General features: G+C 36.4%; 54 protein-coding genes, 1 pseudogene and 2 riboswitches (1 of these 57 running past the window's edge). Of the genes and pseudogenes, 46 read left to right on the top strand and 9 right to left on the bottom strand.

The genetic code is table 11. The features are described 5' to 3' along the window. The 18 genes from ppdK to P9E47_RS09950 form a co-directional block, all read left to right on the top strand. Positions 1 to 1,503, top strand: partial view of a pyruvate, phosphate dikinase gene (ppdK, locus tag P9E47_RS10035; RefSeq protein ID WP_326163333.1) — the 3' portion only. It extends 1,161 nt beyond the left edge of the window; 1,503 of the gene's 2,664 nt are visible here — the last part of the coding sequence; the start codon falls outside the window, past its left edge; it ends in the stop codon at positions 1,501 to 1,503. Positions 1,504 to 1,805: 302 nt separating this feature from the next. Continuing rightward, a complete protein-coding gene (locus tag P9E47_RS10030; RefSeq protein WP_003332873.1) occupies positions 1,806 to 2,816 on the top strand; it encodes a LacI family DNA-binding transcriptional regulator in 1,011 nt (336 codons plus the stop codon). A 331-nt stretch (positions 2,817 to 3,147) separates the two neighbouring features. After that, on the top strand, positions 3,148 to 4,182 hold the full coding sequence (locus tag P9E47_RS10025; protein WP_003332874.1) for a zinc-dependent alcohol dehydrogenase: 1,035 nt from the start codon (positions 3,148 to 3,150) through the stop codon (positions 4,180 to 4,182). Between the two features lie 43 nt (positions 4,183 to 4,225). Continuing rightward, on the top strand, positions 4,226 to 5,317 hold the full coding sequence (locus P9E47_RS10020; protein WP_003332876.1) for an NAD(P)-dependent alcohol dehydrogenase: 1,092 nt from the start codon (positions 4,226 to 4,228) through the stop codon (positions 5,315 to 5,317). A 92-nt stretch (positions 5,318 to 5,409) separates the two neighbouring features. Continuing rightward, the gene (locus tag P9E47_RS10015; RefSeq protein ID WP_003332877.1) at positions 5,410 to 6,435 is read left to right on the top strand and encodes a TRAP transporter substrate-binding protein; all 1,026 of its coding nucleotides are present in this window, start codon (positions 5,410 to 5,412) and stop codon (positions 6,433 to 6,435) included. A gap of 108 nt (positions 6,436 to 6,543) precedes the next feature. Then, positions 6,544 to 7,035, top strand: coding sequence for a TRAP transporter small permease (locus tag P9E47_RS10010; protein ID WP_003332878.1), 492 nt, complete (start codon positions 6,544 to 6,546; stop codon positions 7,033 to 7,035). 4 nt (positions 7,036 to 7,039) lie between these two features. Continuing rightward, on the top strand, positions 7,040 to 8,314 hold the full coding sequence (locus P9E47_RS10005) for a TRAP transporter large permease (protein ID WP_003332879.1): 1,275 nt from the start codon (positions 7,040 to 7,042) through the stop codon (positions 8,312 to 8,314). A 90-nt stretch (positions 8,315 to 8,404) separates the two neighbouring features. Beyond that, positions 8,405 to 9,262 carry a transketolase gene (locus P9E47_RS10000; protein ID WP_003332880.1) on the top strand — a complete coding sequence of 286 codons (858 nt, stop codon included), beginning with the start codon at positions 8,405 to 8,407 and terminating at the stop codon, positions 9,260 to 9,262. A gap of 1 nt (position 9,263) precedes the next feature. Next, positions 9,264 to 10,223 carry a transketolase family protein gene (locus tag P9E47_RS09995; protein ID WP_003332881.1) on the top strand — a complete coding sequence of 320 codons (960 nt, stop codon included), beginning with the start codon at positions 9,264 to 9,266 and terminating at the stop codon, positions 10,221 to 10,223. A 38-nt stretch (positions 10,224 to 10,261) separates the two neighbouring features. Then, positions 10,262 to 11,689, top strand: coding sequence for an aldehyde dehydrogenase family protein (locus tag P9E47_RS09990; RefSeq protein ID WP_003332882.1), 1,428 nt, complete (start codon positions 10,262 to 10,264; stop codon positions 11,687 to 11,689). Between the two features lie 47 nt (positions 11,690 to 11,736). Then, positions 11,737 to 12,819, top strand: coding sequence for a tartrate dehydrogenase (locus tag P9E47_RS09985; protein ID WP_003332883.1), 1,083 nt, complete (start codon positions 11,737 to 11,739; stop codon positions 12,817 to 12,819). Between the two features lie 57 nt (positions 12,820 to 12,876). Then, the gene (locus P9E47_RS09980; protein ID WP_003332884.1) at positions 12,877 to 13,839 is read left to right on the top strand and encodes a DMT family transporter; all 963 of its coding nucleotides are present in this window, start codon (positions 12,877 to 12,879) and stop codon (positions 13,837 to 13,839) included. 42 nt (positions 13,840 to 13,881) lie between these two features. Continuing rightward, positions 13,882 to 14,841 carry a 6-phosphofructokinase gene (pfkA, locus tag P9E47_RS09975; protein ID WP_326163332.1) on the top strand — a complete coding sequence of 320 codons (960 nt, stop codon included), beginning with the start codon at positions 13,882 to 13,884 and terminating at the stop codon, positions 14,839 to 14,841. 23 nt (positions 14,842 to 14,864) lie between these two features. Beyond that, positions 14,865 to 15,725 (top strand): class II fructose-bisphosphate aldolase, encoded by an 861-nt coding sequence (locus tag P9E47_RS09970; protein ID WP_003332887.1) that lies wholly within the window; start codon positions 14,865 to 14,867, stop codon positions 15,723 to 15,725. A gap of 223 nt (positions 15,726 to 15,948) precedes the next feature. Next, on the top strand, positions 15,949 to 16,626 hold the full coding sequence (locus P9E47_RS09965; protein WP_003332888.1) for a TorD/DmsD family molecular chaperone: 678 nt from the start codon (positions 15,949 to 15,951) through the stop codon (positions 16,624 to 16,626). Between the two features lie 30 nt (positions 16,627 to 16,656). Further along, the gene (locus tag P9E47_RS09960) at positions 16,657 to 19,056 is read left to right on the top strand and encodes a DMSO/selenate family reductase complex A subunit (RefSeq protein WP_003332889.1); all 2,400 of its coding nucleotides are present in this window, start codon (positions 16,657 to 16,659) and stop codon (positions 19,054 to 19,056) included. 23 nt (positions 19,057 to 19,079) lie between these two features. Next, positions 19,080 to 19,652, top strand: coding sequence for a DMSO/selenate family reductase complex B subunit (locus P9E47_RS09955; protein ID WP_003332890.1), 573 nt, complete (start codon positions 19,080 to 19,082; stop codon positions 19,650 to 19,652). Positions 19,653 to 19,666: 14 nt separating this feature from the next. After that, entirely contained in the window at positions 19,667 to 20,500 is an 834-nt protein-coding gene (locus P9E47_RS09950) for a dimethyl sulfoxide reductase anchor subunit family protein (RefSeq protein WP_003332891.1), read from the top strand. Between the two features lie 65 nt (positions 20,501 to 20,565). On the opposite strand, the gene P9E47_RS09945 is transcribed toward P9E47_RS09950, so the two are convergent. Genes P9E47_RS09945 through P9E47_RS09935 form a run of 3 tightly spaced genes read right to left on the bottom strand, consistent with a single transcriptional unit; the run spans position 20,566 to position 24,366 of the window. Beyond that, entirely contained in the window at positions 20,566 to 21,114 is a 549-nt protein-coding gene (locus P9E47_RS09945) for a 4Fe-4S dicluster domain-containing protein (RefSeq protein ID WP_003332892.1), read from the bottom strand. Next, a complete protein-coding gene (locus P9E47_RS09940) occupies positions 21,107 to 23,128 on the bottom strand; it encodes a molybdopterin-dependent oxidoreductase (protein WP_003332893.1) in 2,022 nt (673 codons plus the stop codon). Before P9E47_RS09940 ends, P9E47_RS09945 begins: the two co-directional genes overlap by 8 nt. Positions 23,129 to 23,145: 17 nt before the next feature. After that, a complete protein-coding gene (locus P9E47_RS09935) occupies positions 23,146 to 24,366 on the bottom strand; it encodes a PucR family transcriptional regulator (protein WP_326163330.1) in 1,221 nt (406 codons plus the stop codon). Positions 24,367 to 24,609: 243 nt separating this feature from the next. Between P9E47_RS09935 and P9E47_RS09930 the strand changes: the two genes are divergently transcribed. Next, on the top strand, positions 24,610 to 25,515 hold the full coding sequence (locus tag P9E47_RS09930) for a 4Fe-4S dicluster domain-containing protein (RefSeq protein ID WP_326163329.1): 906 nt from the start codon (positions 24,610 to 24,612) through the stop codon (positions 25,513 to 25,515). A gap of 21 nt (positions 25,516 to 25,536) precedes the next feature. Here the strand turns inward: P9E47_RS09930 and P9E47_RS09925 are convergent, their stop codons facing one another. Together P9E47_RS09925 and P9E47_RS09920 are read right to left on the bottom strand one after the other, a co-directional pair. Beyond that, on the bottom strand, positions 25,537 to 26,448 hold the full coding sequence (locus tag P9E47_RS09925) for a response regulator (protein WP_326163328.1): 912 nt from the start codon (positions 26,446 to 26,448) through the stop codon (positions 25,537 to 25,539). Between the two features lies 1 nt (position 26,449). Further along, positions 26,450 to 27,739, bottom strand: a complete 1,290-nt coding sequence (locus tag P9E47_RS09920; protein ID WP_003332898.1) for a sensor histidine kinase — start codon at positions 27,737 to 27,739, stop codon at positions 26,450 to 26,452. 204 nt (positions 27,740 to 27,943) lie between these two features. Here P9E47_RS09920 and P9E47_RS09915 point away from each other — a divergent pair, with 204 nt between their 5' ends. Then, the gene (locus tag P9E47_RS09915; protein WP_003332899.1) at positions 27,944 to 29,257 is read left to right on the top strand and encodes an anaerobic C4-dicarboxylate transporter family protein; all 1,314 of its coding nucleotides are present in this window, start codon (positions 27,944 to 27,946) and stop codon (positions 29,255 to 29,257) included. A 160-nt stretch (positions 29,258 to 29,417) separates the two neighbouring features. Beyond that, positions 29,418 to 30,884 (top strand): aspartate ammonia-lyase, encoded by a 1,467-nt coding sequence (gene aspA / locus P9E47_RS09910; RefSeq protein WP_003332900.1) that lies wholly within the window; start codon positions 29,418 to 29,420, stop codon positions 30,882 to 30,884. Between the two features lie 35 nt (positions 30,885 to 30,919). Here aspA and P9E47_RS09905 read toward each other — a convergent pair whose 3' ends face one another. Further along, positions 30,920 to 32,212, bottom strand: coding sequence for a YjiH family protein (locus P9E47_RS09905; protein WP_326163406.1), 1,293 nt, complete (start codon positions 32,210 to 32,212; stop codon positions 30,920 to 30,922). Positions 32,213 to 32,469: 257 nt separating this feature from the next. Between P9E47_RS09905 and P9E47_RS09900 the strand changes: the two genes are divergently transcribed. Continuing rightward, on the top strand, positions 32,470 to 32,790 hold the full coding sequence (locus P9E47_RS09900) for a hypothetical protein (protein WP_035198448.1): 321 nt from the start codon (positions 32,470 to 32,472) through the stop codon (positions 32,788 to 32,790). 38 nt (positions 32,791 to 32,828) lie between these two features. On the opposite strand, the gene metC is transcribed toward P9E47_RS09900, so the two are convergent. Further along, positions 32,829 to 34,016, bottom strand: a complete 1,188-nt coding sequence (gene metC, locus P9E47_RS09895) for a cystathionine beta-lyase (RefSeq protein ID WP_003332903.1) — start codon at positions 34,014 to 34,016, stop codon at positions 32,829 to 32,831. Next, complete coding sequence (locus P9E47_RS09890) at positions 34,013 to 35,134, bottom strand: methionine biosynthesis PLP-dependent protein (protein ID WP_326163326.1); 1,122 nt, start codon at positions 35,132 to 35,134, stop codon at positions 34,013 to 34,015. The genes metC and P9E47_RS09890 overlap by 4 nt, the downstream gene beginning before the upstream one ends. Before the next feature lie 96 nt (positions 35,135 to 35,230). After that, a riboswitch (SAM riboswitch) is annotated at positions 35,231 to 35,337 on the bottom strand. A gap of 456 nt (positions 35,338 to 35,793) precedes the next feature. Here P9E47_RS09890 and tnpB point away from each other — a divergent pair. Then, positions 35,794 to 36,954 carry an IS200/IS605 family element RNA-guided endonuclease TnpB gene (gene tnpB, locus P9E47_RS09885; RefSeq protein WP_326163324.1) on the top strand — a complete coding sequence of 387 codons (1,161 nt, stop codon included), beginning with the start codon at positions 35,794 to 35,796 and terminating at the stop codon, positions 36,952 to 36,954. 140 nt (positions 36,955 to 37,094) lie between these two features. After that, positions 37,095 to 37,220 (top strand): annotated as a pseudogene (locus tag P9E47_RS09880) (amino acid ABC transporter ATP-binding protein); the annotation flags it as partial. 74 nt (positions 37,221 to 37,294) lie between these two features. On the opposite strand, the gene P9E47_RS09875 reads toward P9E47_RS09880, so the two are convergent. Beyond that, positions 37,295 to 38,449 carry an acyl-CoA dehydrogenase family protein gene (locus P9E47_RS09875; protein WP_326163322.1) on the bottom strand — a complete coding sequence of 385 codons (1,155 nt, stop codon included), beginning with the start codon at positions 38,447 to 38,449 and terminating at the stop codon, positions 37,295 to 37,297. A 217-nt stretch (positions 38,450 to 38,666) separates the two neighbouring features. Between P9E47_RS09875 and P9E47_RS09870 the strand changes: the two genes are divergently transcribed. The 22 genes from P9E47_RS09870 (at position 38,667) to P9E47_RS09765 (ending at position 57,606) form a co-directional block, all read left to right on the top strand. Next, the gene (locus P9E47_RS09870; protein ID WP_326163320.1) at positions 38,667 to 39,194 is read left to right on the top strand and encodes a YceI family protein; all 528 of its coding nucleotides are present in this window, start codon (positions 38,667 to 38,669) and stop codon (positions 39,192 to 39,194) included. A 133-nt stretch (positions 39,195 to 39,327) separates the two neighbouring features. Continuing rightward, a riboswitch (SAM riboswitch) is annotated at positions 39,328 to 39,432 on the top strand. Positions 39,433 to 39,518: 86 nt separating this feature from the next. After that, on the top strand, positions 39,519 to 39,707 hold the full coding sequence (locus P9E47_RS09865; protein WP_035198481.1) for a YezD family protein: 189 nt from the start codon (positions 39,519 to 39,521) through the stop codon (positions 39,705 to 39,707). 144 nt (positions 39,708 to 39,851) lie between these two features. Beyond that, entirely contained in the window at positions 39,852 to 40,865 is a 1,014-nt protein-coding gene (locus P9E47_RS09860) for a methionine ABC transporter ATP-binding protein (protein WP_326163319.1), read from the top strand. Next, positions 40,855 to 41,520 carry a methionine ABC transporter permease gene (locus P9E47_RS09855; protein WP_039957731.1) on the top strand — a complete coding sequence of 222 codons (666 nt, stop codon included), beginning with the start codon at positions 40,855 to 40,857 and terminating at the stop codon, positions 41,518 to 41,520. Before P9E47_RS09860 ends, P9E47_RS09855 begins: the two co-directional genes overlap by 11 nt. A gap of 57 nt (positions 41,521 to 41,577) precedes the next feature. Next, entirely contained in the window at positions 41,578 to 42,435 is an 858-nt protein-coding gene (locus tag P9E47_RS09850; protein WP_003332913.1) for a MetQ/NlpA family ABC transporter substrate-binding protein, read from the top strand. A 19-nt stretch (positions 42,436 to 42,454) separates the two neighbouring features. Next, entirely contained in the window at positions 42,455 to 43,222 is a 768-nt protein-coding gene (locus P9E47_RS09845; protein ID WP_326163318.1) for an enoyl-CoA hydratase/isomerase family protein, read from the top strand. Positions 43,223 to 43,233: 11 nt separating this feature from the next. Then, a complete protein-coding gene (locus P9E47_RS09840; protein WP_003332916.1) occupies positions 43,234 to 44,082 on the top strand; it encodes a 3-hydroxyacyl-CoA dehydrogenase NAD-binding domain-containing protein in 849 nt (282 codons plus the stop codon). Between the two features lie 17 nt (positions 44,083 to 44,099). Further along, complete coding sequence (locus tag P9E47_RS09835) at positions 44,100 to 45,659, top strand: long-chain-fatty-acid--CoA ligase (RefSeq protein WP_003332917.1); 1,560 nt, start codon at positions 44,100 to 44,102, stop codon at positions 45,657 to 45,659. 13 nt (positions 45,660 to 45,672) lie between these two features. Continuing rightward, positions 45,673 to 46,821 (top strand): acyl-CoA dehydrogenase family protein, encoded by a 1,149-nt coding sequence (locus P9E47_RS09830; RefSeq protein WP_326163317.1) that lies wholly within the window; start codon positions 45,673 to 45,675, stop codon positions 46,819 to 46,821. Beyond that, positions 46,818 to 47,516: an alpha/beta fold hydrolase gene (locus P9E47_RS09825; RefSeq protein WP_326163316.1), complete on the top strand. Its 699-nt coding sequence runs from the start codon at positions 46,818 to 46,820 to the stop codon at positions 47,514 to 47,516. Before P9E47_RS09830 ends, P9E47_RS09825 begins: the two co-directional genes overlap by 4 nt. Before the next feature lie 150 nt (positions 47,517 to 47,666). Further along, on the top strand, positions 47,667 to 48,389 hold the full coding sequence (locus tag P9E47_RS09820) for an EAL domain-containing protein (protein WP_003332920.1): 723 nt from the start codon (positions 47,667 to 47,669) through the stop codon (positions 48,387 to 48,389). A gap of 2,547 nt (positions 48,390 to 50,936) precedes the next feature. Continuing rightward, a complete protein-coding gene (locus P9E47_RS09815; RefSeq protein WP_326163315.1) occupies positions 50,937 to 51,152 on the top strand; it encodes a BhlA/UviB family holin-like peptide in 216 nt (71 codons plus the stop codon). Positions 51,153 to 51,155: 3 nt separating this feature from the next. Further along, entirely contained in the window at positions 51,156 to 51,509 is a 354-nt protein-coding gene (locus tag P9E47_RS09810) for a hypothetical protein (RefSeq protein WP_326163314.1), read from the top strand. Positions 51,510 to 51,524: 15 nt separating this feature from the next. Continuing rightward, positions 51,525 to 52,760 (top strand): M26 family metallopeptidase, encoded by a 1,236-nt coding sequence (locus tag P9E47_RS09805; protein ID WP_326163313.1) that lies wholly within the window; start codon positions 51,525 to 51,527, stop codon positions 52,758 to 52,760. After that, positions 52,760 to 53,035 (top strand): hypothetical protein, encoded by a 276-nt coding sequence (locus P9E47_RS09800; RefSeq protein ID WP_326163312.1) that lies wholly within the window; start codon positions 52,760 to 52,762, stop codon positions 53,033 to 53,035. Before P9E47_RS09805 ends, P9E47_RS09800 begins: the two co-directional genes overlap by 1 nt. A 17-nt stretch (positions 53,036 to 53,052) precedes the next feature. Continuing rightward, positions 53,053 to 53,478: a hypothetical protein gene (locus P9E47_RS09795; protein WP_326163311.1), complete on the top strand. Its 426-nt coding sequence runs from the start codon at positions 53,053 to 53,055 to the stop codon at positions 53,476 to 53,478. Positions 53,479 to 53,509: 31 nt separating this feature from the next. Beyond that, a complete protein-coding gene (locus P9E47_RS09790; protein WP_326163309.1) occupies positions 53,510 to 54,385 on the top strand; it encodes an SU10 major capsid protein in 876 nt (291 codons plus the stop codon). Between the two features lie 70 nt (positions 54,386 to 54,455). Next, positions 54,456 to 54,632 carry a helix-turn-helix domain-containing protein gene (locus tag P9E47_RS09785; RefSeq protein ID WP_326163308.1) on the top strand — a complete coding sequence of 59 codons (177 nt, stop codon included), beginning with the start codon at positions 54,456 to 54,458 and terminating at the stop codon, positions 54,630 to 54,632. A 236-nt stretch (positions 54,633 to 54,868) separates the two neighbouring features. Then, the gene (locus P9E47_RS09780; protein ID WP_326163307.1) at positions 54,869 to 55,714 is read left to right on the top strand and encodes a hypothetical protein; all 846 of its coding nucleotides are present in this window, start codon (positions 54,869 to 54,871) and stop codon (positions 55,712 to 55,714) included. 46 nt (positions 55,715 to 55,760) lie between these two features. After that, positions 55,761 to 55,931: a hypothetical protein gene (locus P9E47_RS09775; RefSeq protein ID WP_326163305.1), complete on the top strand. Its 171-nt coding sequence runs from the start codon at positions 55,761 to 55,763 to the stop codon at positions 55,929 to 55,931. Between the two features lie 45 nt (positions 55,932 to 55,976). Further along, positions 55,977 to 57,011, top strand: a complete 1,035-nt coding sequence (locus P9E47_RS09770) for a hypothetical protein (protein WP_326163303.1) — start codon at positions 55,977 to 55,979, stop codon at positions 57,009 to 57,011. Positions 57,012 to 57,309: 298 nt separating this feature from the next. Then, positions 57,310 to 57,606, top strand: coding sequence for a hypothetical protein (locus P9E47_RS09765; protein ID WP_326163301.1), 297 nt, complete (start codon positions 57,310 to 57,312; stop codon positions 57,604 to 57,606). The last annotated feature ends 65 nt before the right edge of the window (positions 57,607 to 57,671 follow it).

Here is a 57,671-nt window from a genome sequence, read left to right as displayed (position 1 = left end):
CTGTTAGCTAAAGGCTTGCCTGCTTCACCAGGTGCTGCAACCGGTGGCGTTGTTTTTGATGCTGATGAAGCTGAAACCTTAGGTAATGAAGGGAAGAAAGTCATTCTTGTCCGTCCTGAAACAACTCCAGATGATATTCATGGTATTGTCGCTGCCCAAGCGGTTGTAACAAGCCGTGGTGGGATGACAAGCCATGCGGCCGTTGTTGCAAGGGGGATGGGAAAAGCCTGTATTTGTGGATGCGAGGACTTGAAAATAGATTTGAGCAAAAAGCAGTTTATTGTTGGTGATACGGTTGTGAATCATGGTGATGTGATCACAATTGATGGTGGTACTGGGGAAATTATGCTCGGTGAAATTCCGATGATTGAACCAGAGCTGTCAGATGAATTCAAGCTACTATTAGAATGGGCAGATGAAACAAGAAAATTAGGAGTTCGGGCCAATGCCGATAATCCTGTAGATGCCTTGAGGGCATTTGAATTTGGTGCCGGAGGAATCGGGCTATGCCGGACAGAGCATATGTTTATGGATCCAAAACGAATCCCGATTGTTCAAAAAATGATCCTTGCAGAAACATACGAAGAGCGTAAGGAAGCACTTGACCTGTTATTGCCGATGCAGCAAGGAGATTTTGAAGGCATTTTTGAAGCGATGCAAGGCTTACCTGTTACAATCCGCTTACTAGATCCGCCACTTCATGAATTCTTACCTGACAAAGAAGAGCTTCTAGTCGAAGTGACGAAATTACAAATTACGGACCCAGATAATGAAGAACTCCAATACAAAGAAAAGTTATTGAAAAAGGTAAATCAGTTGGCTGAATTCAATCCAATGCTAGGTCTCCGCGGCTGCCGTCTTGGTTTGATGCATCCGGAAATTTACGAAATGCAGGCAAAAGCAATTTTCTACGCAATTGCTACACTAAATGACAAAGGCTTACCAGTCAAGCCGGAAATTATGATTCCGCTTGTAGGGCATGTAAATGAATTAAAGGAAATGCGCGAGCTCGTCATCAATGCGGCAAATGAAGTGCAACAGGAAACGGGCAAGGAATTTAATTACCTTATTGGCACAATGATTGAAATCCCTCGGGCTGCCTTAACAGCAGATCAAATTGCGGAAGAAGCGGATTTCTTCTCATTCGGTACAAACGATTTAACCCAAACAACATTCGGTTTCAGCCGCGATGATGCAGAAGGGAAATTTTTACAAGCCTATATTAACCATAAAGTTCTGCCTGAAAATCCATTTGTCGTTCTTGACCAAGAAGGAGTCGGAAAGCTGGTGGAAACAGGAGTCAAATTAGGACGTCAAACCAATCCAACCTTAAAAACAGGTATTTGTGGTGAACATGGTGGCGAAAAACATTCCATTGAATTCTGTTACAATACCGGTTTGGACTATGTCAGTTGTTCACCATACCGTGTACCACTTGCACGACTTGCAGCGGCGCAGGCGACGATTAGAAATGATAAGATAATAGGAGAAGAAAAGATATAGGTTCAGAAATAAATAAAAAAAGAAGCTGGCTTCTAACTTGGGGGGCAGCTTCTTTTCTGGTTATATTTATATTTTTTGAGAATATAGTAATTGATTCTATTGTAGATTTTGGTATAATAAAAACATCGACAAGGAAAGCGCTTAACTTTTGTGTTTCCTTTTGATCTAATAATGTAAGTATATAATTATAAAATTAATCGTTTAAGGAATAAATTAAGGTATACATTATAAGGACAGCTAATCCAATAAGGTCCAAGTTTGTCACTGGTATAAAAATATCAGTTAAACAAGGAGAGAAAAAAATGAAGGTTACAATTTATGATGTTGCAAAAGAAGCTAATGTTTCAATAGCAACTGTTTCAAAAGTTATTAACAATACTGGACGTATAAGTGAAAAAACAAAAAAAAAGGTCCTAAATGTTATGAAAAAGTTAGACTACCAACCTAATATTATGGCATCTGCATTAATGGGAAAACAAACAAAAACAATTGGTCTACTTATACCGGATTTGGCTAACCCTTTTTTTGCAGAGTTGGCAAGGAGTATAGAAGATCGCGGACATGAGTTTGGATATAATCTTGTCATTTGTAGTACTGATTATAAGGAAGAAAAGGAAAATAAATATATTTCTTTATTAAAAAGAAAGAGTGTGGATGGCTTTATTTTAGCCTCTGGATTTGAAAATCTAGGTAAAGTCGAACAATTGGTAAAAGAGGATTTTCCAGTAGCAATCGTCGCACGTGATTTTCCAATGTTTCCAGTAAACACTGTGGCACTTGATGATTTTATGGGAGGCTATTTGGCGGCATCATATCTCATTGATCTAGGCCATGAAAATATTGGCATCATCGCTCGTGATGTCTGGAGTAATAGGGAGAGGATACGTGGTTTCAAGCAAGCCTTAGATGAAAATCAACTTACCTTTCCAACAGACTTTGAATATATTGAAAAAATGAGTCATATCATACAAGGAAAAAATATGACCATTAAATACCTAAAAAGCCTAAATCCTCCTACGGCAATATTTGCATGCAATGATTTGCTTGCCATAGGTGCTATCCAGGCAATAAAGGAAATGGGAATGAATGTGCCAGAACATGTATCAGTTATTGGCTTTGATAATACTATAATTGCAACTATTGTGGAACCACCATTAACAACAATTGCACAACCAATCCAAAACATGGGTAAAGAAGTAATGGACTTGATGATTTCTCAAATAAATGGGGAAAAAAAAGAAAAAATACGAGTAACACTTCACCCTTCGCTAATTGTCAGAGAATCAACGGGAAAATTTAATATTGTGAATTAATCAAATTTTCCCTGAATTTCTCTTTGAAATGTATTGACTTGTGCATAATATTTGAATAAAATTAAATAAAAGTAAGCGCTTAACACTTTTGTGAAGGGTTCAATATTGGATGTCTAGGAGAAAAATAGATTAAAACTTTTTTGTAGAAAGATGTATGAACTTCAATAAACTATGAGAATACCAAAAAATCTCTCGTGTTTTATTTTTTTAATTAAAAGGTAAGCGCTTTAGCACCGACCGAGGTATTCTCAGATGCAATAAGGATAGGAAGATTAATATTTTTTATTCTTTTGGGTAAGCGCTTAACAATACGTTTTAAGGAGTGTGGAAAATGAAAGCGTTGTTAAAAACGGAGAAAGGTGTAGGGAACGTTAATTTACTCGAAGTTCCTGAACCTGATTGTTCAAAAGACAAAGTAAAGGTGAATGTAGCCTTCACTGGAATCTGCGGAACTGATTTACATATTTTTCATGACACATTCAAAAGTTATCCTCCAGTTATCATGGGCCACGAATTTTCTGGAGTTGTAACTGATGTTGGAGAAGAAGTGGAAAACGTAAAGGTTGGGGATAGAGTTGCTATTCTTGGATCACATGCGGTCACTTGCAAAACATGCTATTACTGTAAAACTGGTTACTACATGTTCTGTGAATCCCGCCGTGGAATGGGTCATGGAGTTGACGGAAGTTTTACAAAACAAGTAATTGTTCGAGAGGATATGATTTATAAAGTACCAGAAAGTGTAAGTCTTGAAGAGGCTGCGTTATCAGAACCGCTTGCATGTGCTGTTCAAGCAATAGAAGAATTAACAGATATTAAGTTAGGGGATACAGTTCTTCTCTCTGGTCCTGGACCTATAGGATTATTATGTTTATCTCTTTTAACTCTAAAAGGTTGCAAAATTATCGTTGCTGGAACATCCCAAGATTTAACAAGATTAGAAATAGCCAAACAGCTTGGGGCAGATATTATTGTCAATATTAATGAAGTGAAATTGCAAGATGTTGTTATGAAAGAAACGAAAGGCAGAGGTGTTGATGTAACAATTGAATGTGCGGGAGTAGCAGCATCTATCAATAGTTGTCTTAATGCTCTAAAAAAACTTGGAAGGCATATCCAAGTAGGGATTGCGGGTAAAGAGGTTACGTTGGATTATGATACTATTTTATATAAACAAATTCAATTATTTGGCTCCCTTGCCCATTCGATGAAAACCTGGGACAGGGTTATGCAAATATTAGAACAGAAGAAAATCAATCTTGAACCAATTATTACACATAAGTTGCCACTATCACAATGGAAGGAAGCCTTTAATATGTGTGAAGAAAAGTCTTGTGGAAAGATATTGTTAACCTATGACAATTAATCATTGGCCTCCCTATTACAAACGCCATCGAAAGGAGAATTGTATGATAAATCTAAGATTTAGAGCTAATGAACAAAATGAAATTATAATCCCTAAAACGATGAAAGCAGCATATTTGCAAAAGCCTTTGGAAGTTAGTGTAGAAAACATTGAAGTACCAAGTGTAAAAGGGAAAGAAGTCCTAGTTAAGATGATGGCCATAGGAATTTGTGGATCAGATGTTCATTATTATGCTCACGGCCGCATCGGTAATAGACTTGTTCAATACCCTCATATTCAAGGTCATGAATGTGCTGGTATAGTTGTCGCTGCTGGGGACGAGGTTACTCGTTTTAAAATCGGAGACAGGGTGGCTATAGAGCCTGGTGTTGCTTGCCTGTCTTGCGATTATTGCAAAGAAGGGAGATACAATCTTTGCCCAGATGTACAATTTTTATCAACACCACCTGTAAAAGGTGCCTTTGTACAATATTTAAAACATCATGAGAACTTTCTTTTTGAAATACCTGATAGCCTGTCCTATGAAATTGCAACACTAGCAGAACCTTTATCAGTCGGTATTCATGCGGTGAGACGTGGCAATCTAAAACCTGGAGCTACTGTTTTAATTACCGGAATGGGTCCGGTTGGTTTAATGACGGTTATCGCTGCAAAGGCATTTGGGGCTACAGAAATTATTGTCAGTGATATGGAGCCATTAAGACTTGTAGCTGCGAAACGATTAGGTGCAACTAGAGCCATTAATTTCACAGAGGTAGATACAAATGATGTAGTTAATAATGTAACCTCAGGTCAAGGAGTCGACATGATAATCGAGACTTCAGGCAATGCAAAAGCACTGCAATCCGCTATTAATATGGTACGGAGAGGAGGAACGATCGTTGCAATCGGATTTCCAGCAATGGAGGAAGTACCTCTTAATGTAACAAAGATGCTACAAAATGAAATTGATTTATTTACAGTATACCGCTATACCAATACGTACCCATTGGCTATTAAGATACTAGAATCGATGGGCAATGAGATAGGGCATGTTATTACTGATCGATATTCATTAGAAGATATCAATGAAGCTATGAAACAAGCTCATACAAACAGAAGTGGGAGTTTAAAGGTGATGGTTTATCCGAACTAACTTTCATTTTTGGGAATTAGGGTTTTTGGGAAAACAAGATTAGATTTCTATTAAAAAGCTCTTCCAATATAAAAATTCAAGGGGGATATTAAATGAAGAAATTTCTTAAGATGACTACATTAGCAACAGCTTTATCACTGGCTTTAGTAGGATGTGGAAGTGAAGAAAAAACCGAGCAAGTGTCAGCAACACCTAAAACTGAAGATGCGAAACAAATCGTACTTGATTTAAGTATTCCGGAACCGGAGGGTGCCAAATTTGATATTGCAGCCCAAGCCTTCAGGGAAGAATTAGAAAAGTTAACTGATCACCAAATGACAGTTAAAGTTCATTACAATAATTCTCTTGGTGGGGAAAGAGAAGTATTTGAATTAATGGGAATGGGATCTTTAGATATGGCAATACAATCTGCAGGACCAATGGGAAACTGGGTTAAAGAGTTTAACATGTTTGACCTACCATTCTTGTTTGATAATAAGGATCACGCTCATGCTGTACTAGATGGTGAAATTGGCAACGAACTAGCCCAAAAATTTGAGCAAGCAGCAAATGTAAAGATTCTTGGCTGGGTTGAAAATGGATTTGTTGCAACTTCTTCAAATGGAGCTATAAACAGTGTTGAAGACGTTAAAGGAATGAAAATCCGTGTTCAGGAAAATGAACTGCAAATTGATGCATGGAAATCATATGGTGCGGATGCAACACCTATGGCTTGGACAGAAGTATTTACAGGATTACAGCAAGGTGTTATTGACGGTCACTCGAACTCATTAGCAACAATTCAATCATCTAAGATTTATGAAGTACAAAGCCACGTAGCACTGCTTGAAGACAGATTTTCACCAGGACCAATTTCTATTAGTAAGTCTGTATTTGATGGCTTAACGCCTGAACAGCAGGAAGCTGTCGTTAAAGCTGCTGAATATGCAGAGCCTATCGGTAGACAGGCAAATGATGATAAAATTGCTGAAGCTGCTAAGTTCATTACAGAGAATGGTGTTGAAATAACTGAACCAGATAAAGAGTCATTCAAAGCTAAAACAGCGGCAGTATATGAAAAATGGGCTCCAATAATCGGAGAGGAAATTATTGAAAAAGTAAAAAATACAAAGTACTAGAAATTCCAAGGAGAAGTTGCTCTGATAAAACACCATAACCCTCCAGTTGAACATATCTGGAGGGTTGGTACCAATCAGATAATTTCTTCAAATTAAGGAGTTTAATCTATGAAAAACATAACCTTGAAATATATCAAACTTGTCGATTTCCTAAATAAGATTTTTGGATATGCTTTAGCCTTTTCCATGGCTTTTATGTCAGTCATTATTTTTTGGCAGGTTTTTTCTCGCTATGTAGTAGGTTCATCCTTGGCATGGTCAGAAGAATTGTCACGATTCCTGATGATTTATATGGTTGCAATCGGATCTGCGCTTGCGCTTAGGGATGGAAAATTAATAGCGGTAGAAATAATTCCAGAAATATTAAAAGGCAAAGTGAAAAGAATTTTAATTATCCTTGTGCATTTGATTTCTATTGTATTCTATATTATTTTAATGATTTACGGTTTAAAGGTTGCTGAAAGTTTTGGTAATCAAATAGCACCAGGCACACATATTTCGATGTATTTTATTTATCTCTCGTTGCCAATTGGAGGATTATTACTTCTTCTAAATTCCGTTACTTGTATTTTGGAACAATTTATAGAAGGGAAGGAGTGAAAGAATGTTACCAGTATTTTTTATCTCTCTGATGATTTTTATTTTTTTGAGTGTACCAATTGCTTTCTCTCTAGGATTGTCCACAGTTTTAGGGGTTTGGATGCACGAGACTATGCCTATGGAAATTATTCCCCAAAGGATTTTTGTTTCCCTTAACTCATTTCCCTTGATGGCTATTCCATTCTTCATCCTTGCAGGTAACTTGATGGGGGTTGGAGGGATATCAAGGCGATTGGTGAATTTTGCTAGTTCACTTGTTGGTCATTTCACAGGAGGGCTTGCGATGGTTGCCATTGTTACCTCGATGTTTTTTGCGGCTATATCAGGATCTGGAGCAGCGACAACGGCTGCCATCGGTTCGATTCTAATTCCTGCCATGGTTGCAAGAGGATATCATATTGAGTATGCAGCTGCTAACCAGGCTGTTTCTGGTGCATTAGGAATTATTATACCACCGAGTATTGCTATGATTTTATATGGTGTTGCTGCTGAAGTCTCAATTGGCGATCTCTTTGTAGCAGGTATTATTCCAGGTCTATTAATTACTTTCTCTCTATTAGTTAGTGCCCTTATTATTGCAAAACGCCGTGGCTATAAGGGTGAGGAAAAGAAAGACTTTCCAACAATTATGAAGGCGTTTAAAGAAGCAATTTTAGCAATTTTAATGCCATTAATCGTTTTAGGAGGAATCTATTCAGGGGTCTTTACTCCAACTGAAGCAGCGGTTGTTGCTGTTGTTTATTCCTTTATTGTTGGGTTTGTTATTTATCGTGAAATTAGTTTTCAACAATTAGTTGAAACACTTAAGGATTCAGCAGTGAGCAGTGCGATAATCATGATTGTTATTGGAACTGCTGGGTTATTCGGTTTCTTTATTGGTATTAATAGCGTACCAGATCTTATTTACAGCACCATTTCTGAGTTTGTTACAGATAAATATACATTCTTAATTATCGTAAATATTATTCTTTTCATTGCAGGGATGTTCTTGGATGGGGGAGCAGCAATTTTAATCTTTGTTCCACTATTAATGGGGACTGCGTTGAATTTAGGAATTGATCCTGTTCATTTTGGAGTAATTATGGTTTGTAACTTAGCGATTGGCTTAGTTACCCCTCCCGTTGGGATTGATTTGTTTGTCGTTTCACAACTAACTAAGCTTTCTATTGTAAAAATAGCTCGAGCGGTCATCCCGTTGATATTAGTATTTATTCTTGATGTATTGATTATTACCTATGTCCCTGTACTTTCCACATGGTTACCATCTATTATGAAATAAGCAAATAACAAGATAAGATGATAAATATCTTATCTTAATTATTGTATCATTTTGGTAAAGCGCTTAACTAAAATCTAGGAGGAATTAAAAGTGAGCCAAATTCTTAATGATGAAAAATTATTTTTATTAAAGCAAAAGTCTTCTGAGGCTAGACGTCTAATTATTGAAACCGTATATCTCGCTAATGCAGGGCACATTGGTGGGCCGATGTCTGCTACCGATCTACTAGTTAGTTTGTATTTTAATGAAATGAATATCTCACCAGAGAATCCAGAGGGCGAAAACCGTGATCGCTTTGTTTTATCAAAAGGGCATTCTGCTATTGCACTCTATTCTGTGCTGGCGTTAAAAGGCTATTTCCCAGTTGAGGAATTAAAAACATTTGATTCTATTAATTCAAGACTTCAGGCCCACCCAGATATGAAAGCACTCCCGGGGCTTGATATGTCTACTGGCTCCTTAGGGCAAGGGATTTCAGCTGCGGTTGGAATGGCATTAGGTGCAAGGCTTCAAAATAAGGATTTTCGAACGTATTGCATCTTAGGTGATGGAGAATCACAAGAAGGGCAAGTATGGGAGGCGGCAGATATGGCTGTTAAATACAGTCTAGATAATCTTGTTGTTATCCTTGACTATAACAAACTTCAACAATTTGGCTGGGCTGGGGAAAATGGAAAAAGGCAAACTCCAATAGTTGAGCCAGAAAAACGTTGGGAAGCATTCGGATGGCATGTTATTAGCATAGATGGTCATAACTACCAAGAAATAAGCGAAGCATTCGCTAAAGCTCGTTCTACAACTGGAAAGCCAACCGTTATCATTGCAAATACTGTAAAAGGAAAAGGCGTTAGTTTTATGGAGAATGAATATTCATGGCATTCACGTGTTCCGACAGATGAAGAATTTAATAGTGCGATTCAAGAACTTAAAGAGGAGGCGGGGGTTTAAAATGAAAACTACACTATCCAAAGAAAAGGTTTCTATGAGAGATGGGTTTGCAAAGAAATTACTGCAATTGTCAATAGATGACAAAAAAGTATATGCACTTGATGGTGATTTAGCTACCTCTACGAAGACAGATATAGTAGCGATAAATAATCCAGAAAAGTTTTTACAGACTGGTATAGCGGAACAAAATATGATGAGTGTTGCTGCGGGTCTTGCTACAACCGGTTTACAGCCTTGGGCTACCACATTCGCCGCATTTCTTTCGAAGCGTGCAATCGATCAAATTCAGGTACAAGTTGCACAACCTAAATTAGATGTAAAAATGATTGGCGCATACAGTGGCTTACTAACTGGCTTGACAGGAAAAACTCATCAAGCCCTAGAGGATATTGCAATTTTCCGTTCGTTGGCAAATATGGTTGTGCTTGCACCAGCAGATAGTATTGAGGTGGAGAAGGCGATGGAAGCTGCTCATCAATATAACGGTCCAGTATACATTCGTTTGGCTCGTGATAATTATCCAATTATTTTTTCAGAGGATTATGAATTTCAAATTGGGAAAGCTATTACCTTAAAAGAAGGTAATGATATTACAATCATTTCAACTGGAACAGAAACAAGCCGTTCCATAGAAGCAGCTGAATTACTTGAAGTAGAAGGAATATCTGCTGCAGTAATCCACATGCCATCAATAAAACCAATTGATAAAGAGGCAATCGTTAAAGCGGCTGAAGAAACAGGTGTGATCGTTACAGCTGAAGAACACAGCATTTATGGTGGACTAGGTAGTGCAGTTGCTGAAGTTCTTGTTGAAGAGAGGCCTGTACCTATGCTTCGTGTAGGTGTAAAGGATCGAAATTCTGAGTCAGGTCCAAATGAAGAGATGCTAGAAAAATATGAAATCTCAACTAATCATATTATCAATGTCGTTAAAAAAGCATTGAAGAAGAAAAAATATTAGTAGAAAGAATAAGAAAAAAAGAATAGGAGAAAAGACATATGAATAGCAGTGTCGTAAAAGAAAAACTTTTTATAAATGGCCAATGGGTTGAAACAAAAAATACACAAAAAATCTATAATAAATATACTGGCGAACTTTTTGCAGAAGTGTGTGTTGCAGATGAGAGTTTAGTAGATCAAGCGATTGGGGCAGCAGTACATGCATATAAGCAAACTGTTTTTGCACCTGATTACCGCTATACAGTTTTAATGCGAACAGCGGAACTATTAAAAGAAAATATTGAGGAATTTGCAAGAATAATTGCTCAAGAAGGCGGGAAACCAATTACTGATGCTAAAGCTGAAGTAAATCGATCAGTTTCTACTATTCAAATGGCTGCAGACGAAACGAAAAAACTCGTGGGTGAAATTATTCCAAATTATAACCACCAAGGTCGGTTCCTTTACACAGTTAAGAAACCAATTGGTGTAATTGCTGCCATAACACCTTTTAACTTTCCATTAAACCTTGTAGTGCATAAAGTTGCACCTGCCTTAGCAGCTGGAAATCCAGTTATATTAAAGCCCGCTTCTACAACGGCAACGATTGCTGTTAAGTTATGTGAATTGTTAGAGAAGGCTGGGGTACCAAAAGGCTACGTGCAATGTGTAGTTGGTAGTGGCAGTACAGTGGGTGAGCAGTTACTTAAAGATGAACGAATTGCCCACTATACTTTCACAGGGTCACCTGAAGTAGGGAAACATATTAACCGAACAATTGGACTAAGAAAGGCGACATTAGAGCTTGGTTCAAACTCAGCTACGATTGTTCATAGTGATGCAGATGTTGAAAAGGCTGCTTCAAAACTTGCAAAAATGGCGTTTGCTCATGCGGGTCAAATATGTATTTCTGTCCAACGAATTTTTGTTCAAGAGTCTGTTAAAGAGAAATTTATGGAGAAATTTTTACATGAAGTTTCTTTATTAAAAGTAGGAGATCCATTAAATCCTGAAACTAATGTAGGTCCGATGATTAGTGAAAAAGAAGCGGAACGTATTGAACTATGGGTGAAGGAGGCATTAGATGGCGGTGCCGAAATATTATCAGGTGGTAAACGCGAGAAGAACGTTTACTATCCTACTGTAATTACAAATGCCAGAAAAGGAATGAAGGTTGTTGACGAGGAAGCATTTGCTCCTATTGTTGTTGTCTCAACCTATGAAACTATTAATGAGGCAATAGAGCTTGTTAATGATTCTAAATATGGACTTCAGGCAGGTATTTATACCTCTGATTTAAATTTATCCTACAAAATTCCTTATCTGCTTGAGGTTGGAGGTATCATTGTGAATGATACCTGCTGCTTTCGTACAGACCAAATGCCTTATGGCGGTGTAAAAGAAAGCGGAAATGGTAAAGAGGGTCCATCCTACGCGATTCAAGAACTAGTTGAAACTGTTACAGTAGTAGTGAATTTGGAAGGGTAAAATTCCTTTTTAACAACATACAATTATTAAAAGAGAGAGATGGTTAGATGAAGATATATAAAATTGCCGTCATTGCAGGAGATGGAATTGGCCCAGAAGTGGTTGACGAAGGAATAAAAGTAATGAAAAAGGTCGCAGAATTAGATGACAGGTTTCAGTTCGAATTTACGTACTTTCCATGGGGCTGTGAATATTATTCAAAATATAACAAAATGATGGATGAGGACGGTCTTGAGAAACTAAAGAATTTTGATGCTATTTATTTAGGGGCTGTGGGCTTCCCAGGAGTGCCGGATCATATTTCTCTTTGGGACCTGCTGCTGCGAATTCGCAAAGAATTTGATCAATATGTTAATATTCGTCCAATTAAATTATTAAACGGTGCTCCATGTCCTTTAGTTGATGGCAGTAGGGATACAATTGATATGTTGTTTATTCGTGAAAATAGTGAAGGCGAGTATGCTGGTGCGGGCGACTGGCTATTCAAGGGGAAACCGGAAGAGGTAGTGTTACAAACTGGTGTGTTTTCACGTAAAGGGACAGAACGAATTATTCGTTATGCCTTTGAAATTGCTTCGAAAGAAGAAAAAACTTTAACAAGCATTAGTAAAGGAAATGCTCTGAATTATTCAATGGTATTTTGGGATGAAGTGTTTAACGAGGTAAAAGAGGAATATCCAGATGTGAAGACGTACTCTTATTTAGTAGATGCAGCAGCAATGCTCATGGTAAAAGATCCTGGCCGCTTTGAAGTTGTTGTAACTTCTAATTTATTTGGAGATATCTTAACGGATCTTGGTGCAGCCCTTGCAGGTGGAATGGGATTGGCCGCTGGTGCAAATATCAATCCGGAAAGATCATATCCATCGATGTTTGAACCAATCCATGGATCAGCCCCTGATATTGCAGGCAAAGGGATTGCCAATCCACTTGCTGCGATTTGGTCCGTCAGCCAAATATTTGACTTTTTAGGTTACGAAGAAATCGGAGAAAGAATTCTAAAAGCTATTGAATTTCTAGTGGAAGAGAGTGCGGTACTTACTCCGGACCTAGGTGGTATCGCATCGACAGCAGAAGTAGGAGACCGTGTTGTTGAGATATTAAATCAAAATGTACAGCAAGTGATTTAATTAGTAGGGAGATTTAATCTCCCTATATAGTTTTATCTATAATTAGCAGGATTAATGATGGAAGATATTGAGGTACCAAAGCATGAAAGCTGGGAGTATATGAGAAAGCAACTGCTATATGTACAATTGTTATTTGTGATGATGGTATGGGGATTTAATGTTATTGCTATTAAAATTATTGTAGAGCAATTTTTTGCAGTTACGATTACTTCTCTACGAATCTTCTTAGCTGCTATTGTTGTATGGCTATTGTTACGGATACAAAAGAAAATTCGATTGCCGCAAAAAAGAGAGATCTTATTTATTTTAGTGGCAATGTTCGTAGGAATTGTGGGCCACCACTACTTTTTGTCCGTTGGATTAACAGGAACTACTGCAGCAAATGCAGGGTTAATTTTTGGAATTGTCCCCTTATTAACATCAATACTTGCAGCATTGATGTTGAAGGAACGACTAACATTTATAAGAATAATAGGAATTATTATTGGGATAATAGGTGTTTCTATCATTGTTTTAGCAGGAAATCAAGGAATTCATTTAAGTTACGGTGATATATACATCTTCATTGCCGTTATTTTTCAAGCGATAAGTTTCATTTATATTAAAAAAGCAACAGAAACAATGGATGCGGTTTTAACAACAGCCTACATGCTTATTATGGGATCGTTTTTCCTGTTTGTGATCAGTTTTATAATAGAACCAGAGGGATTAAGTAGTTTGAAAAATGGAACAGTTTTAGGATGGAGTGTTTTTCTGGGTTCTGCAATTATTGCCACTGCTCTCGGACAAATACTTTATAACCACGCAATTCAATATATTGGGGCAGGTAAAACAGCCGTTTTTCTAAATATACCACCTTTCTTTTCATTAGTAGGATCGTACCTATTTTTGGGAGAACTTATCAGTTTATCACATATTTTTGGATTTATTTTGATCGTTGGTAGTGTTATTTTAGGCTCTGGTTTAGCAGACTATTATATTTACAAGCGGACACATCCAATGATCACAGGAAAAGGCTGATTTTTTTGTTGCATAGTAACATAAGAAAGATTGGTGGTAATCATGGAGAAGATTGCGGTCTTAACGAGTGGCGGCGATGCACCCGGTATGAATGCTGCCATTCGTGCAGTTGTAAGACGCGGAATTTATTGTGGACTTGAGGTTTATGGTGTAAGACATGGATATGAGGGTTTAATAAATGGAGACTTTCAAAAGATGGACCTTGGAAGTGTTGGTGATATTATACACCGTGGTGGCACTATATTAAGAAGTGCTCGAAGTGAATTATTCAAAACAGTCGAAGGACAACATCTTGCTTTAAAGTCGTTAAATAAAGTGGATATTGAAGGTTTAATTGTAATTGGGGGAGATGGATCGTTTAAAGGTGCAGGGAAATTAGTAGAACAGGGTTTTCCTACAATCGGTATCCCCGGAACAATTGATAATGATATTGCGGGAACCGAGTATTCGATTGGATTTGACACAGCTGTTAATACCGTTATGGAGGCAATTGATAAAATAAGAGACACTGCTTATTCACATGAACGTATTTGCATTATTGAAGTGATGGGACGAGAGGCAGGAGATATTGCTTTGTGGTCGGGTTTATGTTCTGGTGCTGAATCAATAATAATTCCGGAAGCCCCTCAAAATGTTGAGGATATTATTATTCGTATTCAACAAGGTCAAAAACGAGGAAAAATGCATAGCATTATTGTTGTTGCTGAAGGTGTATGCAGTGGTGAAGATCTTAAAACAATCATAAAGGAAAAGTTTAATCTTGAAACAAGGGTTATTGTCCTTGGGCATCTTCAACGCGGAGGGTCACCAACTGCTTATGACAGAATGATGGCCAGTCGAATGGGAGCCAAAGCAGTTGACATGTTAGTTGATGGTGAAAAAGGGGTAATGGTTGGGTGGAGAAAATGCCAATTAGTCCATGTCCCTTTTGATAAAGCATATGAAGATAAGCATAAAGTAAATATGGCTGACTTTTATTTAGCACGAAGTTTATCTATATAAGGTATTTCTAGGAGGAATTCATTATGGCACTAGTTTCAATGAAAGAAATGTTAGATAAAGCATTAAAAGAAAAATATGCTGTTGGTCAGTTTAATATAAATAATTTGGAATGGACGCAAGCAATTTTAGGCGCGGCTGAGGAAGAGAAATCACCAGTGATTTTAGGGGTTTCGGAAGGGGCCGCTCGTTATATGGGTGGCTTCAGCGTTGTAACCGCAATGGTTAAAGCTCTTATTGAAGAAATGGAAATTTCGGTACCAGTTGCAATTCATTTGGATCACGGATCAAGCTTTGAAAAATGCAAGGCCGCCATAGATGCGGGATTTACATCTGTTATGATCGATGCATCCCATCATTCTTTTGAAGAAAACGTAAAAATAACAAAGCAAGTTGTAGAGTATGCCCATGAAAGAGGGGTTTCAGTAGAAGCGGAATTAGGAACTGTAGGTGGCCAAGAGGACGATGTAGTCGCCGATGGTGTAATTTACGCGGATCCGAAGGAATGTGAGGAATTAGTAAGACTAACAGGAATTGACTGTTTAGCACCAGCTTTAGGCTCTGTTCATGGACCTTATAAAGGTGAGCCCAAATTAGGCTTTGAAGAAATGGAAGAGATATGTACAATGATTGGATTGCCATTAGTATTACATGGTGGAACGGGGATTCCAACTGAACAAATTAAGAAATCAATATCATTAGGGACGTCAAAAATTAATGTGAATACAGAAAATCAAATTGAATTCACAAAAGTTGTTCGTGAAATACTAAATACTGATTCAAAAGTGTATGATCCTCGAAAGTTTATTGGACCAGGACGGGAAGCGATAAAAGAAACGGTAATCGTTAAAATACGTGAATTTGGTTCTTCAGGAAAGGCTCTATAGGTATTCAAAATCAATCTTTTTATTATCTACAATTTCACAAAATCGTAATATCCTAACCCAAAATTGTCAATCGGTACAAAAATCGATTGGCTTTTTTGTTTTTTATGACCGTATGAAACAAAAAACAATGAATCTATAATGAAACTATAAATCAAATGTGAATCTATTCACAATTAAACAAACCAAGATTTCGAACGAAAGCTGAAAATTGGAGGTGTAAGAAATGCAGATGATAGATCAAAAAGTTGATACTCAGCTTGATACCGAACAAATTGAAATACACATGGCAAGAAAAAGTTTTTATCAACTATTTCATTTATTACTGTCAAAACCATTCACGCTTGAAACGTATAAAGAAATTCAGGAGGGAGGTAACATTGAGGGTTTACTAGATTTGGATCAAGGTGGAAAGCTGCTATATGACTTCTTCAAATCTGAACATATAGAGGAATCATTACAATTGGCAAGAGACGACTATTTCCGGTTATTTATCGGACCGTATTCATTGCCTGCCCCACCTTGGGAATCTGTTTATAGAGGGAAGGAACACGCTTTATTCGATTTTCCGACCTTTGAAGTAAGACAGCTATTTCAGCAATTTGGTCTTGAAATTGAAAAAAAACCAAACCAACATGTCGAGGCGGAAGACCATATCGCGTTTGAACTAGAATTTATGATTCTTTTAATAGAAAAAACACTTCAAGAGAAAAACGAAAAAACAAGAAGAACTCTATTAATGGGGCAAAAAGATATGGTTGATAAACATCTGGCATTATGGATGCCGCAATTTACAGGGGATATAAAAAATAATGCAAGCTCAACTTTATTTTTAGGAATTGCAGATTTGTTGGATGGCTTTATTAAGTTTGATTCACAGGTTCTAAATGAGTTACTTTCATAAATTAGGTTTTTATTAAGGAGGTAGGTTAAAATGAGTGGTCAATTATTTGACAAGATAATTGGTAAATCAATGTCACGGAGAAGTTTTCTTAAATGGTCTGGTGCGGTAACAGCGCCAGTAGTCGTTGGAGGGTTTGTTGGAAAATCACAGATTGCTTCAAAAGTAATGGCGGCTTCTAAGGAAAATGAATTAATGAACGAACAAATATTAACGACCTGTTCAACGATTAACTGTGGAGGTAGATGCTTAATCAAAGCCCACATTAAAGACGGCGTCATCACAAGACTAAGTACTGATGCAAAAGAAGATAAATTCGAAATGCCACAACTGCGTGGCTGTATCAGAGGTCGCGGCTACCGCCAATTTGTATATAACCCTGACCGTTTAAAATATCCAATGAAGCGAGTTGGCAAGCGTGGTGAAGGGAAATTCGAACAAATTTCTTGGGAAGAAGCTATCGATTATATTGCAAATGAATTAACAAGAATCACAAAACAATATGGTCCCGCGAGCCGTTATAGCAACTATGCATCAGGCCATTCAGGAAGTATTATTGGGGCAGGAAATATGATTCAAAGGTTATTTGCATTAACTGGGGGATATCTCGGATATTACAATTCCTATAGCTCTGCACAAGTTACACATGCAACAAATTATACGTATGGCACAACACAAACAGGAAATAGTTTAGATACATTATCTGACTCTAAGCTAATTATTTTATGGGGTCATAATCCGGTTGAAACGCGTTTTGGTTTAACAGACTATTATTTAAGGAAAGCAAAAGAAGCGGGCGTAAAAATCGTTGTTATTGATCCAAGACAATCAGATACAGCCGTTACATTAGCAGATGAATGGATTGCAATTGCCCCAACTACAGATGCAGCGATGATGGACGGAATGATGTATGTTATTATCTCAGAAAACTTACATGATCAAACATTCTTAGATAAATACTGTATTGGGTTTGATGAAGAACATATGCCGGAAGGAATTCCAACTGGAGAATCCTTAAAGAGTTATATTTTAGGAGACAAAGATGGAGTACCCAAAACACCGGAGTGGGCTGAAAAAATTTGTAAAGTGCCAGCGGATATTATTCGGAAGCTTGCTCGTGAATATGCAACCAATAAACCATCAGCCTTAATGACAGGCTGGGGGCCGCAAAGACAAGCATATGGCGAACAATATGTTCGGGGTGGAACGGCGCTTGCAGCAATAACAGGTAATGTAGGTATTAAAGGCGGTTGGGCATCAGGAACAGGCTATATAAGTCTTGTTAAGACTACAGCTGTTCCCAAAGGAAAAAACCCACTGGGGGATCTTTCTATTCCATGTTTCTTATGGACAGATGCGGTTGTCCGTGGAACTGAAATGGGAGCCAAAGATGGTGTGAACGGCCTTCCAGAAGGTCATGAGACACTTCCTACCAGTATTAAAGCAATCTTTAATTTAGCTGGAAATACATTAATTAACCAACATTCAGATTGCAATAGAACAGCTGAAATTTTGAAGGATGAAAGTTTAGCAGAATTAATTGTTGTTAGTGACGTGTTTATGACACCAAGCGCCAAGTTTGCAGATATATTATTACCTTCTAACACGTTTATGGAAAGATGGGATATAGGTACAACATGGGCCCCATCACAGCATGCGATACTTTCGCAACAATGTATCGAAAGTATGTATGAATCTAAAGCTGACTATGAGTGGTTAACAATGCTCGCTAAAAAGTTAGGGATTGAGCAAGAATTTACAGAAGGAAAAACACAAATGGATTGGATCAAGTGGTCTATCGAAGAATCTAGAAAGAAAGATCCAAATTTCCCGACATTTGAAGAGTTTCAAAAGATGGGAGTTTATCAAGTATCTTTAGACAAATCGTATATTGCTTTTGAAGACCAAATCAAAGATCCTGCAAATAATAAATTTGAAACACCATCAGGTAAAATTGAAATTTTCTCTAAAGATTTATGGGATATGAACGACCATGAAGAAATTCCAGCCATTGCAAAATACATCCCATCATGGGAAGGTCCACAAGATCCTTTAATCAAAAAGTATCCATTACAGCTGATTGGCTGGCATTACAAACGCCGCTGCCACTCAACCTTTGATAATAACAAATGGCTGGAAGAAGCAGGCCCGCAAGTGATGTGGATGAACAAGAAAGATGCAATGGAAAGAAACATTAAAGATGGGGACAAAGCAAGTGTATTTAATGATCGAGGTGAAGTGCATATTCCTGTAAAACTAACTAATCGAGTAATTCCAGGAACAGTTGCCATTCCTCAAGGGGCATGGTGGGCTCCAGATAAAAATGGTATTGATCAACGCGGAGCTATTAATACCCTTACTAGTCAACGTCCGTCGCCGTTAGCGAAGGGGAATCCACAGCATACTAATTTAGTTGAAGTAAAAAAAGCATAGATTTATAGAAAGGAGTGAAAAAAATGACACAGTTAGGTTTTTATATAAATAATAATTATTGTTCAGGATGTAAAGCATGTGTTGTCTCATGTAAAGATAAAAACGATTTAGATGTAGGAATTAACTATCGAAGAGTTTATGAATTCTCGGAAGGTGATTATGTCGAAAGAAAGGATTCAGTTATTCAGCACATCGAAACCTTTTTTACATCCATTTCTTGTAATCACTGTGAACACCCTAAATGTGTGGAAAACTGTCCAACACAGGCTATGCACAAAAGAGAAGAAGACGGGGTAGTCGTTATTGATCACGATAAATGTGTGGGCTGTAAGTATTGCATGTGGAATTGTCCATATGGGGCACCGCAATATAATGAAACTCTTGGAAAAATGACAAAATGTGATTTCTGTATTGATTTAATTGCCAAAGGTGAAGACCCTGTTTGCGTAGGTTCATGCCCAATGCGCGCGCTTGAATACGGCCCACTTGAAGAACTGCAAAAGAAATATGGAAATACAAAAGATATCAAAGGTCTGCCAAGTTCATCGATTACAAATCCGAGCATTGTAATTGGTGCCCATAAGGCAGCAAAATAAAGGAGGTTCCTACCATGCATGAATGGCCATTATTAATTTTCACAGTCTGTATGCAGGCAGCGATTGGCGGAATGCTAATGCTCTGGTTGTTTTACAAGAAAATATCCGATAGTGGTAAGGAGAAGACATATGCGGCAATGCGCATGCCACTCTTTATCATTGCCGGGTTATCATTAATCGGATTAATTGCATCTTTTGCACATTTAGGGACACCAACGAATGCGTTTAATACGATTCGAAATATCGGCTCTTCTTGGATGAGTCGTGAGATTCTTGTAACAGGTATGTTTATTGCTGCAGTATTTATTACAGCAGGCTTAGCTATTGTACAGAAAAAGGTAAATCCGAATCTACTATTAGTCTCAACCTTGATCGGTTTAGTCGATATTTACTGTATGGCTGCGATTTATGCCAAAACCTTAGTAAGTGGCTGGAATTCAATCAATACCTTTACGTCTTTTTACGGTACGGCTTTAGTGCTAGGTCCAGTATTAGCAGTAAGCTTTATTGCACCTGCACTTAAAGAAAAAGCACAAAGCTTGATTAAATACTCATTTTACATCGCAATGGCTGGAATAGCGATTCAATTAATTGGATTGGCTTTGTTTGGAACAGTAATGCCTGAGGTTAATATGATTACTGGTGTGAATGCAATGACTGAATTAGCGGGATATCAAGGTACGGTTGCATTACGCTGGATTATCGAAGTCATTGGTGTAGGTGTCTTGGGCTTTATGGCAATGGCAACGAACAAAAAGGTTTCTCTATCCTTTGCTTACCTTGCTTTAGCAGCAATAATTTTAGCTGAAGGCATGAGTAGATATGTGTTTTATGTTCTTGGTTCATAATTTGTTAAGTTAATGGTCTTTAGCAGGGCTGTAAGTTCCCCTCCCTTTTTCTTACAGCCCTTTTTCTAGTCTTCGTTATTTAAAAAATATCTCTTTCTAGTTTTAACGGAATAGAATGCAATCGAAGGTTTAGTAATTTGAATATGGGGAAAGCCTTCAATGGTCGGTACGGCATTATCATCGTAAAAGTTATTCAAATCAATAATGTTTAAAGACTTTGTTGTGCAGGCCTCTACGCATGCCGGTAGCAAACCTTTATCTTGTCTTGGGTAGCACATTTGGCATTTGCTAACCTTTTGGGTCTCAGGATCAAATTGCGGCGCCTCATACGGGCAAGCACTGACGCATAATTGACAGCCTGTACATAGGTTTTGGTCAATTTGCACGATGCCGTCATGCCGTTTCGTAAAAGCGCGTTCAGGGCAGACACGGAAGCATTCTGGACTGTCACAATGATTGCAAGAAACGGACAAGAACATATCAGGAGAAATTCGTTTCACCTTCCGCCAATTTACAGAAACAGGTGTTTGATTTTCATTTTTGCATGCTATTTCACACGCTTTACAACCTATACAATCATCGGCATTGAATAGGAATCCAAGCTGTTTAAACATGGGCTTCCCCCCATTTCCTAATCTTAACTCTGCTGTCATAAAAGAATACACTAGATTCACTCTGGTCATTTTCATTTTTCACGTAGATTAATTGATTAATAGGGTCATGGCCTGCCTGTGGGGCAAGGACTATATTTTTGGGTAAAAGCTTATTAATTCTTACCCTACCGGTTATCATCCCGTGCTCGTTAAATACCTCTACTTTCATCTTGTCTTGAAGGTTGTGGCTTCGTGCAATATCATCAGAAATCTCAATCATCATTTCCTGATCACCTGAATGTAGCCATGGGTTCATTTCATATTGAGAATGAATTTTAAGCAATTTTTGTGGTGTAAGCAGTTGATATGGAAATTCATTCTCCTTGGCAAATGCATCATGAAATTGCTCTCCTTCTGCTATCTTTTCAGGTGACAATAAACGAATCTGTTCTTCCTGCTCCAAAAAAATATTACTTTTCTTTTTTTGATGTGGGCCTTCTAGTAAATCTTTATAGCTTTCGATGTTATAAAGTTCCATCATTTCAGGTGTCAATTCTTCCTTAATCCAATCGATCGGCTCTTTATCTGCAGGGAAATTGGAAAAACCAGGCGATAGTTCATTAAGCTTAGTAGTCAGTTCACGCGCAATTGTTAAATCACTTTTTGCTTCATAAAAAGGAGGTATTGCCTTTTGGTTGATCGATAACCAATAGTGCCAATAACCTACATGTAAGTCTTCTTCTTCAAAATGACTTGCAGCCGGCAAGACAATATCAGATTGTTCAGCCGTCTTTGTCATGAAAAGGTCCACGGTGACAATGAGTTCCATTTGTTTATTTAACTCTTCCCACGCTTTAAGATTTTGATCCTGGCTAACGATGTTTCTTGATGCAATCCATAGTAATTTTAATGGGGGATTTTGTAGTGAAAGTGCACTCTCTGAAAAGTCGCTGATGTCAATTTCCCGTGAATATGGAATAGCAGGATGGTCAGGCCCACGATGGTTTAACAACGTTAAAGGAAATTGTTCAACATCAAAGTGTACGAAATAAAGCCCCCCATTAGGTATGGAAAGATTTCCGGTCATGGCTGCTAAACTATTAATAGCTTCTATGCCACTTTTTCCAAAATGGCTCCGTTGCAGTCCTAATCCAATCCATGTGACTGTTGGTTTAATTGAGTAATATAGGGAAGTCAATTCTTCGATTGCTTTCAATGGTACTCCTGTCTTTTCGATAACTTCGGTAATTGTTAAATTCTTTTCAAGAAAGGTTTTAAAGGCATCCCATCCAAGGGCTTGCTTTTCGATAAAACCTTCCTCATATTTTCCACTTTCTATAAGGATTTTTGCAATTCCTAGCGCTAACCACATATCTGTACCAGGCTTTATTTGAATATATAAATCGGCTTTTTTAGCTGTTTCCGTATAGATAGGGTCAATGACAACAAGCTTGGCCCCTTTTCTTCGCGCTTCATAAATAAATTTCATTTGGTGAACATTGGTAACAGCCGGGTTGGAACCCCAGATGACTATTAAACTAGCATTTGCCATATTTTCCGGGACAGAAGAATAGTTATCCCCGAATGAATTCTTGATAGCAAGTCTGCCTGTTTGTGCACAGGGGTTCCCGAATGTTTTCGTATGTGGTCCAAAACTGTTGAACATCCCTTCTGTTGCATAATGAAGGATACCAAGATTGCCGGAAAATTTGTTATAGCCTAAAGCTAGATTGGAACCGTATCTTTGATTTAATTCAATCATTTTATTGGCTATGATTGTGTAGGCTTCATCCCAGGAAATTCTAGTCCAATTTCCTGAGCCTCTTGGTTTTTGGATCATTGGGAATTTGAGGCGATCAGGATGGTAGACATATTGGGTATAGGCGTATCCTTTTGCGCATAATCTGCCTTGATTAAAGCCATGGTTCGGATCACCGGTAACCTTAATAAGTTTGCCATTATCAACATAGGAAAGAATTCCACATGTTCCGTAACAGTTTCGGGGACATGTATTTCTAATAATTTGAAGTTTCAAAGTTAAGGCATCTCCTTTTACAATTGATGCAGCTGCTTAATTTTAAAAGCGGCGGAAATATCAAGTTTTATATTGAAATCCTCCAGCTTTATATTTAGAATTTCCTCAATTCTTTTGAGACGGTAGCGCAATGTATTACGGTGAAGAAATAAAGCCTTTGCCGTTTGGGTAATGTCAAAATGATTGGCGGCAAATGCCTCTAATGTTTCCATTAAATCCCCGTCATTAACAGCATCATATTTTTCCAAATCTCCTAAAATCGTTTCATAATATTCCTTTAAATCCTGAAGATCATGTTTATAAAGAATTCTTTCTAATCCTAATTCAGAAAAGAAAGGGATGTCGATGTTTAGTAATATCCCTAAATCATAGGCAACTTTTGCCTCTTGGAAGCTTCGAAACAATTCAGTTGGGTTACTATAAACCTTGCCAATTCCACAGACTACTTTATACTCCGGATATATCGAATGGATATAATTAATGACTGAATGAGAAAATTGCTTAACTTCATCCCTGCTGTTAACCGGGTCATCGATCGTTTGGAGTGGATAAATCACAATAACCTGATTTTGTTTAATCAAAGTGATCGGGATTTTCCCACAATCGGACAGTATTTTTCCTATATAGCTGTGTATTCTGTTTAAGATTTGTTTTTCTGCAGAAAAGTGATTAAAATCCGTTAATGAAAAAACGATCGTTTGATGAGGGTTATTAAAATTCCATCCCCATATATTTCCGTATTCAATAATATCTTCTCTTTGTTTCATATTTCCATAAAGCAGATCAAATAAAAAGGCGACTTTATATTTAACCTTTTCCTGGTTCATTTCCCGCTGTTTTTGCATCTGAATAGCACATAATGATGCAGTAAATTTTGCGATTTCGCTATATTGGTAGATTTCAATAGGGTCTTCGCCAAGGATAAACAGAAAACCAAAGGTTGTATTCTTAGAAATGATAGGGGCGGCCAATCCTACCATTTTGTTGTCTATCGTTTGAATCTGATACATTCTAGCATTGTTATGATTGGTCGTATTCATCTCTTCAAAGACAGAGGAAGAAAAGGTCTCAGAATTTATAGTGATATCGGATGAAAATAATACATTATAAAGAGGATCCGTAATGGTGATTGGAAGAGAAAGTAGAGACTTTAGCTTTTGTAGAAGTTGGTCAATACCTATACTTGATGCAACTAATAGCTCATTTGCATAATCAGGGATATCTTGGTAGTCTTTCATGGTTTTATCCTGCCTTTCTCTTATTTTCATGTTGTTTATTCCGCTTCTAAATTATCTTACCGTACTAATTTTGGAAGAACAATCAATGTCACAATTCCGTAAGAAAATAGTTGTAGGTTTGTACAAAAAAACTTTCAATAATTCGTTTAGATTGACCATACTTTTCGAAGTTAAAAGAATTTATAATGTATAGTAAGAAATGAATTTGTGAAATAATTAACAAGAATAAAGTGGGGGATATGTATGGGATTATTAAGTTTGTGGGCAGAGAGTTTAACATATGAATATGAAATTTTAAAATCTTGCACGCACCACAAAAGCCCCCGTTCAAAGTGCAAAAAATGTGTGGAAAGCTGTAAAGACAATGCGATTTCCTTTGTTAATGGCATTCCGTCTATTAACTCTGAACAATGTACACAATGTGGGGACTGTATTGCCGCTTGTTCTGTTCAGGCAGTTGCCGGAATTTTTCCGGCAAGAACAGTTAAGAATCATCGATTGGTGATTACAGGGGACCAAGTGCCATCAATAAAGGAATTATTAGTTTATTATAAAAAGGGTATAACAGAAATAGCCTATGATGGTGAATTATCTGTGCATTGGCGGAAATCAATTGAGGATACGAATGAGATTCTACACCTTCTAGGCGAGCCTCCTTTTACTTTCATGAATGAAAAAATGGAGGAAGCGACCATTGAAATGACAAGAAGAGAATTATTTTTCAGCTGGAAAAAAGAAGCGAAGTCGCTCGTGGTTAAGATGGCACCGGCTAAATGGCGCTTCAATCAAGAGGATTTACAACTAGCAAAATATTACCCTAGTCATCAATTTGCTGAAATTACATTGGATACTAGTAAATGTACATTATGTAAAGCATGTGAATTTCTTTGTCATCATAAATGCTTAAATATATCAGATGATAGTTTTATCTTAAATGCCCAAAGCTGTTCAGCCTGTCATTTGTGCGAGGATATTTGCCCGGAAAAAGCATTAACCGTGATTGAAAAAGTATCTGCCCATAAAATTTTGAATTTACCTGTAGTAACAAAGGTATGTAGTACATGTGGTCAAAACTTCAAAACATTAATTGAATCCGATGAAGTATGTGTGCCTTGTGAGAAAAGGAAAAATTTATTAGATATTCACTAATACAGAAATCCCGCCTGGTATTTAAAGGCGGGATTCTTGGTTTACTTCCATATAAAGTACTTGAATGAACTTCTTAATGTTAATTCTTGCATGTCCATTTTCCTCTGGTTGTTTCCCTTCAAGCTCCAACATTTTCATCCGTACTTGCGGGAAATCAAAATAAGTGGAGGCATAATGCCCAAACGTTGGGTTTGAAAAATCATTGATTCCTAAAGAAGCAATATGTTCAAGGGATTGATGAAGGGCCCGTCTTACTCTTTGCTCTGAAGCTTTTGCCTCTTTTTGATCTTTAATCCCGAGCCTTTTTAGTGCAACCTCTTCAAAAAGTTCTTTTAAAGGAGGAATTTCATGTTTCCCTTCAAGTTCTTGTTGTTTCAACACTTCCAAAATGTCTAAGAGATCCTTATGGCCCCCTTCACATAGGATGCCTAAGTCTAATAGTTTATACTTTGCCGCCTCCGCTATATTGTTCGAAGATTGAACGACTGAGTTTCTTTCAGGTAATTGAATAGCCATGTTATTCAATTGGTTTAGTGATTGTTGTATATTATGGATTGATTTTTCAAGGAGGATCCGTTCTTTTACTTTTGTTAAAACGCCAATGACCTCAAGCCGATTTATGGGCTTCATAATGTAATATTCAATCCCCAACGAAAAAGCTTCACCGATTAATTCCTTAATTTCGACTTGTGAAACCATTACGATTTTCCCTTGATAAGCGGGTCTAATTCGACGAATCGTTTCAATTCCATCCTGCTTGGGCATTAATAAATCAATGATTAATATATCGATATCTTTGGCAGTTAATAAAGAATCTGTTACCTCTGAGCCATCACTTGCTTCCCCTTCAATCGTTCCAAAATCTTCATCTTCTATTATATCGGCAAGCATAGCTCGAACAGACGCATCATCATCTACTAGAAAAAATCGCACATTATTCCCCACTTTCTGTTAATTGTTCAATTGGCAACTGGACAATAAAAGAGGTTTTCATTTCTCCCTCAAGCTGTTGAAGTTCAATACTACCATTAAGATGTTCGACGACATCCTTTACATAAGTTAATCCAATCCCATTGGAGGCAACGCCTGATTCATTATACTTTGTTGTGAACCCTGCTTCGAAAATTAAATCCCGATGTCGTTCTGAAATGCCTGGTCCATTATCGGAAATTTTCATAACGAGCATGTCCTCTATTTTCGAAATTTCGATTCTAATCGCTACTGCTTCGATACAGGCCTCTACTGCGTTGGAAACTAGATTATTAATAATGGAAAGAAGAATAAACGTATGATAAAGCTGAGACGAGTCTTCAATTTCTACCTCAATAGAGATATTCTTTTCAAGCATTTGCCCATACCGTTCATTGGTAGTTACGACGATATCGATAATTTCCTTTATTTTCATAAAATCATCTAGTTGTTCTTTTTCCATTAATCTAGATAATCCCGCATGGACCCTTTGAGTGTCCTTCTTCATTTCATGGACCTGACCGGCGATGGCCAAAACAGAGGTTGTATAAGGATTATTTTCGTCCTGTTCCTTCATTTCCCTATATAAACCGTAACAAGCTCGTGTGACCTCTTCTGCATTTTTCATCGATTTTTTCAACTGGACCATTTCTACATATAAATTGGAAATGTGCATTAACAACTGTTCGTTTCTTTTACGTTGTACTTCCTCCGCTAACTTTGCATCGCGGAGAATTAGAATATTAAAGAAACCGAGAACGAAAAAGCTTCTAAAAACAGCAATTATACCAATTAACGCAAAGCTATATAAAGTTAACGGGTTATTTGAAAAAATAGACCGAAAAGAGATTTCCATTACACTTGACACTATTTCAATAAAAACTCCTAATATCCCAATCAATAAAGGCTTATCATAGAAAGCTTTTACCCGTAATAAATGAAATAAACAAGCAAAGGTTAAATAATAGAAAAACACCGGAAAATGTAGAGGGATGATCTCATTCCATACAACATCGTTTATTGTTAATGATGCTAATAAAAGTCGAAAACTGACAACGGCACTGCCAACGAGGAACCCGGACAGGACTGGATGTGTCTTTTTTGACCATAACAATAATAGAAAAAATACCGGTGTCCCAAGACTTACCCGCAAATCCCCTTCAACAGGATAAAATTTAAATTCTCCTGCTAATGGCACGCTAATAATCATGAATAAATAAATCAATAGTTTTTCTCTCATTTGTGTGTATTTCATCCCATACTTCCTTCTTTATTTCTACTATTTACGTCTATTTTAAGTGTATATTGACAACTTTTGTTATAGAAATATGACATTTTTTTGTACAGTGCATGTAATTTGATTCTTTCTGTAGTTTTCTGTAGGGCTGTTAGTATCTTTTATCTATAGAAATAATTAATACATTTATTAAAAAAATCCAAACGATTGGAGGGAAAGATTATGTTTTGGGTTCAATTTTTCATTCTATTAGCATGTATTTTCGTTGGTGCAAGGCTTGGTGGTTTAGGCCTAGGGGTTATGGGTGGTGTAGGACTTGCCATTCTAGTATTTGTGTTTGGATTAGAACCTACGTCAGCCCCAATTGATGTGATGTTAATGATTTTAGCTGTTATTACGGCAGCAGGAGCACTGCAAGCATCAGGTGGAATGGACTATCTTGTTTATATAGCGGAAAAGGCATTAAGAAAAAATCCGAAGAGAATTACCTTTATGGCCCCTATTATTACGTATTTATTTACGTTGTGCGCTGGAACTGGGCATGTAGCTTATTCCGTTTTACCGGTTATAGCCGAGGTTTCAAGGGAATCTGGCGTTAGACCTGAAAGACCGATGTCAATTGCTGTTATTGCTTCTCAACAAGCGATCACAGCAAGTCCAATCTCTGCGGCAACAGTGGCACTTCTTGCACTTTTAGCTGATTTTAAAGTTACCTTACTTGATATTTTAATGATCTGTTTACCGTCCACTTTTATTGCATGTATGATTGGTGCATTTGTTGTTAGTAAAATGGGTAAAGAGCTTCCAGACGATCCGATTTATTTAAAACGTTTGGAAGAAGGACTAGCTCCAATTAAACAAGATAAAAAAGATTTCATCCCACAAAAAGGCGCAAAGCTATCAGTTCTCTTGTTCTTATTAGCGGCTGTATTCGTAGTTCTCCTTGGTTCATTTGAGAAGTTAAGACCAGCTTGGGAAGTGGATGGAGTACTTACTCGGATGGGAATGCCGGCATCGATTGAAATTGTAATGTTAACGATAGCAGCCCTTATTATTATCTTCTGTAAACCAAATGTGGACGAAATTGTTTCAGGCAGCGTTTTTAAAGCCGGTGCAGCTGCTGTAGTTGCCATCTTTGGTATCGCTTGGATGGGAGATACATTCTTTAAAGGAAACGCCGAATTGATTAACGGCTCAATTGCTGGTCTAGTAACATCTGCACCATGGTTATTCGCAGTTGCTTTATTTGCTTTATCAATCTTGTTATACAGCCAAGCAGCCACAGTTCGTACATTAATGCCGCTAGGGGTAACTTTAGGAATCAACCCAGCATTATTAATTGCGATGTTCCCAGCTGTTAATGGATACTTCTTTATTCCGAACTATCCAACAGTTGTTGCTGCGATTAACTTTGACCGAACAGGAACAACAAGAATTGGTAAATATATTTTGAACCATAGCTTTATGGTCCCTGGATTAGTGGCAACAATTGGTGCAATCGTGATCGGCATGATTATTAGTACATTCGTATTTTGATCATTAACTTCAACAAATGAATATATTTACAATTGTCGGTAATAATTGAAAATTTAAATTTAAATTTATAACTAGATTATAAATTTATTAGGAGTATAATGGAGGTGAAATTGCTTCCAATATACTAATCTATAAAACAAATTAAGGGAGAGGACCTTTTATGAACAAGAATGAACAATTTCGCATAGAAAAAGATTTTCTTGGAGAAAAGGAAGTACCTAAAGAAGCTTATTATGGAGTTCAAACAATGCGTGCAGTTGAGAACTTCCCAATTACAGGCTACGCAATAGATGAGGCTCTAATTAAAGCAATGGCTGTCGTTAAGAAAAGTGCTGCGCTAGCTAATAGTGCGATTGGCCAATTAGATGCTAAAATTGCGGAAGCGATTGTAGAAGCAGCAGATGAAATCCTTGAAGGAAAATTACATGGAGAGTTTATTGTTGACCCAATCCAGGGTGGAGCAGGAACATCCATTAATATGAATACAAACGAAGTTATTGCCAACCGTGCCTTAGAAATTATCGGTGAGGAAAAGGGGAATTACAAAGTAATCAGCCCAAATTCACATGTAAACATGGCACAATCAACGAATGACTCATTCCCAACAGCTATCCATCTTTCAACACTGGCAACTTTAGATCGATTATTGCTTGTTATGGAAGAATTGCATGCTGAGTTCTTAAGAAAGGCCGAAGAATTTGATGACATCATCAAAATGGGTCGTACTCACTTGCAGGACGCTGTGCCAATCCGTTTAGGTCAAGAATTTGCAGCCTATGCACGTGTACTTCGAAGAGATATTAATCGCATTAGCAGAACGCGTGAGAACTTATACGAAGTAAATATGGGGGCTACAGCAGTAGGAACTGGATTAAACGCAGACCCTGTTTATATTGAAAAAGTTGTTGGCTATCTTGCACAGTATAGTGGACAACCAATCAAGGGAGTACAAAATCTTGTAGACGGCACACAAAATACAGATTGCTACCTTGAAGTTTCTGCAGCATTGAAAACTTGCATGATGAATATGTCAAAAGTAGCGAATGATTTAAGAATGATGGCTTCTGGACCACGCTGTGGTTTTGGGGAAATTAACTTACCTGCACGTCAACCAGGTTCTTCAATCATGCCGGGTAAAGTAAACCCTGTAATGGCTGAAGTTTTAAACCAAAGTGCCTTTCAAGTTGCAGGTAATGATTTAACAATCATGATGGCTTGCGAAGCGGGGCAATTCGAATTAAACGTAATGGAGCCAGTCGTCGTCTTTAACCTACTACAATCAATTAAGGTAATGACAAATGTGTTTTCTGTATTCCGTGAGCATTGCTTAAGCGGTATTACTGCTAATAAAGAAAGAATGCAAGCCTATGTAGACAATAGCGTTGGTATTATTACAGCGATTAACCCACATGTTGGATATGAAACTGCCGCATCTATTGCAAAAGAAGCCATTGCAACAAAACGTCCAGTTAGAGAGATTGTTCTAGAACGTGGTGTATTAACAGCAGAAGAGTTAGACATTATCTTGCAGCCAGTTGAAATGACACATCCAGGTATTGCAGGTAAAGAATTAATTGAAAAAAAGCGACAAGAAAATGACAACAAAGAGTTAGTGACAAATAGATAATACAAAAGCCGGCCCCTTAGAGCCGGCTTTTCTTTCTAAAAAATGATATGTGCAGCCAATACAATAATCGGCAGCGTAATTAGAGTTCTTTCTAGAAAAATGACGAATAAGTCCAGGAACGTAACCGGAATTTTAGATCCAAGCAACAGTCCACCTACTTCAGACATATAGATCAACTGGGTAACTGAAGTACAGGCCACAATGAATCTTGTCATATCACTTTCGATTCCAGAGCCGATAACAGATGGAAGAAACATATCGGCGAAACCAACAACCAAAGTTTCTGCAGCGGCTTTTGCTTCTGGAACCTGCATTAACTCAAGCAATGGGATAAACGGCATCCCGGTCCATTGAAAAATCGGTGTATATTCCGCTAAGATTAGGGCAAGAGAACCGAACGCCATCACAATCGGGGCAACCCCCATCCACATATCAAGAATATTTTTTAGTCCTTCTTTTATAAAGCCGATAAAACCTTGATTATCTTCTGCGCGATCCACTGCAAGCTTCAACCCCCAATTAAAAGGTGTGTAGCCTTTAGGGATTACCTCTGATCCTTCATTTTCCTTGTCCAAATAAAACGTATCCGGTTTCCGAGAAAGCGGGGGAATGCGCGGACAAATAAATGCCGCAACTAATCCAGATAACGTAACCGTAGCATAAAAAGGTACAAACATAGACCCGAGGTTAACCTGTGAAATAACGACTAAACAAAATGTTATTGAAACAACAGAAAAGGTTGTCCCAATGATGGCGGCTTCCCTTTTCGTATAAAAGCCATCCTCATACTGTTTACTTGTTAAAAGTACCCCAATCGTCCCATCACCGAGCCAGGAGGCAATACAGTCAATTGAAGATCTTCCCGGCAGCTTAAAAATCGGCCGCATCACTTTTGTAAAAAGGGCCCCGAAAAATTCAAGCAGTCCAAAATCTAAAAGCAAGGGCAAAAATAACCCTGCAAATAAAAATACAGAAAATAATATAGGAAGCAAATCGTTTAACAGCAAACCGCCTGTATTTTCCGACCAAATAAACTGTGGGCCCATTTGAAAGTAAACCAAAAAGGCAAAGATGCCGCCCATTACTCTAGTAATGGCCCAAACGACTGGTACATCAAATAGATTTTTGAAAAAAGGGTGCCTCGCAAGAAAGGTGGGCTTGAACAGTTTTGCAATAATCGTTCCGATTGATGTTAATTCAATAATCACCATCATAATCACGGGCAGGTAGGTGCCTAAAAGGCTTTGAATAGACCCGGATAAAATGGCAATCGGGATCGTCATTTCACCATTGTATCTAATAGGAATAATAAATAGGAAAATTCCCATTAATGAAGGAATAAGGAATTTCAAGATTTCATTTGTTGTATATTTCTTACTTTCTCTAGCTGTAACCTGTTGCAATGCATTCACCTTTCCACTTTATATTTATAAACCAAAGGTTATTTTAATGCACAATGGTGGAAATGCCAACTCTTATTTAGTATATTCCATTTTTTTTATCTAATAAGGGATAAAAACGTTTTCACTTTCGAAATTGGTTAAAGATTTGTATAATTAAGAAAAAGTAGAAATGAGGTCGAACAATGGAAGAAAGTGTGAATGAAAAAAGAGTAACATATATAAATTCAGAGACAGGCAAAAAACTAACAACCGCTGTCCAAACAGACGGCGCTGGAACACAATTAGATAATTATACAAATGTACGAAATAAACTGCTGACGCTTATTATGATGGAAGTTAAAAACGATGTTACGAATCGAAAAGAATTCGAAGCAGCCACAGAAAAAATTTATCAAGAATTTAAAGCAAAATTCGAAACCTTAAATGAACCAGACTTATTAACCTTGCTCGAACATGCAATCGAAGATATTAAAAAAATTGAATTTCAAACGCATGACGACTAATTTCAATATTAGAACAGAACGAAAGAAGCCCACCTCCCTTAGAGAGATTGGGCTTTTGCTTTTTGCGAAGCAGCCTGCAGTGCCTGCTCAAAATCAGCAATTAAATCGTCAACATGCTCTAGTCCAACAGAAAGTCTTAACAAGCCATCGGTAATTCCTCTTTTTTCTCTTTCCTCTTTTGACATTGCAGCATGTGACATGGTAGCTGGATAAGAAAGTATGGACTCGACAGCCCCGAGGCTAACAGCAAAAACAGGTATTCGAACATGTTCGATAAATGCTTTCGCTATTTCTTTATTTGGTAACCTGAAAGATAAAACAGCACCGAACCCATGAGACTGTTTAACATGGATGTCATGGCCGGGATGAAATGATAAGCCTGGATAATACACTTCCTCGATCAATTGATGATGATGGAGGTATGTGGCTATATGCTGAGCTGATTCCGATGACTGTTTTAAGCGTGTTCCTAATGTTTTCATTCCTTGGATTAATAGATAAGAATCTTGTGCGCCTAAAATAGCACCAAAGGAGTTTTGGATAAAAGCTAGTCTTTTACCTAGTTCTTCGTTCTTTGTAATCGCTAACCCAGCAATAATATCACTATGGCCCGATAAAAACTTTGTAGCACTATGGAGCACCACATCTACACCCAATTGGAGTGGGTTTTGGCAAAGTGGTGTCATAAAGGTGTTATCGAGAAAAGTTAAGCAGTTATGCTCTTTTGCAATTTCTACGACTGCTTCAATGTCTGTAATGTTTAAACACGGATTAGAAGGTGTTTCGATGTAAATGACCTTCGTATTCGGTTGAATTGCATTGGATATTGCGTTAAGGTCAGTCATATTAACAAATGTATGGTCAATCTTAAATTGAGTTAATACTTTGGTTACAAAACGATAAGTGCCACCGTAAACATCTTCTGAGATTACTACATGGTCACCTGCAGAAAGCAGCATGAAGGCTGAAGAGATAGCTGCCATTCCGGAAGCAAAAGCTAATCCTCTCACACCACCTTCTAATTCAGTAATTTTCTGTTCCAGCGCTTCCCTGGTCGGATTACCGGAGCGGCTATAATCGAATGGACCGAAATCGTCAAAACTTGCTTGGTGAAAAGTGGACGATAGATAAATCGGAACGTTTACTGCACCTGTTTTCTGTTCAATATCTGGATTTGATGATGCATGAATTAATTTAGTTTCTAGCTTGTCTTTGTATATGCTCATAGGTCGTTATCCTCCTTTTGCAATTTAGAAAATACTTGTTTCAGGTCTGAAATTAAATCTTCCGCATCTTCAATACCAACGGAAAAACGTAATAATCGATTGCATACACCGCGCTCGTTTCGTTCTTCTTCAGGGATGTCTGCATGTGTCTGGGTGGCAGGATATGTAATAAAGCTTTCAACACCTCCCAGACTTTCGGCAAACGTAATCAACTTGAGATTTTCTAAAAATGGTTCAACCCATATACTTTCCCTTAATCGAAATGACAGCATACCGCCTTTACCAGGATATAAAACGTCAAGAACCTTCTCTTCAGTTTTTAAGTAGTCCGCTATTTTTCTAGCATTTTCATCATGTTGTTTCATTCGTAAATGTAGTGTTTTTAATCCTCTGATTAATAGCCAGGAATCAAAAGGTGATAATACTGCTCCAGCTGCATTATGATGAAAAGCCAATCTTTCGCAAATGTTGTCTCCTTTAGCAACAACCAAGCCAGCAAGCACGTCATTATGTCCACCAATATACTTGGTTGCACTATGAATAACGATATCCGCTCCTAATTCAAGCGGTTGCTGAAAATAGGGTGTATAAAAAGTGTTATCTACGATAAGTAATAAGTTATATTTTTGAGTAAGTAATACATACTGCTCGATATCAATTTCTTGCATTAATGGATTCGTTGGGGTCTCTATAAAAATAGCTTTTGTATTTGAAGTGATCAGCTTTTCTGTTTTGTGTATATCACTAAAGCTTGTATATGTCGTATGAATGTCATAGGCATCTGAAAAATTTTTAAGCAAGCGGTAGGTACCACCATAAATATCCTCAGAAACTAGTAGTTCATCCCCACTCCTGAAAAGAGACAGAACTAATTGGATCGCTGCCATCCCGGAGCTACAGGCAAAACCACGGTCCCCTGACTCCAAGTCTGCAATTCCTTCCTCCAAAATTGTCCGAGTAGGGTTTTTGGTACGAATATAGTCATATCCTGTAGATTTTCTAAGTCCACTATGCCCATAGGCCGTTGATAAATATATAGGTGGATTGACGGCTCCTGTTTTGTGATCCGTTTTATTCCCTAATTGAACTAACTTTGTTTCTAATCTATTTGTTGACATGCTTTTCATCCCTTTCGTTTACATTCATTTTTAAATCAAGGGCAAAAAATAAGAGCCCTCTAATAAGAAGAAGGCTCCTAAAAAACGAAAACAATCTTCTCATCTTCTAGGCGCTTATCGCCTATGGAATTAGCACCGTTTCTTCTTAAAGGCCGGTTGCTGAGACTTCATTGGGCCAATCCCTCAGTCTCTCTTGATAAGAAAAATATGTAATTATTAAATGATTGGAATAATTTTCATTTTATTATACTTTAAAATAGATTACAAGAGGAAAATGAGTGGGAACAGTTGCAACTGTAAAAGTATTTCGCTAAAAGTGGTTGACATTAAAATTATAAGGATGCTAATATCTTCCTAACCCGACTAAACTTATTGGTATTATGAATGATTTTTACTTGCTTTAACGAGGATTAATAAGATTCCTGTTATCCATCGTTTTGCCCAAGTTTACGTTTCGTTTGTAAGAGGAACGCCGGTTATTGTCCAAATTTTTATTATCTATAACAGTGTGCACTCGTATAAATCTCCGACATATGTTATACTATATTCAAGGCAACAAGAACGTACGTTTGACAAAAATACAGTAATGGAATGTGGGCATGGTGCGTAAGTTGTCGTCCTAAATGCATTCAAAAACCGGAAAGTGAGGTGAGTAGAAAATGATCGTAAAGAAAGCATACAAATTTAGGATCTATCCTACCAAAGAACAAGAAATCTTAATTGCTAAAACCATCGGTTGCAGTCGTTTCATCTATAATTACTTTGTGGGAAGACAAAAACAGAAAGATGCATACTGGTATATCGTGAATGAAATGGTTCAGAACGGTCAGCTTCTTAAGAATAATTGGAAGGGTGAATGTTTCAATAAGCATAAATCTATAAAAGCCCTCCCTAATTTAAAGGAACATTACCCCTTTTTAAAAGAAGTAGATAGTATTGCTCTTCAAAAGTCCGTTGAAATTGTTCACGATGCCTATACAAGATACTATAAAAAACAAAATAATGAACCACGTTTTAAATCCAAAAAAAATCCTGTTCAATCGTATACAACCAAATATGTGAATGGTAATATTGCTATTTTGGACCAGCATCTTAAACTTCCCAAACTCGGACTTGTGCGTTTTGCTAAAAGTAAAGAAGTCGATGGTCGAATTATAAATGTTACCATTAGGCATAATGCGACTGGTAAATACTTTGTATCCATTCTTGTTGAAACGGAAGTACAATCTTTTGAAAAGACAGGGTCAGCCGTTGGGATTGATGTGGGACTTAAAAATTTTGCAATCCTTTCGGATGGAACAATATACAAAAATCCAAAGTTTTTCCGTACATTGGAAGAAAAATTAGCAAGTACCCAGCGCATTCTTTCAAGACGAAAAATAGGTTCGTCAAATTGGCATAAACAACGTGTAAAAATCGCAAAAATCCATGAAAAAATCACGAATGCAAGGAAAGATATGCTAGATAAAATCTCAACTCATATTGTCAAAAGCCACGACATCATAGGAATTGAGGATTTGTCTGTAAGCAATATGCTTAAAAATGGAAATCTTGCCAAAGCCATTAGTGAGGTATCATGGTCACAATTTAGAACGATGTTGGAGTACAAAGCGAAATGGTATGGAAAGCAAGTCATAACAGTCGCGAAAACCTTTGCTTCTAGTCAACTATGTTCGAATTGTGGTTATCAACATAAAGACGTAAAGAATCTCGCATTACGTGAATGGACCTGCCCGTGTTGTGGGATACATCACCAAAATCGTGATTTGAATGCTTCTATCAATCTACGAAATGAAGCGTTACGACTCATTGGTGCCTAGGAGAATTCCAAGTTAAAGCTTGTCGGAGGTATCAAACACCGTTTGTACGACCAACCGTCGGAACGATGGGGGTAGCCTAATCAATTAGAAATCGATAGGTTTCTTTACTTAGGAATCTTGTGGCTTTAGCCATGAGAGGGTTCAAGGATGGTGGTGTCATTGTGGAGGAAGGCACATCCTGTGACATTTTCTCTAATCCCAAAGAAGAAAGAACGCGTCAGTTCTTAAAAAGAGTAATTCCTGAAGATTTTAATTACTACATCTAGGAAGTACATTATAAAAAACGAAAACTACCAATCTATTACAAGTTCTATTGTAGTGGATTGGTAGTTAAAAGAGCTTATTTATCACTATTATTCATAGCTTTATCCGCCAGCAAAAGGATCGTCATGTCATCCATTGGCGGGTTATGAAGACCCGCACGGACATCGCGGTAATATCGTTGCAATGGATTTTTGGATGATAAACTTTGGACGCCTACTACTCTCATTGCCAGGTCGACAACTTTTATCGCTGCATTTGTTACAGCAAGCTTAACCGCTCCAAGTTCTGGCTTTAATTGATTCCGTTCCTCTTCACTTGAGTGATCCCATTGCTTTGCAACTGAATAAAGAAAATGTCGTGCTCTCAGTAACTCTAATTCCATTTCCCCTACTTTTTGTTTTACATATGGTAAGTCAATGATCGATCCTGTAATACTATTAGGTGAGTAGTCCTTGGCGAAATTAATCGCATAGCTTTGAGCAGCTTGCGCAATTCCTAAGTAACAGGCTGGAATATGAAGCAACCAGCCAGAAGCACCTTTATTGCCCGGTTCAAACCACTCTACCTGGTAATCCTCCTCTACCTCGACATTATTCAATACTAAATCGTGGCTACCTGTGCCTCTCATTGCGATACTATCCCACGTTTCCACAATTTTAACCTCGGCTTTTGCTCGAGGAATTAAAAAGTACCCAATAGCTCCTGTTTTCGGAACTGTAGCCGTCACGTTAAAGTAATCAAGTACAGGGGCCATTGTAGAAAATGTCTTTCTACCATTAAGAATCCATTTATCTCCATCTTTAATAGCTGTCGTTGTAGGCTTTCCCCCCCGCGTTGGACTGCCGGTTTGCGGTTCTGACGCACAGTTATTAATAAGGGCTCCTTTTTTTACATCCTCAGATAACATTTTGAACATGGCTTCCTTCCAAGAATTTTTTTCACCTAGATCTTGAATAATCCCCATATGCCATCCAATTGATAAGGCAGTGGCGCCATCCCCTCTTGCGATATACTCTTGAAACCTGACAAGATCATAAAGAGAAATTGCTTCTCCTCCAAATTTTTCAGGAAGTGTAAGCTCAGTATAGCCGGAGCTTTTAAGTTCAGAAATATTTTCAAAGGGAAAACCTCCTTCTTCGTCAATCTTGGCAGCTCTTGTTAAGAAACGTTGAGATAGTTCTTCCATGTATTCGAGCCGCTCATCCATACTTTTAAGATCTTGAAATCTCATCTAATAATCAGTCCCTTTTCCTACTATTCTTATCTGTTTTTAATTATTAGATAATTATACAATGATTTTTTGTGTATTCCAATGATTAGTTGCCATTCTTATTGTAGTAATTTTTTTTCTCAAAATTACTTGACGTGATTTGATAAATATATTATATTTAGTTACATAAAGTAAGTTAATAAAAAAATAAACAATGAACTTTAGGAGGACGAATAATATGTCAACATTTACATTAGATAAAGTACACAGTGGGATCGGATTTCAAGTGAAACACATGATGGTTTCCAAGGCAAAAGGTGAATTCAAAAACTTCGATGTTGCTGTTGAAGGTGATATTGATAATCTTGAAGGTTTAAAAATAACTGCAACAATTGATGCCGCATCGATCAGTACAAATAATGATGACCGTGATGGACACCTACGTTCAGCAGATTTCTTCGACGTAGAAAAATACCAAACTATCAAAATCGAAGGTCAATCGATTAAAAAAATCTCTGATGAAGAATATGAATTAACAGCATTAGTTACAATTAAAGATGTAACAAATACAGAAAAGTTTACAGTAGAATTTAGCGGTGTTTCTAAAAATCCAATGGATGGCAGCACTGTAACAGGATTCGATGTGGAAGGAAAAATCAACCGTGAAAATTACGGTTTAACTTGGAACGCAGCGCTTGAAACTGGTGGCTTCCTAGTTGGTAAAGATGTAAAATTATCTGCAAACTTTGAGTTTGTAGTAGCATAATGTATGCAAGCAAAAGCATGGCCTATTCTTGGGCTATGCCTTTTTCTTTATTATTTAAAAAATTTAAATAATTCATTGACAATTGGATTACTTGGTTTTATTATAGACATTAATTACTAATCAATATAATAATTTCTTATCAAGAGCGACTGAGGGAACAGGCCCATAGAAGTCCAGCAACCTCCATAATGGAACGGTGCTAAATCCTGCAGAATGATTTCATTCTGAAAGATAAGGTGAAAATTGACATTGTCAGGTTAACCCTCTTTCAAAATGAACGAGGGTTTTTTACATGTAAAAAAGATTGGGGAGGAGAGGGTTTCATTGTCTTTAAACACACGAATTGATCACCAAGTTCTTGAGAAAATTATTTATGCATTAGAAGGCTTAGAATTTGGAACGGTTCAAATAACAGTTCATGATTCACAGGTGACACAAATTGAAAAGAATGAAAAACACCGGTTTCAATTACAACAAAAAAAAGCAAAGACTCCTAGAACAAATGAAAGTTAAAAGTAAGACTCTAACAAAATTATATTTTTGCCGATCGGACCACCGAAGGCTCCTTTAGTTTTTAGGTGCAACTATGTACTAAAACTTTAGGGGCTTTTTTATTTTGTTAAAAGCCCTAAATTATCAAAGATTGGAGTGGGGAATTTGATCGAAGTTCACAACCTTGTGAAAAGTTATCATTCAAAAAAAGGAATTGTAGTGGGGGTGGATCATGTATCTCTGAAAATAGCAAAAGGAGAGATTTTTGGGATTATTGGGTATAGTGGAGCAGGAAAAAGTTCACTTTTACGGTGTTTAAATTTATTAGAAAAGCCGACTTCTGGAGAAGTATATGTTGATCAAGTTGAACTTACTTCCTTAAATAAAGTAGAGCTTAGGAAAGCGCGTCTGAAGATTGGCATGATATTTCAACATTTTTACTTAGTAAGTTCGAAGACTGTTTTTGAGAATGTTGCTTTCGCATTAAAGGCAGCAAGGAAATCTAAAGCTGAAATTCAAGACCGTGTCCTTGGGCTTTTAGAGATAGTGGGACTTGAAGATAAAAAAGATAGCTTTCCCTCGCAATTAAGCGGCGGACAGAAACAGCGGGTAGCCATTGCAAGGGCGTTAGCGAATGAACCAAATGTACTTCTATGTGATGAAGCAACATCGGCATTGGATCCTACAACGACTAAAGCAATCCTTAAGCTACTAAAAAAGATTAATGAGGATCTCGGTTTAACCATTGTTCTGATCACTCATGAAATGGAAGTTGTTAAAGAAATTTGTGACAAAGTTGCGGTTATGCAGTCAGGAAAAGTGATCGAGGAAGGTACGGTGTATGAAGTTTTTGCTAATCCTAAGGAAGATTTAACAAAAGAATTTATTAATACAATTTTACATTTCGGATTACCTGATCGGCTAATCGCAAATAAAAAAGGAAAAATTGTAAAAATTGTTTTCAAAGGAGAGGTAGCAGAGGAGTCGATTGTATCAGATATGCTTCAGACTTTTAATATTAAAGGAAATATACTTCACGGAAAAATTGAATACATCAAGGAAGTGCCACTCGGTATTTTTATTATGGAAGTAATAGGCGAATCAATTGAAATTGAACGTGCTCTTAGCTTCATTAAACAACGGGTTGAAGTATTGGAGGTGTTCGATGATGCTGCTTGATTCCTTGATAAACCTATTACCTGACTTGAATAAAGCATTTTTTCAAACGATCTATATGGTTTTCATTTCTTTAACGATTGCGATTGTAGGAGGTTTGCCATTAGGACTGGTATTATTCGTGACTGATAAAGGATTATTTTTAGAAAATATTCGCGTTCAATCCATTGTTGGGATCATCGTTAACATTGTGCGCTCAATCCCTTATATTATTTTGCTAGTGGCATTGCTCCCATTAACAAAGTTGATTACAGGGACAACAATCGGGCCAACAGCAGCCTCCGTTTCTTTATCTGTTGCAGCAATTCCGTTTTTTGCAAGAATCGTCGAGGCATCACTACGTGAAATTGACAAAGGGGTCATTGAAGCAGCCGTGGCAGTTGGTGCAACACCATGGATGATTATTAAGGATGTACTATTGCCTGAAGCAAAGCCAAGTGTTATTCAAGGGTTGACCCTTACAACGATTAGTTTAGTTGGATATTCTGCGATGGCCGGTATCGTTGGCGGCGGTGGTATCGGTGATTTAGCGATCCGCTTTGGATATTATCGCTATGATAATACTGTAATGTTTACGACAATCATTATTTTGATCGTCCTAGTGCAGTTTATACAATTCGGTGGAGATAAAATTGCCCGTTTTGTAGATAAACGCTAATGAGATTAAACCAAGTACTTAAATATAAAAACTATGAATAATGAAGGAGAGTATATGATGAAGAAATTTAAAAAAGTTGTTTTACCAATATTATTATTTGTTTTGCTAGTAGGTATTTTAACAGGCTGCGGACAAAGTGGAAAGACAAGTCAAGCGGCCACGAGCGAAGGTTCTAAGGAAATTAAAGAACTTAAAATCGGGGCAACTGTTGGACCATATAGCGATATGGTTTCAAAGGCAATTAAACCAATCCTTGAACAAAAGGGCTATAAAGTAGAAGTCATTGAGTTTAGCGACTACATTCAACCCAATATTGCGCTTGGAAATGGTTCATTGAACGCCAATCTTTATCAACACAAAATTTATATGGAAACATTTGCAAAAGACAATAATCTAGAACTTTCTATTGTGTCACCTGTTCCTACTGTTCCAATGGGGATTTATTCGCATAAATATCAATCTATTGATGAGGTTAAGGAAGGCAGCTCTGTAGCAATACCGAATGATCCAACGAATCTTGCTAGGGCGCTATTAATCTTACAGGATGTCGGTCTAATCAAATTTGATCAAAATGCTAACCCACTTACTGTTTCTGAAAAAGATATTATTGAAAATCCGAAGAATTTAGTTTTCCAACCGATTGAAGCAGCCCAATTACCAAGGTCTTTGGAGAGTACGGATTTATCCGCCATCAACGGTAACTTTGCTTTAGCAGCAGGTTTAAGCTTACAAGATGCCCTTCAATTAGAGAACATACCTGCTGATTATTTGAATAACGTTGTTGTAAATACAAAAGATTTAGAGGCTGCATTTACAAAAGATATCCTGGAAGCAGTGGAATCAGCGGAATTTGAAAAAGTAATTGATGAACAATTCCAAGGCTATAGTAAACCGGATTGGATGAAAAATCGTTAAATAGGAGGAATCAATTATTATGTCAAAGATACACCTTCGGACAGAGGATCGGATTGCGTTTATCACCATTGATGCACCACCGGTGAATGCGTTGAATGAAGAGGTTTTACATCAGTTATCTATAACTTTAGATGACATCATTAATAGTGAAATAGATGTTGTTATTATATCTGGAGCTGGAGACAAAGCTTTTGTCGCTGGAGCCGACATTCGCGAATTTTCAACTCTGAACAAAGAGACTGGTGAAGAATTATGCAAACGGGGGCAGAGCATTTTTACTAAAATCGAAAGATTGCCGCAGCCCGTCATTGCTGCTATTGATGGCTTTGCATTAGGAGGCGGATTTGAGCTTGCGCTGGCCTGTGATTTCAGAATAGCTTCAAGTAGATCAACCTTTGGATTTCCAGAAGTTAAACTGGGGATACTTCCCGGCTACGGCGGAACACAGAGACTAGCAAGACTAATAGGCATTGGGAAAGCGAAACAGATTATTTTCTCCGGTGAATTTTTCGCGGCTGAAGAGGCTTTTAAATTTGGTCTGGTGGAAGAAATAACTGATGAATCTCCACTTGTAAAAGCAAAAGAGTGGGCAGAAAAAATTAAGCAACGAGGGTCGATAGCGGTTGAGTTTGCGAAAAAAGTAATCAATATCGGCATTGATTTGCCATTAGCGGAAGGGCTTGAATTAGAGGCTCGATTTTTTGGTGAATTATGTGAAACTACGGATAAAAATGAAGGGGTCACAGCCTTTCTTGAAAAAAGACAACCAAAATTTTTGAAACGATAGGAGAAATGGAAATGCCAAAAATAGTTGCCGTAATCGGATTTGGAACAATGGGTTCAGGAATTGCCCAAACTTTTGTAGAAGCTGGCTATCAAGTTATTGCAGTGGAAAAGGAGGAGACGCTGTTTACGCGGGGGCTAAAACAAATTCAAAGAAACTGGGAACGGTCGATTGAGAAGGGAAGGCTAACTACAGAAAAGAAAACTCAATTGGAACAGCTGCTAACTGTAACAACAGATTGGAATCGTATCGCAGATGCAGAATTTCTTATTGAAGCGATCAGTGAAAATATTGACTTAAAAAAAGAAGTTTTCAAGGAAATCAGTCAAGTAGTTAGTGAGAATGCCATTATTGCAAGTAATACTTCAGGTTTGAGTATTACGGAAGTAGCGAGCGTCGTTCCTAATCCTTCAAGAGTAATTGGTTGCCACTTTTTTAATCCAGTTCCTGTTATGAAGCTTGTCGAGTTGATCCGTGGGTATGATACGAGCGAACAGACGTATGAAAAGACAAAGAAAATTGTTGTATCACTTGGGAAAGAATCGATCGAGGTGAATGAATCGCCGTTGTTTGCTGTAAATCGTATTTTAGTTCCTATGATCAATGAAGCCATTTTTGTACTACAGGAAGGGGTAGCAAGTGCAGAGGATATTGATCGGGGGATGAAGCTCGGGGCCAATCATCCAATTGGGCCATTAGCTCTAGCCGACTTAATTGGTCTTGATACTTTATTATTTGTTCAGGACTCGTTGTATGAAAATACTCAGGATTCTAAATATCGATCTGCCCCATTACTTAGAAAGCTTGTAAGAGCAGGTCATCTTGGCAGAAAGACTGGGAAGGGATTTTTTGAATATAAGTAGGAAGAGGTGGGATTAGGATGAGTGTAACTGTTGGTAGTTTAATAGATTGGTCGGCAGAAAATTTCCCGCAAAAACTTGCGATTATATATGAAAGAAAGAATCAACAATGGACGTATAGCGAGCTTAAAGAAAAAGTGAACAACTTAGCTGGGGCACTTCAAAATTTAGGTGTTAAGAAAGGAAATGTTGTATCGACCTTTTTATATAACACTAGTGAATTTGTTATTGCTCTTTTCGCTGCAGCAAAGCTCGGTGCTATTTTTAATCCAATAAATTATCGGTTAACGGCGCATGAGCTGCAGTACATATTAAATGATGCAGGATCAACTGTCCTTTTATATGAAGGAGTCGTCGCTGAAACGATTAGAAAAACAGCAGATTTAGGTGTAAATGTAGATCATTTCATTTTTGTCGATGACGATGCGCCATCGGGGTCACTTGATTTCTATGAACTTATTAATAAAAGTCTGGGCTTTCAACCGGTCGAGGTAAGTGAAAACGATCTATATATCATGATGTATACAAGCGGCACGACAGGCAAACCAAAAGGTGTTCTCCACAAGCATCGTGATATGGTCCATCATAATTTTCTAATGATGCAATGTCAGGGGTTCACAAAAGAGGATATCGGACTGACCATTGCTCCATTAAATCATACAGCAGAGCTTCATACATCGTTTTTACCTAGATTACAAGTAGGTGCTACGAATGTTTTGCTCCATCATTTTGACACGAAGTTAGTTCTTAAAACATTAGAGGAGGCTAAGGTTACCCATATGTTTGCAGCCCCAACGATGGTGAATATGCTGCTGAATGATGAAGATTTTGATAAGTATGATTTATCGAAGCTTCGACTTTTAGGATATGGCGGCGCATCCATGGCACCTGTCCTTATTAGGGAATTTCAAGCCAGAACAAATGCTGGGCTTGTTCAAATGTTCGGCACTACTGAAATGGGCCCTGTTATGTCGGTATTGTATAGTGATGAGCAGCTTGAAAAAGCTGGTTCAGCCGGGAAGGCTATTTTGACGCATGAAGTTCGGATTGCAAGGGTAAATCCAGATGGTCCAACACATCCTGATGATCTTTGTGGTATTGGTGAAGTTGGTGAAATTCTTGTGAAAGGCCCTTGTGTGATGGAGGGGTATTATAAACGCCCTGATGCAACGAAAGCAGCACTCGCCTATGGTTGGTATCACACAGGTGATTTAGGCTCGCTCGATGAGGAAGGGTATGTTTGGATTCGTGATCGTATTGATCACATGATAAATTCTGGTGCTGAAAATATTTATCCGAGGGAAGTAGAAGATCAGTTGCTTGAACATCCTGATGTGCTGGAAGTAGCGGTCATTGGTGAGCCTGATCCGAAATGGGGCCAAATAGTTGTCGGATATGTTGTCTTAAAAGAAGGAAGCAATCTAGAAGCGAACGACCTAGATCAGTATTTAATAGACGGGGAAAAATTGGCACCATTTAAACGTCCAAGAAAATATCGATTCATTGACATTCTTCCAAAAACGCCAAGCGGGAAGATTCAAAAGTATCTGTTAGAGGATGTAACTGACAAAGTAGTGTAGGAGGAATGAATCCATGTTATTTCAATTATCGCCAGACCACCTTGAAATTAGGGAGAGTATTCATCGACTGGCGCAAGAAAAAATTAAGCCACGTGCAAATGATATAGATGAAGCTGGAGTATATCCGATGGATATTAAAGATTTATTGGCGCAATATGGTTATCTTGGTGCCAATATCCCTGAAGAATATGGTGGGTCTGGTCTTGATCTGTTGAGTTTTTGCCTTATAGTTGAGGAAATATCCCGTGTATGTGCCTCCTCTTCCCAGGTAGTTGTCGTCCAGGAATTAGGGACATTGCCTATTTTGATTGGTGGTTCAGAGGATCTTAAAAGAAGATATCTGCCGGATATTGCATCGGGTAAGAAAATAGCAGCGTATGCCCTGACTGAACCGAATGCCGGTTCGGATGTCCAAAGCTTACAAACATTTGCGAAAAAAGATGGAAATGATTATATACTGAGCGGTCAAAAAATCTTTATCTCAAATGGCGGTGTAGCCGATTTTTATACTGTTTTTGCAAAAACGGAAAAAGGGATTACTGCATTTGTCGTAGACAGTGACACACCAGGGCTTGAAGTAGGTAAGCTGGAAAAGAAGATGGGCATTAAAGGCTCTCCTACAGCCCAATTATTTTTCGAAGACTGCCGCGTTTCTGCCGACAATATAATTGGAGAGGAAGGGCAAGGCTGGGTATTGGCAATGAAAACATTCGATAAATCAAGACCGACAGTGGGGGCTCAAGCACTGGGTATTGCCCAAGGCGCACTTGATTCAAGTTTAGCCTACATTGCTGAAAGAGAACAGTTTGGAAAGAAAATTGGTTCATTTCAAGGTGTTCAGTTTATGGTTGCGGATATGGCCACACAAATTGAGGCAGCACGGGGACTTGTTTATCAAGCAGCAGAAAAAGTCAATGAATTAGGGGTAGAAGGGAAAAATCCGGAAGTAACCAAAGCCTCGTCTATGGCCAAATTGTTTGCGTCGGATGTAGCAATGAAAGTTACCGTTGATGCTGTTCAGTTATTAGGCGGTTATGGATATACACATGAGTACTCGGTTGAAAGAATGATGCGCGATGCAAAAATCACTCAGATTTATGAAGGCACAAATCAGATTCAACGGATTATCATTGCAAAAAATATATTAGCGGGGTCAAAATGAATAATCTAAAGCTTTTATTTTTACATGGTGCAGGTGGAACTAAGAGTAAGTGGAGAAAACTAAAGGACGAACTTGACCGTACAGATATAATATATTCGATCATCGATTTACCAGGGCACGGAGAGGACCCGAATAAGGTTCCTGAAAGTATTGAAGAATTTGCAGCCCAAATAAATGAAGAAATAAATAGTAATGTCATCATAATCGGCCATTCTATGGGCGGGTTAATTGGAATTGAAATAGCTGCAAGAACTGAGAATGTGAAAGGGCTAGTTTTAATTAACAGTCATTTTCAATTGCCGGTTCACCCTAAAGTGCTGGAAAAATTGTCATCTGAAGCGCTTTTTCCTGAGTCGTTTTTTAAAGCTTCCTACGGGCAGGCAGTGGATCCTGCATTATTAGAAGAAGAAAGGAAAGAGTTATATTATAATTCCAAAGCGACAATAGTGAAAGACTTTACTAATTGTGCAAATTATAAGAATGGAAAAAGCAAAGTTAGTCAGCTAAATATTCCATTGCTTGCTATTTATGGCTCAGAGGATCTTTTAATTCCGAAAACAGCAGAAGAAGAGCTTCTTGAAGTTGCAAAAAAATTAGCAATTGAAAAAATTGACGGGGCTGGTCACTATTTGATTTTAGAAAAAAGTGAAGAATTATTTTCTAGAATACTCGCTTTTTATGAAACTTTTTCATAATTACGATGAATGATAAATTAAAAATCGACAATAGCTTGATGACAATTGTCGATTTTTTGCCTTTCTAATTAATAGAAGCAGGTCAAAAATTGTTGTATACTAGTAGTTAATAATACAGCAAGTATGTAAGAAACAGAAAGGGCAATAAATATGATTACAAATTCAGCAATATACCAATTAATCGAAAAGGATGATTTTTACCACTGTTCTCAATCATTATATTCAGCCTTAGACTGGTCGAGAATTGGTGCAGAAATATTGCTCCGTTCGAAATTGGGGGAAACAGACTTAATATTTAGCCAAGCAAAATTAGTGAATAAGTTGTATGAACTTGAAACAAAGTCAATTTTTAAAGTATTACAAACCTACCACTCTGAAGAAAACACATTAAAAGACCTCTTATTTATAAATATATTTCCATCAACGATTCTACACCACGAATTCCCGACCTTTATAAAAAAGATGTCAACTGACTTTCCTGCTAAGAGACAAAATATCGTTTTTGAAATCGTAAATACAGATTATGTAGAAGATATTTCTAGTTTGAAAGGGCGAATAAATCTTTTAAAGGAACTTGGCTATCTTATTGCGATTGATGATGTCGGTAAAGGCTGGTCAACGCTGGATTTGATTATTGAATTGGAGCCCCATTATATTAAACTTGACCGCTTTTTCTCTCGAAACCTATCCAATTCAAAGCAAAAGCAACAAATGATTAAATCATTAATCAACTATGCACATAATTCGGATATAAAAGTAGTGCTTGTTGGGATCGAACAGGAGACGGACTTGTCGATTGCAAAATATTTAGGTGTGGATATTTGCCAGGGGTTCCTGTTGGACAAGCCAAAGCCTATTTCACAAAGTGTGTAATCAAGACGAAAAAAATCCTAGGGAGGAAGCATTCCCTAGGATTTTTGTAGATAGAAAATAAAAAAGGCAACAATATCTGCCGCCTCTTTTAACATGTTTGGTATGGAGACAATCGGGATCGAACCGACGACCTCTTGCATGCCATGCAATTTTAAAGGAATTAATCGTAAAAGTAGTTGTATCAACGTGTCTTAATTAACTAAAGACCACTATCCAATAAGTTATCTGACAATTTAATAGTAAACGGTCTACTAATAAATGTCAAGGTACATGATATAGAATAAATTCTATGCCCATTTTCATGACTCAACTATCATAAATCTACAACAAACTATCCTGTCAGGACTAACCATATTCCAAAATAGATATGTGTTTAAATCAATTGTATTGTATTGATTAATCGGAATAAATTAATATATCGTTGCTAGAAGTTTAGAATGGTATTTATCAGAATAGATATACAAGGATGAAAAAATGTTAATAAAAATGAAGTGTCTTAAACCATTGACACATCAACATCATACAAAAATTTGAATCATGTTAAAGTGTCTAAAATCCAATTAAATCAATACTTTAGTGGCACTTTTAGATAATGTACCCTAAAGGAAGAATGTCATACAATAGAACTTATTTATCAGAATAGAATACAAGGGGAAACATTATATGTGAAGTAATAGAAACACCCTCCAATCCATTACTACTATTGACTTTGTGACACTTTCAGTTTTTCTGTTACTATGATAAGAGAAATAACCACCAAATGAAAAACGTCAAACTTCAACGGAGAGTAAGGATAAACCAATTTCTTGAAATCTTGTTACTATGATAGAGAAAACTTTACCATTTAAAAACATGGCTCAATCCGTTGTGGCTCTAAGCGTGAAACGTTTTTCAGTTTTCTTGTTACTTATGATAGAGGAAAGTTTTTGAAGCAGACATTCGCTCAATCCCAATAGTATCAAGCACTTTCAAGGGGTAGTGTCTATTTTTATATAATTGATAGAGAAGAAAAAACATGTAACGATTTTTAAATACCAAAAAAATCAATTATATTAAGTATTTAAAATACCATGTATCTATTTTTATATTATGGAATATAATAGAAAAAGAAATAACCACCAATAGGAAATCGTAAAAACCATTGATATTATTGAGTTTATAGTACATAGAGTCTATTTTTATATAATGGAAGAAGAGTTTAAAAACGCTGAAATCATTGATATTACTAGTTTTATAGGGTATTGAGTCTATTTTTATCTTATGGAAAGAATGAAAAATAAGATGTTATAAAATAGAAAAACGTCAAATTGATTGATACACCTGCATTTTATAGGGGTACTGTCTATTTTTATATATTGAAAGAAAAACGAATTATAAAAATTAAATAATTTAAAACACATATTTTATGAACGTGTACAAATAGAACATACCCATATTGTCAAATACCTTGATAATAAAGGGAAATATCCAATTTAGATAATCGCCTTTTAGGGAAGTAACGACCAAACGAACAACATGTTCGAAATAGAACATACTAAATATCCATTAATCTCAATGTTTACATGGATTCTTGCAGTATTGGGATAATTGTCTTTTAGGGAAGTAACGGTGAGTTTCCATTTGAGTTGCAATCAAATATTCATAAAACCATTGATAAACATGGGTATATCAACGATTTTTACAAATAGGAGATAATTGTCTTTTAAGGAACTAGATAAAACTTTACCAAATAGAACATACCCATTTTCACGAATCCCTTGATATTACTGGCTTTTCTCAATGTCCGTTAATATCCTTTTAGGGAGGTAGATCAAAAAACACTCATTTTTGACCAAAATTTGCAGAAAAAAGTGCCTTGAAGTATTGATATGACAACGTTTTGAAAGTGGATAAGTGGAAAGGGATTTTCATTTAGGAAAATAGAATGGTATTTATCAGAGTGGAATAAGGTGAAAAAATGCTCAAAAATGACCAAAATTTTCACAAAAACAGGGCTTCAACCCTTGATACAATAAGGTTTTGAAAATTGCCTATTGGAAAGGGGAAAAATTAAGACCTTTTGTGGTATTTATCAGTATAGGTATAGGGTGCAAAAACATCAAAAATAAACAATGATTGTCACAAGCCATTAATAGAAAATACAGATATATCAACTGTTTAGATACTTTCAATTTGGTGTTTATAAGGTAATATGTGGACAAATCAAATGGTATTTATCAGAGTGGATATGCAAGTAAAACGAAAATAACCACCATTAGAAAAACGCTTGAATCCATTGTGCCACAAGGAGTTTAACATTTTTTAAAAAGTTAGCATATAGGAAGAAGAATCATATTTTTCATTGGTTGCCGATTTAATCGACCACGAATGAAGGATGTATTTCCTTCTACGATACGAGAATCTTTTGTGATTTTTGTTGTATCTAAAGTCATAATTTTACTAAAGATTCTTTCATTTTAAACCTCCATTTTTTAGTTTATGAGTAGTCATTATTTGGCTACTCTATTTTATTTTTTTAACTCATATTTATGAGGGAGGTGAACAACAATGGACATAACACAAATTCCATTAGATGTATGGCTATCACAGGGAATCTTTGCGGTATTATTCGTGTGGCTCTTATTTGATACACGAAAAGAAGCCAAACAACGAGAAGATAAATTATCTGCACAAATTGATAAACAAAATGAACAAATGGGAAGAATTGTTTCATCATTGGAAAGATTAGAGAATCAAATTTCAAATTTAAAAAAGGGGGAATAATAGATGGCTGAAATTACAACAAGTGCATATCAATCTATTCGTGATTATATTCAAGCAAATTGGCAATATATTGAATTACGTGATGATTTGGGAACACCGATTTTAAGATTATCGCCAAGTGATTCAAGAGTAACATGGACACATCTTGTAGGAGATCAAACTTTAAAACTACAAATTATTGTCAAAGGTAGTGATGTAGACATTACATTACCGAAAACTTTTGCTTCAAGTCATATTTTCAATGTTGCTACAGGCGGTACAAGTTTTTCAGATGAAACATTTACAGCATTTACAATGTCAAGTGTAGATGATGAGTTGACCGTTATTCATTCAATACAAGTACCACAGGTGATTTAAGAAGGGGTTGATTAAATGCCAATTCTTATTAGCACACCGCAGGAATTAAATAATGTAAGAAATAATCTTTTAAGTGATTATGAATTAACAAATGACATTGATATGTCAGGATTCGGAAACTTTACACCAATAGGAAATTCAACAAGTAAATTCAAAGGAATATTCAATGGTAAAGGATTCAAAATTAAAAATCTTACAATTAATATATCATCTCAAAATGTTGGCTTATTCGGATATTTAGAAAATGCAACAATTTCTAATGTAGCAATTGAAAATGCTAATGTGACAAGTAACATGCAAAACTATGTTGGAATCCTTGCAGGATATACATTAGGAACAACAACGATTTCAAATTGTTACACCACAGGTGGTACAGTTAATGGTCAATATGGTGTAGGCGGTCTTGTTGGATATTTTGGTGGTACAATTGAAAACTGTTTTTCAAATGCTATTGTAACGGGAAAAGGTCGTGTCGGTGGATTAGTTGGTAATGTTATTAATCCAACCTCATACATAAAAAAATCATACTCAACAGGATTAGTTACAGTTACACCAGACCCAAATTTGTTTAATGGCGGTCTAATTGGCTCAAACGATTATCTTGCAAACGTAACTGATTCTTATTGGGATATTAATACAAGCGGTCAAACTATATCGGCTGGGGGAACAGGATTAACAACAAGTGAAATGAAAACTCAATCATCATATGTAAATTGGGATTTTGTGAATGTATGGGGAATGAATAATGATTATCCATATTTACAAGTGTTTGGAGTACCTACTGCCCCACCTAAGATTGAAACAATTACAGTTAATTCTTATAGTAATAACTTTTTCGGAAATTTAGGAAAAACTATTAAATCAACTATTAATACTAATTCACTTTTGCATGCCATTCAGAGTGATTCTAAGCGTCATATAGCAACGATTAGGAATATAGACACTTATCTATTATCAATTAATTCAAACGCTATACAGAGCCATAGAAGTGTTAGAAGTAGCACTGAAACAGTTGCAACATTTATGAATCCAATTTCTGCAAGTGTAGAACGTAAGACAAAGACGTTTAAAAATTTAATGTCGTTTGTATCGCCTATTTCGGGCGGTGTAGACGTACTTTATCCATTAGATATAAGAATGTATAAAGCAATTGTAAACGTCATAGAAAACAATTCTAGTGCTTATACAATGGATAATATGTCCACTACTAATTACATAGTAAATCCTTCATTCTCGGAGGTGATTGAATAATGTTACAAGGTGATACAGTAAGATTAAAAGTAAACTTTAAGGATTTTAATGGTCAATCAGTTAATCCTACTAATGTAAAACTTACTATCTACGACACTAACAAAACTCAAATTGAACAGTTTATTTTAGATGACACGTACAAATTAGATGTAGGTGTATTTTTTTATGATTATGTACCTGCCAATGAATTGAACGAATTTATATTCGAGTTTGTTGGCATGGTTAATAATAAACCGATTCTATCCAGAGATTCGGTAACAATTCATTTTAATTAATCTAGGAGGTTGAAAGAATGTCAGATGTAACATTCACACAGGAGCAAGTTAATGAACAAATTGCACAAGCCAAAGGACAATGGGAAACAGAATTTCTGAATCCTATCAAGACAGAATTGGAAGATGTGAAAACTAAACTTCCAAAGGATTTAACAGATGAGGAAAAAGCAATTCAAACTAAGCAACAAGAATTATTTGTCAAGGAAGTAAACTTGACACTTAAAGAAAATGGTCTTGAAAAGTTTGCAAGTGTTGTAAAAGTTTCTAATGAAGATGAATTGAAAGAGGTTGTAAAGGCACTAGGAACAATTGTAAATGACATTAAAGTTTCAACAGGTTATGTTCCAGACAATCACAAAAATCAAGATCAATATTCAAAGTTTGAAACAGAAAAAAATACAGTTGGAATGATTGGCTCTAAACTAGCCAATTTATTTAAATAATTAAAAATAACTTATAAAGGGGAAATGTTAAATGTTTAAATCAAGTAATTTTACAAATGCGGAACAAATTTCATTAGCGAAGGAAATTGCAATTATTGGAGTACAGGCAACACCACTTACATCTTTATTAATGTCTAAAGGTAACATTGAAAAGGCATTATCTACTGTTTACACTTGGAGAGAAAAAGTTCTCGACCAAACTGATGATATTAGTGCGGTTGAAGGTGAAGATACTACTGTATTCTTTGAATCTGCACGTGCAGAATTATCTAATATCCTTGAAATTTTCAAAAAGGGTGCTTCAATCACTGGTACTGCGGTTGCAATGAAATCTAGTCAATTAGCAGAAGAAGTAAATGACCGTTTACTAGAGTTGAAAATTAATATTGAAAAGAAATTAATTAACGGTATCAAGGCAGATGGAAGTGTAACTCCATTCAAACGTCAATTAAGTGGATTAATCGAATTTGCAGATTCTTCTAATGCTTTAACGGTTACAGGCGGTGCTATGACTGAACAAGGCATTAAAGATGTAATGCGTAACCTATGGAATCAAGATTTAGCGGAAGGTACATATTATGCACTTGTAAATGCGGATATCAAAGAAGATGTTGACGCTATCTATAAAGATCGTTACAACTACAATCACGTTACAACTAACTTCGGTTTACTTGTTGATTCTGTATCAACTAACTATGGAACAGTAAACTTCATTTTAAGTAAAAATGTTCCAGTTGATAAAATGGTAGTATTCAATGATTCTTATGTTGACCTTGCATATTTAAGAGAACCGCACTTTGAACCACTTGCAAAAACAGGTGATTCTGTAAAAGGTCATGTCATTGCTGAAACTACTCTTAAAGTTGGTAGCAAAAAGGCGGTTGCGGTTGTTACAGTTGGTATTTAATTAAATACATAATTGAGGGTGTCAAATTATTTGACATCCTCTTTTTAATTTAATCTAGGAGAAAACGAGGATGGATATAAGGGATGAATACTTAATCAAAAGACGAAAAAAGAAAATTTCTCAATCAGAAATTGCAAAAGTTACCGGTGTGACACAATCAATGATAAGCAGATTTGAAACAGGTGATTGTTCCATGTCAAATGAAAAAATAAAGAGATATAGAGATTATATAGATTCTAATAATTAATCAAAAGTGGAGGTGAATAAATGAAAGAACAAAGAAATTCGTCATGACCACTTCCTTTTATTTTTGTGACCGTTAATGAAAATTAGGAATCATTAACAAATATGGTCTGAGGATAAAAGGAGGATGACATTCGGCAAAATTGTCGAGTGTCGGTTATAGACGACAAATATTGTTGTCAGAGGATTTTTACAGATACATAAAAGGCAAGTGGGAGAGTTTCACTCTTTCATTAACGTATGAAACAAAATTTAAAAGAAAGATTACCACAATGGTATAAGGAAATTACGAATGAACATAAATTGATACTTACAAATGATTTAGACAGTTATTTTAGTTGTTTAATATTACGAAAATTATTTGGTTGTGATATTGCTATGTTCTATGATTTTAATTCAATCTATTTCAATGAGAAAATCAATTCAGATAAATTAATTGGGGTTGATCTAGCCATTGAAGATGAACGAATTAAAACATTTTGCAATCACGTTACAAGAATACATAAAGATGATAAAGTAAATCCTTTGTCAATCAACATAAATAATATTAACGGAATACATAGAGATAATTATTTTACTAAATATGCTGGCTCAACATTACTAATGATATTGTCATTGTTCAATAATGGGGATACATTTAAAAATCTAACACAGGAACAAATGAAAATATTGATGGGTGTGGATTCTTATTTTCTCGGTTACTATCTCAATCCAAAGTATGAAGCATATGATTCATTCAGACATTATCAGAAAGAATTAGAACTTGAATTGTTTAATGATGTGCTACAGAGCCACACACAATACGAATTATCACAATTTCAAAGAGATAAATCAATTGTTGGTAAAATTGAAACATGGGATTTGTTCACAGAGTATCCTTTGAAAACTACATTGGATTTAGAATATCTCAAAGAACAATTTCCAACATTGGAATGGGGTTATTTAGACAGTTTAATCTTTACAAAGAAATTAGATTTAAACTCCAAAAAGAATACAGGATATATCAACAGTAAAGCGGACTTATCAAGTCGGCTTTTTTCTTTTGCACTTACAAGAAAAAATGAAATGAAATATACAACAATTTGAGGGGTGTCCAATCATGGACATTCCTTTATTTCTAGGAGGAACGAACATGAAAAATTACTTTTTTTGCTACAACAAGAAATTATCAGATTTTTTAACTACAAAAGGGATTCAATTTATCACAGTGGCGAAAGAGCCAAAGTCGGGTAAACTCTTTTCACTTTACTTTATAGACACAAAGTTACAACAAGCCATAGAAGAATATAAGCAATCAAAATAATCGAATTACCCATAAATATTCTATTAAATAATCGGAGGTAATACCATGAAATTTGAAGAAATCAAAAAACTATTAGATGTTAATGTAGATTATGAAAATAACGTATACATTCCAAATGAAATATTTGAGGATTTTAAAACGATTAAGAAACAAAATGCTAAACAGGAATCTCAAAGTAATTATATTGCTTTTGCCTATTCCTATTACTATTTAATTATGTGGCTCTACAAATACACAAAGTTTAATATGGGTAAATGTATTGACCAAAAAATTATAAAAAAAATACTGGGATACAATGCAGAATATCGAGAATCAAACTTTATCATCAAGAAAAATGGTTTATTAGATCAAATGAAATACACTGAAACAGTTACAGATTATCCAATCGGATTGAATAAGGATATTTATGGTGAAGTAGAAGGTTATGAAATGTTGAGTGATTTAAAAATTAATAAAGATGATAAAGAAATAGGTCATGATACTAAAATGCTACTTGAACATTACTATGAATTAAATGGAAAGAATTATTCAGTTAAAATGCCTGTTCATGGATTCTATCGTTATCCTAATGATGAACAAATGCAACAAGATTATGATAATGGGGATGAAGATGGAGTATTTTCAGATATATCCAATACACACAATATTACTTTTGAAACTTTTATGTATTGTATGGATAATGATTCAATAGGAACAATAGGATTTTATCTATATTCTTATTTAAAGAGAATGAATGATTTACACAAAGATGGATATGATATATCACTTGAAGATATGGAAGCCGAGACAGGGATTAAAGCAAGAACATTAGATAAATATTTAGATATTTTGAAAAAATACAATATGATAAATTGTATTCACAATCAAGAATATTTCTGTTTGGCTCTATCTGAAAAGGATAGAATGGCAAATACATATCGAGTATATGATTATGATTTATTTAATGATAAGCCAGTAGCATATGAGAAGATTAAAATAATGAAAGTGTCTGAATATAAGAAAGTAAAAGAAGAAGAAAAGAAAAATGTATGGGGCAACATTGAGAGAGTAGATATATCACTTGAAGATTTACCATACTAATTACCATATATACCCATTTATTAATAAAAATTTTAACAACTGTAGGTAATTGCGGTACATATAATATACAGTGATAACGTATAGATTATAATGTTCAAATTGTTACTATTATTACTTTAATTATAATTTACATTTAACCTTTACATTTTCAATATTTACCAATCAAATTCTATATACCGCAAAAACCTACATTCGTTAAAAAATTAATCAAGTAGGTAATAAATGGTAATTTTCTATGAGGGTTGTTTATAGCAACTCTCTTTTTTATTTCTATCAAATAATCTAGGAGGAATCAGTTATGAACATATTCAAATTATTAAAAATCGAAAAACAGGTAAAAGGTGTAAGGGAATGTCTTGATGAACAAAAAGTTATTCTTGATGACATGAATGATAATATTCGTGACCTAAATAAATGTTTTGATGATATGCAACAGAATTTAAAAGACATGCAGGACAATATCAGAGAAATGCAAGAAATAAACAAAGAAATTAGAGAAACAAACAAGGAAATTAAAGATATATGTTATGAAACATTAAATGTTATTGATAGAGCCAACGTGTTTTCAATCAATGTCTATGACGCTAAATCTTAATAATTTCGCCAATATCTTTGTCAGTCATGGAAGTAATTACATAACGACAAAAGCCTAATCCCATC

The sequence above is a fragment of the Schinkia azotoformans genome (assembly GCF_035811335.1).
Classification (GTDB): domain Bacteria; phylum Bacillota; class Bacilli; order Bacillales; family Bacillaceae_J; genus Schinkia; species Schinkia azotoformans.
Note: the sequence above shows the minus strand (reverse complement) of the source record. Positions and strands in the feature narration are given on the sequence as shown.

Coding starts and splice junctions, on each gene's coding strand:
- P9E47_RS10030 (WP_003332873.1), top strand. CDS start 1,806: ATGAAGGTTACAATTTATGATGTTGCAAAAGAAGCTAATGTTTCAATA.
- P9E47_RS10025 (WP_003332874.1), top strand. CDS start 3,148: ATGAAAGCGTTGTTAAAAACGGAGAAAGGTGTAGGGAACGTTAATTTA.
- P9E47_RS10020 (WP_003332876.1), top strand. CDS start 4,226: ATGATAAATCTAAGATTTAGAGCTAATGAACAAAATGAAATTATAATC.
- P9E47_RS10015 (WP_003332877.1), top strand. CDS start 5,410: ATGAAGAAATTTCTTAAGATGACTACATTAGCAACAGCTTTATCACTG.
- P9E47_RS10010 (WP_003332878.1), top strand. CDS start 6,544: ATGAAAAACATAACCTTGAAATATATCAAACTTGTCGATTTCCTAAAT.
- P9E47_RS10005 (WP_003332879.1), top strand. CDS start 7,040: ATGTTACCAGTATTTTTTATCTCTCTGATGATTTTTATTTTTTTGAGT.
- P9E47_RS09995 (WP_003332881.1), top strand. CDS start 9,264: ATGAAAACTACACTATCCAAAGAAAAGGTTTCTATGAGAGATGGGTTT.
- P9E47_RS09990 (WP_003332882.1), top strand. CDS start 10,262: ATGAATAGCAGTGTCGTAAAAGAAAAACTTTTTATAAATGGCCAATGG.
- P9E47_RS09985 (WP_003332883.1), top strand. CDS start 11,737: ATGAAGATATATAAAATTGCCGTCATTGCAGGAGATGGAATTGGCCCA.
- P9E47_RS09980 (WP_003332884.1), top strand. CDS start 12,877: ATGGAAGATATTGAGGTACCAAAGCATGAAAGCTGGGAGTATATGAGA.
- pfkA (WP_326163332.1), top strand. CDS start 13,882: ATGGAGAAGATTGCGGTCTTAACGAGTGGCGGCGATGCACCCGGTATG.
- P9E47_RS09970 (WP_003332887.1), top strand. CDS start 14,865: ATGGCACTAGTTTCAATGAAAGAAATGTTAGATAAAGCATTAAAAGAA.
- P9E47_RS09965 (WP_003332888.1), top strand. CDS start 15,949: ATGCAGATGATAGATCAAAAAGTTGATACTCAGCTTGATACCGAACAA.
- P9E47_RS09960 (WP_003332889.1), top strand. CDS start 16,657: ATGAGTGGTCAATTATTTGACAAGATAATTGGTAAATCAATGTCACGG.
- P9E47_RS09955 (WP_003332890.1), top strand. CDS start 19,080: ATGACACAGTTAGGTTTTTATATAAATAATAATTATTGTTCAGGATGT.
- P9E47_RS09950 (WP_003332891.1), top strand. CDS start 19,667: ATGCATGAATGGCCATTATTAATTTTCACAGTCTGTATGCAGGCAGCG.
- P9E47_RS09945 (WP_003332892.1), bottom strand. CDS start 21,114: ATGTTTAAACAGCTTGGATTCCTATTCAATGCCGATGATTGTATAGGT.
- P9E47_RS09935 (WP_326163330.1), bottom strand. CDS start 24,366: ATGAAAGACTACCAAGATATCCCTGATTATGCAAATGAGCTATTAGTT.
- P9E47_RS09930 (WP_326163329.1), top strand. CDS start 24,610: ATGGGATTATTAAGTTTGTGGGCAGAGAGTTTAACATATGAATATGAA.
- P9E47_RS09920 (WP_003332898.1), bottom strand. CDS start 27,739: ATGAAATACACACAAATGAGAGAAAAACTATTGATTTATTTATTCATG.
- P9E47_RS09915 (WP_003332899.1), top strand. CDS start 27,944: ATGTTTTGGGTTCAATTTTTCATTCTATTAGCATGTATTTTCGTTGGT.
- aspA (WP_003332900.1), top strand. CDS start 29,418: ATGAACAAGAATGAACAATTTCGCATAGAAAAAGATTTTCTTGGAGAA.
- P9E47_RS09905 (WP_326163406.1), bottom strand. CDS start 32,212: ATGGGAATTTTCCTATTTATTATTCCTATTAGATACAATGGTGAAATG.
- P9E47_RS09900 (WP_035198448.1), top strand. CDS start 32,470: ATGGAAGAAAGTGTGAATGAAAAAAGAGTAACATATATAAATTCAGAG.
- metC (WP_003332903.1), bottom strand. CDS start 34,016: ATGAGCATATACAAAGACAAGCTAGAAACTAAATTAATTCATGCATCA.
- P9E47_RS09890 (WP_326163326.1), bottom strand. CDS start 35,134: ATGTCAACAAATAGATTAGAAACAAAGTTAGTTCAATTAGGGAATAAA.
- tnpB (WP_326163324.1), top strand. CDS start 35,794: ATGATCGTAAAGAAAGCATACAAATTTAGGATCTATCCTACCAAAGAA.
- P9E47_RS09875 (WP_326163322.1), bottom strand. CDS start 38,449: ATGAGATTTCAAGATCTTAAAAGTATGGATGAGCGGCTCGAATACATG.
- P9E47_RS09870 (WP_326163320.1), top strand. CDS start 38,667: ATGTCAACATTTACATTAGATAAAGTACACAGTGGGATCGGATTTCAA.
- P9E47_RS09855 (WP_039957731.1), top strand. CDS start 40,855: ATGCTGCTTGATTCCTTGATAAACCTATTACCTGACTTGAATAAAGCA.
- P9E47_RS09850 (WP_003332913.1), top strand. CDS start 41,578: ATGAAGAAATTTAAAAAAGTTGTTTTACCAATATTATTATTTGTTTTG.
- P9E47_RS09845 (WP_326163318.1), top strand. CDS start 42,455: ATGTCAAAGATACACCTTCGGACAGAGGATCGGATTGCGTTTATCACC.
- P9E47_RS09840 (WP_003332916.1), top strand. CDS start 43,234: ATGCCAAAAATAGTTGCCGTAATCGGATTTGGAACAATGGGTTCAGGA.
- P9E47_RS09835 (WP_003332917.1), top strand. CDS start 44,100: ATGAGTGTAACTGTTGGTAGTTTAATAGATTGGTCGGCAGAAAATTTC.
- P9E47_RS09830 (WP_326163317.1), top strand. CDS start 45,673: ATGTTATTTCAATTATCGCCAGACCACCTTGAAATTAGGGAGAGTATT.
- P9E47_RS09825 (WP_326163316.1), top strand. CDS start 46,818: ATGAATAATCTAAAGCTTTTATTTTTACATGGTGCAGGTGGAACTAAG.
- P9E47_RS09820 (WP_003332920.1), top strand. CDS start 47,667: ATGATTACAAATTCAGCAATATACCAATTAATCGAAAAGGATGATTTT.
- P9E47_RS09815 (WP_326163315.1), top strand. CDS start 50,937: ATGGACATAACACAAATTCCATTAGATGTATGGCTATCACAGGGAATC.
- P9E47_RS09810 (WP_326163314.1), top strand. CDS start 51,156: ATGGCTGAAATTACAACAAGTGCATATCAATCTATTCGTGATTATATT.
- P9E47_RS09805 (WP_326163313.1), top strand. CDS start 51,525: ATGCCAATTCTTATTAGCACACCGCAGGAATTAAATAATGTAAGAAAT.
- P9E47_RS09800 (WP_326163312.1), top strand. CDS start 52,760: ATGTTACAAGGTGATACAGTAAGATTAAAAGTAAACTTTAAGGATTTT.
- P9E47_RS09795 (WP_326163311.1), top strand. CDS start 53,053: ATGTCAGATGTAACATTCACACAGGAGCAAGTTAATGAACAAATTGCA.
- P9E47_RS09790 (WP_326163309.1), top strand. CDS start 53,510: ATGTTTAAATCAAGTAATTTTACAAATGCGGAACAAATTTCATTAGCG.
- P9E47_RS09785 (WP_326163308.1), top strand. CDS start 54,456: ATGGATATAAGGGATGAATACTTAATCAAAAGACGAAAAAAGAAAATT.
- P9E47_RS09780 (WP_326163307.1), top strand. CDS start 54,869: ATGAAACAAAATTTAAAAGAAAGATTACCACAATGGTATAAGGAAATT.
- P9E47_RS09775 (WP_326163305.1), top strand. CDS start 55,761: ATGAAAAATTACTTTTTTTGCTACAACAAGAAATTATCAGATTTTTTA.
- P9E47_RS09770 (WP_326163303.1), top strand. CDS start 55,977: ATGAAATTTGAAGAAATCAAAAAACTATTAGATGTTAATGTAGATTAT.
- P9E47_RS09765 (WP_326163301.1), top strand. CDS start 57,310: ATGAACATATTCAAATTATTAAAAATCGAAAAACAGGTAAAAGGTGTA.